General features: G+C 73.1%; 51 protein-coding genes and 2 pseudogenes (1 of these 53 cut by a window edge). 26 read left to right on the top strand and 27 right to left on the bottom strand.

Going from position 1 to position 55,329, the window contains the following annotated elements:
- The 3 genes from ACIF6L_RS32445 to ACIF6L_RS32435 all read right to left on the bottom strand — a co-directional run.
- Positions 1 to 5,330: the start of a non-ribosomal peptide synthase/polyketide synthase gene (locus tag ACIF6L_RS32445; RefSeq protein WP_396490991.1), read on the bottom strand. It extends 11,899 nt beyond the left edge of the window; the window shows 5,330 of its 17,229 coding nt (coding positions 1–5,330); it begins with the start codon at positions 5,328 to 5,330; its stop codon lies off the left edge, out of view.
- Between the two features lie 148 nt (positions 5,331 to 5,478).
- Entirely contained in the window at positions 5,479 to 6,825 is a 1,347-nt protein-coding gene (locus ACIF6L_RS32440; RefSeq protein ID WP_396490992.1) for a serine hydrolase domain-containing protein, read from the bottom strand.
- A 104-nt stretch (positions 6,826 to 6,929) separates the two neighbouring features.
- Positions 6,930 to 8,138: a cytochrome P450 gene (locus tag ACIF6L_RS32435; RefSeq protein ID WP_396490993.1), complete on the bottom strand. Its 1,209-nt coding sequence runs from the start codon at positions 8,136 to 8,138 to the stop codon at positions 6,930 to 6,932.
- Positions 8,139 to 9,313: 1,175 nt separating this feature from the next.
- Between ACIF6L_RS32435 and ACIF6L_RS32430 the strand changes: the two genes are divergently transcribed.
- The gene (locus ACIF6L_RS32430) at positions 9,314 to 10,258 is read left to right on the top strand and encodes a hypothetical protein (protein WP_396490994.1); all 945 of its coding nucleotides are present in this window, start codon (positions 9,314 to 9,316) and stop codon (positions 10,256 to 10,258) included.
- A gap of 267 nt (positions 10,259 to 10,525) precedes the next feature.
- On the opposite strand, the gene ACIF6L_RS32425 is transcribed toward ACIF6L_RS32430, so the two are convergent.
- The gene (locus ACIF6L_RS32425) at positions 10,526 to 11,455 is read right to left on the bottom strand and encodes a helix-turn-helix transcriptional regulator (RefSeq protein ID WP_396490995.1); all 930 of its coding nucleotides are present in this window, start codon (positions 11,453 to 11,455) and stop codon (positions 10,526 to 10,528) included.
- A 56-nt stretch (positions 11,456 to 11,511) separates the two neighbouring features.
- Here ACIF6L_RS32425 and ACIF6L_RS32420 point away from each other — a divergent pair, with 56 nt between their 5' ends.
- Both ACIF6L_RS32420 and ACIF6L_RS32415 read left to right on the top strand, forming a co-directional pair.
- A complete protein-coding gene (locus ACIF6L_RS32420; protein ID WP_396490996.1) occupies positions 11,512 to 11,988 on the top strand; it encodes a hypothetical protein in 477 nt (158 codons plus the stop codon).
- Positions 11,985 to 12,533, top strand: coding sequence for an NIPSNAP family protein (locus ACIF6L_RS32415; protein ID WP_396490997.1), 549 nt, complete (start codon positions 11,985 to 11,987; stop codon positions 12,531 to 12,533). The genes ACIF6L_RS32420 and ACIF6L_RS32415 overlap by 4 nt, the downstream gene beginning before the upstream one ends.
- 333 nt (positions 12,534 to 12,866) lie before the next feature.
- Here ACIF6L_RS32415 and ACIF6L_RS32410 read toward each other — a convergent pair whose 3' ends face one another.
- On the bottom strand, positions 12,867 to 13,127 hold the full coding sequence (locus ACIF6L_RS32410; RefSeq protein ID WP_329491812.1) for a GlsB/YeaQ/YmgE family stress response membrane protein: 261 nt from the start codon (positions 13,125 to 13,127) through the stop codon (positions 12,867 to 12,869).
- Positions 13,128 to 13,543: 416 nt separating this feature from the next.
- Between ACIF6L_RS32410 and ACIF6L_RS32405 the strand changes: the two genes are divergently transcribed.
- Positions 13,544 to 15,529 (top strand): amino acid transporter, encoded by a 1,986-nt coding sequence (locus tag ACIF6L_RS32405; RefSeq protein WP_396490998.1) that lies wholly within the window; start codon positions 13,544 to 13,546, stop codon positions 15,527 to 15,529.
- Positions 15,530 to 16,016: 487 nt separating this feature from the next.
- Here ACIF6L_RS32405 and ACIF6L_RS32400 read toward each other — a convergent pair whose 3' ends face one another.
- Positions 16,017 to 16,406, bottom strand: coding sequence for a hypothetical protein (locus ACIF6L_RS32400; RefSeq protein WP_396490999.1), 390 nt, complete (start codon positions 16,404 to 16,406; stop codon positions 16,017 to 16,019).
- Between the two features lie 394 nt (positions 16,407 to 16,800).
- On the opposite strand from ACIF6L_RS32400, the gene ACIF6L_RS32395 reads away from it, so the two are divergent.
- Complete coding sequence (locus ACIF6L_RS32395) at positions 16,801 to 17,514, top strand: hypothetical protein (RefSeq protein WP_396491000.1); 714 nt, start codon at positions 16,801 to 16,803, stop codon at positions 17,512 to 17,514.
- Positions 17,515 to 18,695: 1,181 nt separating this feature from the next.
- Here the strand turns inward: ACIF6L_RS32395 and ACIF6L_RS32390 are convergent.
- Positions 18,696 to 19,502 carry a UbiA family prenyltransferase gene (locus tag ACIF6L_RS32390; protein ID WP_396491001.1) on the bottom strand — a complete coding sequence of 269 codons (807 nt, stop codon included), beginning with the start codon at positions 19,500 to 19,502 and terminating at the stop codon, positions 18,696 to 18,698.
- Positions 19,503 to 19,659: 157 nt separating this feature from the next.
- Here ACIF6L_RS32390 and ACIF6L_RS32385 point away from each other — a divergent pair, with 157 nt between their 5' ends.
- The 6 genes from ACIF6L_RS32385 to ACIF6L_RS32360 all read left to right on the top strand — a co-directional run bounded on the left by ACIF6L_RS32385 (position 19,660) and on the right by ACIF6L_RS32360 (position 24,140).
- The gene (locus ACIF6L_RS32385) at positions 19,660 to 20,727 is read left to right on the top strand and encodes a type III polyketide synthase (RefSeq protein ID WP_396491002.1); all 1,068 of its coding nucleotides are present in this window, start codon (positions 19,660 to 19,662) and stop codon (positions 20,725 to 20,727) included.
- 6 nt (positions 20,728 to 20,733) lie between these two features.
- Complete coding sequence (locus tag ACIF6L_RS32380) at positions 20,734 to 21,255, top strand: isoprenylcysteine carboxyl methyltransferase family protein (protein WP_329491806.1); 522 nt, start codon at positions 20,734 to 20,736, stop codon at positions 21,253 to 21,255.
- A complete protein-coding gene (locus ACIF6L_RS32375) occupies positions 21,252 to 22,265 on the top strand; it encodes an NAD(P)/FAD-dependent oxidoreductase (RefSeq protein WP_396491003.1) in 1,014 nt (337 codons plus the stop codon). The genes ACIF6L_RS32380 and ACIF6L_RS32375 overlap by 4 nt, the downstream gene beginning before the upstream one ends.
- 647 nt (positions 22,266 to 22,912) lie before the next feature.
- On the top strand, positions 22,913 to 23,137 hold the full coding sequence (locus tag ACIF6L_RS32370; protein ID WP_396491004.1) for a hypothetical protein: 225 nt from the start codon (positions 22,913 to 22,915) through the stop codon (positions 23,135 to 23,137).
- Between the two features lie 47 nt (positions 23,138 to 23,184).
- Positions 23,185 to 23,388, top strand: a complete 204-nt coding sequence (locus tag ACIF6L_RS32365) for a hypothetical protein (RefSeq protein WP_359808374.1) — start codon at positions 23,185 to 23,187, stop codon at positions 23,386 to 23,388.
- 287 nt (positions 23,389 to 23,675) lie between these two features.
- A complete protein-coding gene (locus ACIF6L_RS32360; RefSeq protein ID WP_359808376.1) occupies positions 23,676 to 24,140 on the top strand; it encodes a DUF5709 domain-containing protein in 465 nt (154 codons plus the stop codon).
- A 218-nt stretch (positions 24,141 to 24,358) separates the two neighbouring features.
- Here the strand turns inward: ACIF6L_RS32360 and ACIF6L_RS32355 are convergent, their stop codons facing one another.
- A complete protein-coding gene (locus tag ACIF6L_RS32355) occupies positions 24,359 to 24,808 on the bottom strand; it encodes an SRPBCC family protein (protein ID WP_329491774.1) in 450 nt (149 codons plus the stop codon).
- 286 nt (positions 24,809 to 25,094) lie between these two features.
- Between ACIF6L_RS32355 and ACIF6L_RS32350 the strand changes: the two genes are divergently transcribed.
- The 3 genes from ACIF6L_RS32350 to ACIF6L_RS32340 all read left to right on the top strand — a co-directional run bounded on the left by ACIF6L_RS32350 (position 25,095) and on the right by ACIF6L_RS32340 (position 27,236).
- A complete protein-coding gene (locus tag ACIF6L_RS32350; RefSeq protein WP_396491005.1) occupies positions 25,095 to 25,619 on the top strand; it encodes a GNAT family N-acetyltransferase in 525 nt (174 codons plus the stop codon).
- Positions 25,620 to 26,062: 443 nt separating this feature from the next.
- Positions 26,063 to 26,458: a hypothetical protein gene (locus ACIF6L_RS32345; RefSeq protein ID WP_396491006.1), complete on the top strand. Its 396-nt coding sequence runs from the start codon at positions 26,063 to 26,065 to the stop codon at positions 26,456 to 26,458.
- 85 nt (positions 26,459 to 26,543) lie between these two features.
- Positions 26,544 to 27,236 carry a DUF6766 family protein gene (locus tag ACIF6L_RS32340; RefSeq protein ID WP_359811788.1) on the top strand — a complete coding sequence of 231 codons (693 nt, stop codon included), beginning with the start codon at positions 26,544 to 26,546 and terminating at the stop codon, positions 27,234 to 27,236.
- 213 nt (positions 27,237 to 27,449) lie between these two features.
- Here the strand turns inward: ACIF6L_RS32340 and ACIF6L_RS32335 are convergent, their stop codons facing one another.
- The 5 genes from ACIF6L_RS32335 to ACIF6L_RS32315 form a co-directional block, all read right to left on the bottom strand.
- A complete protein-coding gene (locus tag ACIF6L_RS32335; RefSeq protein ID WP_359811786.1) occupies positions 27,450 to 28,007 on the bottom strand; it encodes a hemerythrin domain-containing protein in 558 nt (185 codons plus the stop codon).
- Between the two features lie 221 nt (positions 28,008 to 28,228).
- Positions 28,229 to 28,384 (bottom strand): hypothetical protein, encoded by a 156-nt coding sequence (locus ACIF6L_RS32330; protein WP_396492632.1) that lies wholly within the window; start codon positions 28,382 to 28,384, stop codon positions 28,229 to 28,231.
- 249 nt (positions 28,385 to 28,633) lie between these two features.
- Positions 28,634 to 28,927 carry a DUF1330 domain-containing protein gene (locus tag ACIF6L_RS32325; protein ID WP_329491771.1) on the bottom strand — a complete coding sequence of 98 codons (294 nt, stop codon included), beginning with the start codon at positions 28,925 to 28,927 and terminating at the stop codon, positions 28,634 to 28,636.
- 166 nt (positions 28,928 to 29,093) lie between these two features.
- Positions 29,094 to 29,858 (bottom strand): PhzF family phenazine biosynthesis protein, encoded by a 765-nt coding sequence (locus tag ACIF6L_RS32320; protein WP_396491008.1) that lies wholly within the window; start codon positions 29,856 to 29,858, stop codon positions 29,094 to 29,096.
- 50 nt (positions 29,859 to 29,908) lie between these two features.
- Positions 29,909 to 30,070, bottom strand: a complete 162-nt coding sequence (locus ACIF6L_RS32315; protein WP_396491009.1) for a hypothetical protein — start codon at positions 30,068 to 30,070, stop codon at positions 29,909 to 29,911.
- A gap of 136 nt (positions 30,071 to 30,206) precedes the next feature.
- Here ACIF6L_RS32315 and ACIF6L_RS32310 point away from each other — a divergent pair, with 136 nt between their 5' ends.
- Positions 30,207 to 31,217, top strand: a complete 1,011-nt coding sequence (locus ACIF6L_RS32310) for a LysR family transcriptional regulator (RefSeq protein ID WP_396491010.1) — start codon at positions 30,207 to 30,209, stop codon at positions 31,215 to 31,217.
- A gap of 426 nt (positions 31,218 to 31,643) precedes the next feature.
- Here ACIF6L_RS32310 and ACIF6L_RS32305 read toward each other — a convergent pair whose 3' ends face one another.
- The 4 genes from ACIF6L_RS32305 to ACIF6L_RS32290 form a co-directional block, all read right to left on the bottom strand.
- Complete coding sequence (locus ACIF6L_RS32305; protein ID WP_396491011.1) at positions 31,644 to 32,231, bottom strand: hypothetical protein; 588 nt, start codon at positions 32,229 to 32,231, stop codon at positions 31,644 to 31,646.
- 289 nt (positions 32,232 to 32,520) lie between these two features.
- Complete coding sequence (locus ACIF6L_RS32300) at positions 32,521 to 33,375, bottom strand: methyltransferase domain-containing protein (RefSeq protein ID WP_396491044.1); 855 nt, start codon at positions 33,373 to 33,375, stop codon at positions 32,521 to 32,523.
- Positions 33,376 to 34,012: 637 nt separating this feature from the next.
- Positions 34,013 to 34,726 carry an NPCBM/NEW2 domain-containing protein gene (locus ACIF6L_RS32295; protein WP_396491012.1) on the bottom strand — a complete coding sequence of 238 codons (714 nt, stop codon included), beginning with the start codon at positions 34,724 to 34,726 and terminating at the stop codon, positions 34,013 to 34,015.
- Positions 34,727 to 35,265: 539 nt separating this feature from the next.
- Positions 35,266 to 36,267: a helix-turn-helix domain-containing protein gene (locus ACIF6L_RS32290; RefSeq protein WP_396491013.1), complete on the bottom strand. Its 1,002-nt coding sequence runs from the start codon at positions 36,265 to 36,267 to the stop codon at positions 35,266 to 35,268.
- 290 nt (positions 36,268 to 36,557) lie between these two features.
- Here ACIF6L_RS32290 and ACIF6L_RS32285 point away from each other — a divergent pair, with 290 nt between their 5' ends.
- The gene (locus tag ACIF6L_RS32285; protein WP_396491014.1) at positions 36,558 to 36,935 is read left to right on the top strand and encodes a hypothetical protein; all 378 of its coding nucleotides are present in this window, start codon (positions 36,558 to 36,560) and stop codon (positions 36,933 to 36,935) included.
- A gap of 294 nt (positions 36,936 to 37,229) precedes the next feature.
- Here the strand turns inward: ACIF6L_RS32285 and ACIF6L_RS32280 are convergent, their stop codons facing one another.
- Complete coding sequence (locus ACIF6L_RS32280; RefSeq protein WP_359811765.1) at positions 37,230 to 38,255, bottom strand: Lrp/AsnC family transcriptional regulator; 1,026 nt, start codon at positions 38,253 to 38,255, stop codon at positions 37,230 to 37,232.
- 170 nt (positions 38,256 to 38,425) lie between these two features.
- Between ACIF6L_RS32280 and ACIF6L_RS32275 the strand changes: the two genes are divergently transcribed.
- Both ACIF6L_RS32275 and ACIF6L_RS32270 read left to right on the top strand, forming a co-directional pair.
- Positions 38,426 to 39,610 (top strand): M20 family metallopeptidase, encoded by a 1,185-nt coding sequence (locus ACIF6L_RS32275; RefSeq protein ID WP_396491015.1) that lies wholly within the window; start codon positions 38,426 to 38,428, stop codon positions 39,608 to 39,610.
- Between the two features lie 31 nt (positions 39,611 to 39,641).
- Positions 39,642 to 39,968 (top strand): nuclear transport factor 2 family protein, encoded by a 327-nt coding sequence (locus tag ACIF6L_RS32270; RefSeq protein WP_396491016.1) that lies wholly within the window; start codon positions 39,642 to 39,644, stop codon positions 39,966 to 39,968.
- 460 nt (positions 39,969 to 40,428) lie between these two features.
- On the opposite strand, the gene ACIF6L_RS32265 is transcribed toward ACIF6L_RS32270, so the two are convergent.
- Positions 40,429 to 41,115, bottom strand: a complete 687-nt coding sequence (locus ACIF6L_RS32265; RefSeq protein WP_396491017.1) for an SDR family oxidoreductase — start codon at positions 41,113 to 41,115, stop codon at positions 40,429 to 40,431.
- Between the two features lie 116 nt (positions 41,116 to 41,231).
- Here ACIF6L_RS32265 and ACIF6L_RS32260 point away from each other — a divergent pair, with 116 nt between their 5' ends.
- On the top strand, positions 41,232 to 41,792 hold the full coding sequence (locus ACIF6L_RS32260) for a TetR/AcrR family transcriptional regulator (RefSeq protein ID WP_396491018.1): 561 nt from the start codon (positions 41,232 to 41,234) through the stop codon (positions 41,790 to 41,792).
- Between the two features lie 174 nt (positions 41,793 to 41,966).
- Here the strand turns inward: ACIF6L_RS32260 and ACIF6L_RS32255 are convergent, their stop codons facing one another.
- The 3 genes and pseudogenes from ACIF6L_RS32255 to ACIF6L_RS32245 form a co-directional block, all read right to left on the bottom strand.
- The gene (locus ACIF6L_RS32255; protein WP_396491019.1) at positions 41,967 to 42,440 is read right to left on the bottom strand and encodes an MSMEG_6728 family protein; all 474 of its coding nucleotides are present in this window, start codon (positions 42,438 to 42,440) and stop codon (positions 41,967 to 41,969) included.
- Positions 42,441 to 42,540: 100 nt separating this feature from the next.
- A pseudogene (locus ACIF6L_RS32250) lies at positions 42,541 to 42,672 on the bottom strand (glutathione-dependent formaldehyde dehydrogenase); the annotation flags it as partial.
- Between the two features lie 58 nt (positions 42,673 to 42,730).
- Positions 42,731 to 42,970: a hypothetical protein gene (locus ACIF6L_RS32245; protein ID WP_359838900.1), complete on the bottom strand. Its 240-nt coding sequence runs from the start codon at positions 42,968 to 42,970 to the stop codon at positions 42,731 to 42,733.
- Positions 42,971 to 43,179: 209 nt separating this feature from the next.
- Between ACIF6L_RS32245 and ACIF6L_RS32240 the strand changes: the two genes are divergently transcribed.
- A complete protein-coding gene (locus ACIF6L_RS32240) occupies positions 43,180 to 43,350 on the top strand; it encodes a hydrophobic protein (protein WP_329485246.1) in 171 nt (56 codons plus the stop codon).
- A gap of 73 nt (positions 43,351 to 43,423) precedes the next feature.
- Here the strand turns inward: ACIF6L_RS32240 and ACIF6L_RS32235 are convergent, their stop codons facing one another.
- Positions 43,424 to 43,756: a hypothetical protein gene (locus tag ACIF6L_RS32235; RefSeq protein WP_396491020.1), complete on the bottom strand. Its 333-nt coding sequence runs from the start codon at positions 43,754 to 43,756 to the stop codon at positions 43,424 to 43,426.
- A 459-nt stretch (positions 43,757 to 44,215) separates the two neighbouring features.
- Between ACIF6L_RS32235 and ACIF6L_RS32230 the strand changes: the two genes are divergently transcribed.
- Positions 44,216 to 45,682: an aminotransferase class I/II-fold pyridoxal phosphate-dependent enzyme gene (locus ACIF6L_RS32230; RefSeq protein WP_396491021.1), complete on the top strand. Its 1,467-nt coding sequence runs from the start codon at positions 44,216 to 44,218 to the stop codon at positions 45,680 to 45,682.
- Positions 45,683 to 45,702: 20 nt separating this feature from the next.
- Positions 45,703 to 46,242, top strand: a complete 540-nt coding sequence (locus ACIF6L_RS32225) for a CinA family protein (RefSeq protein ID WP_396491022.1) — start codon at positions 45,703 to 45,705, stop codon at positions 46,240 to 46,242.
- A gap of 303 nt (positions 46,243 to 46,545) precedes the next feature.
- Here ACIF6L_RS32225 and ACIF6L_RS32220 read toward each other — a convergent pair whose 3' ends face one another.
- Entirely contained in the window at positions 46,546 to 47,043 is a 498-nt protein-coding gene (locus tag ACIF6L_RS32220; protein ID WP_396491023.1) for a hypothetical protein, read from the bottom strand.
- A gap of 335 nt (positions 47,044 to 47,378) precedes the next feature.
- Positions 47,379 to 48,053, bottom strand: a complete 675-nt coding sequence (locus ACIF6L_RS32215) for a hypothetical protein (protein WP_396491024.1) — start codon at positions 48,051 to 48,053, stop codon at positions 47,379 to 47,381.
- A gap of 824 nt (positions 48,054 to 48,877) precedes the next feature.
- On the opposite strand from ACIF6L_RS32215, the gene ACIF6L_RS32210 reads away from it, so the two are divergent.
- Positions 48,878 to 49,081 carry a cold-shock protein gene (locus ACIF6L_RS32210; protein ID WP_030918248.1) on the top strand — a complete coding sequence of 68 codons (204 nt, stop codon included), beginning with the start codon at positions 48,878 to 48,880 and terminating at the stop codon, positions 49,079 to 49,081.
- Positions 49,082 to 49,452: 371 nt separating this feature from the next.
- Entirely contained in the window at positions 49,453 to 50,991 is a 1,539-nt protein-coding gene (locus ACIF6L_RS32205; RefSeq protein ID WP_396491025.1) for a DEAD/DEAH box helicase, read from the top strand.
- 346 nt (positions 50,992 to 51,337) lie between these two features.
- Here the strand turns inward: ACIF6L_RS32205 and ACIF6L_RS32200 are convergent, their stop codons facing one another.
- Positions 51,338 to 51,727, bottom strand: coding sequence for an STAS domain-containing protein (locus ACIF6L_RS32200; RefSeq protein ID WP_396491026.1), 390 nt, complete (start codon positions 51,725 to 51,727; stop codon positions 51,338 to 51,340).
- 485 nt (positions 51,728 to 52,212) lie between these two features.
- A complete protein-coding gene (locus ACIF6L_RS32195) occupies positions 52,213 to 52,494 on the bottom strand; it encodes a MerR family transcriptional regulator (protein ID WP_329492399.1) in 282 nt (93 codons plus the stop codon).
- A 1,088-nt stretch (positions 52,495 to 53,582) separates the two neighbouring features.
- Between ACIF6L_RS32195 and ACIF6L_RS32190 the strand changes: the two genes are divergently transcribed.
- A complete protein-coding gene (locus ACIF6L_RS32190; RefSeq protein ID WP_396491027.1) occupies positions 53,583 to 54,020 on the top strand; it encodes an Hsp20/alpha crystallin family protein in 438 nt (145 codons plus the stop codon).
- 481 nt (positions 54,021 to 54,501) lie between these two features.
- Positions 54,502 to 54,900: pseudogene (locus ACIF6L_RS32185) on the top strand (DUF2267 domain-containing protein); the annotation flags it as partial.
- Positions 54,901 to 55,329 lie beyond the last annotated feature (429 nt).

The raw sequence follows: 55,329 nt of genomic DNA, 5'->3' as shown, positions 1-55,329 counted from the left end.
TGCAGCACGGCGCGCAGCTGCGGCCCGTGGCGCAGGTCGAAGGGGCCGAAGTGCGGGGTGTCGGTGTCCGGGCCGCTGTGGCGGGCCAGGGCGACCCGGCGGGTCTGCTCGTCGATCCGCCAGCGCGGGTCCGCGCCGTCGGCGGCCCCAAACGATGAGCGCAGGGCGTCGTGGTGAGCGACCAGGTCGTTCAGCGCGTCCTCCAGCGCCGCCGGGTCCAGGTCCTCGGGCAGCCGGACGGACAGCGCCTGGGCGAAGTGGCCGACGCGTTCGGCGCCCGCGTCGAACCACCAGTGCTGGATGGGCGTCAGGGGGCTCTCGCCGGTAGCGGCGACCCCGGCGGGGGCGGTCGGCCGCGACCGGTCGGCGGCGTCCGCGCAGCGGGCGAGCGCGGCGACCGTCTGGTGCTGGTAGACGTCCCGGGAGGTCACCGGCAGGCCGGACTGCCGGGCGCGGGCGACCACCTGGATGCTCAGGATGGAGTCGCCGCCGAGCTGGAAGAAGTTGTCCTCCGCGCCGACCCGCTCCACCTGGAGGACGTCCGCCCAGATGGCGGCGAAGGCCCGCTCGCTGGGAGAGCGGGGCTCGACGTGGCCCACGGCGCGCGGGGCCGGTCCCGGAGCGGGCAGCCGGCCGCGGTCGAGCTTGCCGTTGGGGTTGAGCGGCAGGGTCGCCAGCACCAGGACCGCCGAGGGGACGAGGTAGTCGGGCAGCGTGAGAGCGAGCTCCCGGCGTACGGCTTCGGGCTCCGTGCGGCCTCCCGGGACGGGGACGACGTAGCCGACCAGGCGCCGGGTGCCCTCGCTCTCGCGGACGGTGGCGGCTGCCTGCGCCACGCCCTCGCAGCCGCGCAGCGCCTCCTCCACCTCCCCCAGTTCGATCCGGAAGCCGCGGACCTTGACCTGCTGGTCGATCCGGCCGACGTACTCCAGCTCACCCTCGGGGCTCCAGCGGGCCAGGTCCCCCGTGCGGTACATCCGCTGCCCCGGCGCGCCGTACGGGTCGGCCACGAACCGGGCGGCGGTCAGGCCCGGGCGGCCGAGGTAGCCGCGCGCCAGGCCGCCGCCACCGAGGTACAACTCGCCGACCACCCCCGGAGGCTGCGGGCGCAGCGCGTCGTCGAGGACATAGCCGCGGGTCAGCGCGAGCGGGCTGCCGATCGGCGGTGCCTGCTCCGGCAGCCCGTCGCCCGCGAACCAGGCGGTGGCGTACACGGTGGCCTCGGTGGGGCCGTAGAGATTGGCGATCTCGCACCCGGGCATGACCTCCCGCAGGTCGCGCACCACCTGGGCCGGGAGGGCCTCACCGGCCAGCACGACGGTCCGCGCCTCCACTGGGGCCCCGCCGCCGGCGAGCAGGCGGGAGATCACCGAGGGCACGCCGCTGACCAGCCCGACCTGCCGCCGGCCGGGCGTGTCGGCGAGGGCGGGCAGGTCGGCGACCACCTCGACGCTCCCGCCCGCCAGCAGGGGGCAGAGCAGTTCGAAGACCGACACGTCGAAGTTGAGCGAGGTGGCGGCGATCACGTGGTCCAAGCCGCCCGGACCGAACCGCTCCCCCGCCCAGCCGGCGAGCGCGACGACCGTGCGGTGGGCGACCACCACACCCTTGGGGCGGCCGGTGGACCCCGAGGTGTAGATGACGTAGGCCGGGTGGTCCGGCGCCAGCGGCCCGAGCCGGTCGGCATCGGTCAGATCGGCTTCGTCCGTGCCCGGGGCGTCGGCAAGCTCGTCGAGGATCAGGGGCTCGCAGCCCTCCGGCAGCGCGGCGGCCGTCTGCCGGGTGGCGACGACGAGCACCGGCTCGGCGTCGTCGAGCATCAGCCGGATGCGCTCGGCCGGATAGCCCGGGTCCAGCGGGAGGTACCCCGCGCCCGACTTCAGCACCGCCCAGAGCGCCGAGGGCAGTTCGGCGGAGCGGGGCAGGCAGAGCGCGACCAGCTTCTCCGGGCCCGCGCCCCGGGAGACCAGCAGCCGGGCGAGGCGGTTGGCACGCCGGTTCACCTGGGCGTAGTCCAGTCGCACCGCGTCGCAGACCACGGCGGTCCGCTCGGGGGTGCGGGCCGCCTGCGCCTCGAACAGCTCGGGCAGGGCGACCTCCGCGGCGGTGGGCCCGGTGCGCGCGGGCGGGTTCCACGAGTCGATCAGGGTGCGCCGCTCCTGCTCCGAGAGCATCGGCAGTTCGGCCAGCCGCAGCTGCGGGCCGTCCGCCATCGCCGCCAGCAGTCGGTGCAGGTGGCGGGACATCCGGGCCACGGTCGGGGCCTCGAAGAGGTCCGTGTTGTACTCGACGGTCAGGACGCAGCCGCCCTCGGCGTCCGGGGAGAACTCCAGGACCAGGTCGAAGCGCGCGGCGGGCCGCGGCAGCGGGTGTTCTTCGAGGCGCAGGCCGCCGGCGCTCGGCAGGTCGAGGGGGGCCTGCTGGACGACGAGCACCTGCACCAGCGGGGTGCGGCTGGGATCCCGGGGCGGGGCCAGCTCCTCGACCACCCGGTCGAAGGGCACCCCGGCGTGGACGAAGGCGTCCAGCACGGTCGTGCGCATGTTCTCGACGAACCGGTCGACGGTGACCGTCTCGTCCACGTCGCCGCGCAGCACGACCGTGTTCGCGAAGAAGCCCGTCACATCCTCCAGCTCGCGGCGCTCCCGCCCGTTGGTGACGGTGCCGAAGGCCACGTCCCGCTGTCCCGAGTAGCGGGAGAACAGCAGCGCGGACGCCCCCGCGAACAGGGTGAACACCGTCGTGCCGCGTCCGGTGGCGAGGTGCCGAAGCCGGGCCACCAGGTCCGCGGGCAGGTGGTGGCGGTGTGCGGCGCCCGAGGTGGTGCGCACCGCGGGCCGCGGCCGGTCGGTGGGCAGGTGCAGGTGCTGCAGCCCGGACAGGTGGCGCTTCCAGTACCCGAGGCTCCCGGCGTCCTCCGCGACCTGCGCGTTCGAGGCTTGACGCCGCTGCTCCCAGACGGCGAAGTCGGGGTACTGGAGAGCCGGCACGGGCAGCGCGTCCGGTTCGCCGGAGACCTCCGCGTGGTAGAGCGCGGCCAGCTCGCGGACCAGGACGCCCACCGACCACCCGTCGGTGATGACGTGGTGCTGCCCCAGCAGCAGCAGGTGCTCGTCGGGGGCCAGGCGCACCAGCAGCGCCCGGGCCAGCGGGCCGCCCGTCAGGTCGTAGGGGCGGCTCAGCTCGTCGGTCAGCAACCGCTCGGCGGCCTCGGCGCGCCGCACCGCGGGCAGCTCGCCGAGGTCAGCCGTGCGCAGCGGCAGGGCGGCCTGCTCCGCGATCCGCTGCACGCCCTGCCCGTCGACCGTGTCGAACGTGGTGCGCAGCGAGGCGTGCCGGGCGACCAGGCGCCGCAGGGCCCGGCTCAGCGCCTCGGGGTCCGGTGCGCCGTGCAGCCGCAGGGCCACGCCGGTGTTGTACTCCGTCCCGCCGGCCGTGAGGTCGTCGAGGAACCAGAGCCGTCGCTGGGCGTTGGACAGCGGCAGCGGCACCCCGCGCGGGGCGGCCGGGATCGGCTCGGGCGGCGCGGCGGCGCGGTGCCCGCCCAGCAGCGGGGCCAGGGCCGCCACGGAGCGTGCGGTGAAGACGTCCCGCAGGGTGAGCCGGACGCCCAGTTCGTCCCTGATCCGGGCCAGGGTGCGGGCGGCGAGGATCGAGTCGCCGCCCAGCTCGAAGAAGTCGTCCGTCGCCCCGACCGTGTCGGCGCCCAGCACGTCCGCCCAGATGGCGGCCAGGGTGCGCTCCGGCGCGGTGAGCGGTGCCGCCCGGTCGGCGGACGCCGGGCGGACGGGCGCGGGCAGCGCTCGCCGGTCGATCTTGTTCTGCGAGGTGAGCGGCATCGCCGCCAGCACGACGACGACGGACGGCACCAGCTGGGCCGGCAGCGCGGCGGCCAGGTTCGTGCGCAGCTCCGCCGGGTCGGGGGCCCGCTCCGGGTCGGCCGGGGTGACGTAGCCGACCAGGCGTTCCCGGCCCGGCTCGTCCTCGCGGACCACGACGACGGCCTCGCCGACGGCGGTGTCCCGCCGCAGGGCGGCCTCGATCTCGCCCGGTTCGATCCGGAAGCCTCGGAGCTTCACCTGCCGGTCGAGCCGGCCGAGGAACTCCAGTTCTCCCTCGGCGTTCCAGCGCGCCCGGTCGCCGGTGCGGTAGAGCCGGGCGCCCGGTTCTCCGAACGGGTCGGCGACGAAGCGGGCGGCGGTCAGCCCGGCGCGGTTCAGGTAGCCGCGCGCCACCGCTTCGCCACCGATGTACAACTCGCCTTCCAAGGAACCCGGTTGCGGACGCATCGCCGCGTCCAGCACGTACACCCGGGTGTGCGGCAGGGCCCCGCCGATCGTCGGTGTACCGGCACCGGCCGAGAGCGGCCCGGTCCAGGTGGCCACGATGGTGGCCTCGGTCGGACCATAGGAGTTGATCATGCGTCGGCCCGGCGCCCAGCGGTCGACGAGCGCGGGCGGGCAGGCCTCGGCCCCGACGATCAGTGTGCGCAGCCGGTGGGCGGTGCCCGCAGCGGGGGCGGGCAGCGTCGCCAGCGCGGCCGGCGGGATCAGGGCGTGCGTGATGCCGTGCTCGTCCAGGACGGCGGCGAGTTCGTCGCCCAGCCAGGGGCCGCCCGGGGGCACCACGAGCGTGGCCCCGGACAGCACCGAGATGAAGAGCTCCAGGACGGAGGCGTCGAAGCTGGGCGAGGAGAACTGCAGCACCCGGTCACCGGAGCGCACCGCGTACCGCTCGATGGCGGCCGCGGTGAACCCGCCGATGCCGCGATGGGTGACCGCCACGCCCTTCGGCGTCCCGGTGGAGCCCGACGTGTAGATCACGTACGCGACGTGGTCGGCGCCGACCGCCGGCCGGGGAAGGCCGCCCCCTCCCCCGTCCGCCGCGTCCAGCACGGCGCGCACGAAGCCCGGGTCGTCCAGGGTCACCGCGGGCGCCGCGTCGGCGAGCATGAGAGCGCGCCGCTCGGCGGGGTAGTCGGGATCGACCGGCAGGAAGGCGGCGCCCGCCCTCGCGGTGGCCAGCTCCGCCGCGATCAGCTCCATCGAGCGCGGCAGGACCAGTGCCACCGTCCGCTCCGGCCCGGCCCCGCGCCGCACGAGGTACCCGGCCAGCAGGTCGACCCGTGCCGCCAGCTCCCGGTAGCTCCAGGTGCGCCGGCCGTCGGTCACCGCGGGCGCGTCGGGCGTGCGGGCCACCCAGGTGGCGAACAGCTCGCCGAGCGTCGCGCCCCCGTCCACCGGGGACGCCTCGTGCTCGGGCACCCCGAAGGCTTCACCGGCCTGCTGCGAGGTGGGCGCGGGGACGAGGTGGTCGGGCTGGTCGGCCATGGAGATGAGGTCCTTCCGGGCGGGGAGGAGGCGGCGCGAGCGGTGTGCGGGCAGCGGAGTGCGGCCGGGCACGCCCGACGCGTACTCCGGCACCAAGGGCTGAACGGACTGACGAGCTGACAGGCGGACGAGCTGAGGAGCTGCGGGCTCAGGCGTGGCCGGTGCGACGCGCGGTGCGCCCCGCTATCTGCACGCGGTCGATCGCACCGGTGCACGGGTCGCGGTGGAACCGCCCCCCGGCCTCCCGACGGCCGGACCCCGGGTCGACCAGGTCGAACGACAGGTCGGGGTAGCAACGCAGCGGTATCGGCACGTCGCCGTCCACCGACAGCACCGGCGAGCCACCGGGCCCCGGCGCGACGCGGTACCGGGTGCCGCCGTTGGCGTAGGCGCCCGCGCACTCGGGCAGTGCCACCGGCTCGCCCGCTGCGACGGGCTCGACCACGGTGGGCACCCGCACCCCCGCGATCCGCTCCAGGTCCTCGGCGAGGTCCCGCCAGAGCGCCGTCGCCACGCCGGCGTTGCCCGTGAAGGCGACCACCGTGCCGGTGTCCGGTTCGACCCGCAGGTGACACGAGGTGCCCTGGGCGTTGCCGTCGTGGCCGCACCACAGCTTCTCGTCCTGCCGGAACAGGGCCAGTCCCAGCCCCCAGCCGTCGGCGAGCGCCCCCGGGTCGGCGGCGAGTTCCGCGTGGCGCAACTCCTTGGCGACCACGGGCGGCAGCGCCGCGGTCCGGCCGACCAGGGCGCCGCCGAGCGCGGCGAGGTCTTCGGCGCTCGCCAACAGGGCGCCGGCCGGCGCCTCCAGCGGAGCCAGGTTCTGCCGGACGGGGCGGACCTGGCCCGTCGCGGTGTTGAGGGCGTGACCGGCCGCGACGGGGCGGGCGGGGGCGGACGGACCCAGGAACGCGGGCACGGTGCCCAGGGGTTCGAGGAGCAGGGCGTCCATCGCCTCGTTCCACGGCATGCCGGTCACCGTCTCCACCAGCCGCCCGGCGGCGACGTACCCGGCGTTGGAGTAGGAGAAGTCGGTCCCGGGCGCGAACAGCGCGCCCTGGGCGGTGCACACCGACGACAGGTAGTGCGCCGCGGTGGTCCGCGCCGCCGCGTCGGAGTCGGGGCCGGTGGACAGACCGCCGGTGTGGCTGAGCAAGTGACGGACCGTCACTTGTGGCAGCTCGCGGAGTTCGGGGAGGTACTCGGCGACCGGGTCGTCCGGGTCGAGGTCGCCGTCCTCGGCGAGGAGCAGCACGAGCGCGGCCGTGTAGGGCTTGGTGAGAGACCCCAGCGGGACGGCGGTGTCCTCGGCGAAGGGGGCGCCGGTGCCGGCGTCGGCCGTACCGGTGTGCACGGAGACGACCTCCGAGCCGTTGTCCAGCACCAGTTGGGCACCGGGCACCCGGTGCAGGCGGGCGAGGGTGTCGAGTCGGTGCTGCAGCTCCCGTCGCTCCGGGAACGGCGCGCGTCTGCGGGTCGGGGCAGTGTTGTACACCATGAGAAGGGACTCCCGTTGATGGCTCTCATGTGCAGGTCCGAACAGTCGGCCGCGGGTGAGCGCGGGCCGACCGGGGTACGGGCGAGGGTGCGGGCGGGTCCGGCCTACGGCCTGACGACCTCGACGGGCAGGTGCCGCACGCCGAGGATCACGGCCGGGTTCTGGTACACGATGTCCTCGTAGGAGGGGACCGCCACGGAGCGGAATCGTTCCTGCAGCAGGCGCAGAGCGATCACCGCCTCCAACCGGGCCAGCGGCGCACCGAAACAGAAGTGGATGCCGTGGCCGAAGGTCAGGTGAGGATTGGGGTGGCGGGTCATATCGAAGACGTCGGGGGCGTGGAAGCGGGCCGGGTCGCGGTTGGCGGCACCGAGATGGGCGATCAGCATGGACTCGGCCGGAAGTTCGTGACCGCCGAGCACCACGGGCCGGGCCACGCGGCGACCCAACTCGGCGAACGGGGGCAGCCAGCGCAGCACCTCCTCGATGGCCGACGGGAGCAGTCCGGGGTCGGCGCGCAGCGCGGCGTCCGTGCCGGGGTGCCGGTCGAAGGTCAGCACGGCGTTGCCCAGCAGCGCGGTCGTGGTGACATGCCCGGCGACCAGCAGCAGGGCGACGAACCCGACCATCTGCTGGTCCTCCAGGCGGACGCCGTCCACCTCGGCGGCGATCAGCCTGCTGGTGAGGTCGTCCCCCGGGTGCGCACGGCGGGCACGGATGTGCTCCAGCATGTACCCGTTCATCTCACGAACGGTGGGGGCGATGGCCTCCAACGCCCGTGAGAGGTCCGCCATGTCGGGTGCTTCGCCGAGCTGGTCTCCGCCGAACAGGACGCTCGCCCAGTCCTGGAAGAGCCGGTGCTCGTCGGCCGGCACACCGAGCAGTTCCGCGATGACGATGATGGGCAGCGGGTACGCCAACGCGTCGACCAGATCGAACCGGTCCTGGTCCGCGACGGCGTCCAGCAGTCGCGCGCACAGCGCCTCGATCCGGGGCGCCAGCCCCTGGACGACCCGCGGGGTGAACGCCTGGCTCACCAGCGCGCGCAGTCTTCGGTGGTGCGGCGGGTCCATGCCAACGAAGTTGCCCTGCCGGAAGACCTCGAAGTCCTCCTGGGTGGGGGCGAGGGAGGAGAGATCCGAGGAGTAGGTCAGCGGATCGGCGAGCACAGCGGCCACCGTCGCGTAGTCCAGGACCTGCCACAGGCCCTGACTCTCCTCGTACCGAACCGCTCCGGCCTCGCGATCGTCCGACCAGCGGTTGGATATCTCCTCCAACAGTAATTCCGGGCTGCCTAACTGACGAGCGGTCACCAGTTCTCCTTGGGTCGGGACTCGCGAGCATCACAGGGTCTGGAACGGGATACGCCGGGTCGGGCCCAGCGGACATGCGCCATCGGGCCGCACCGCGGCGCCCGGCGGGGCACAGCTCTCCCCGGGCACGCCGCTGGGAACGGCCCGGACGGCGGGATCCGGCTGACCCCCTACCGGGGTTCCGGCGTCCGGGCGAAGCGGGGCGACCGAGACGCCCGTCGCAGCCCGGCGCGCCTCAGCGGTCGGCTGTCATCGCCCGCCCCGACCCGCACGGCGAACCAGCCTGACATCGCATTCCCCTCACCCTTCTCCTCTGTGCCACGGCTGCACAGCACCAGCACGCCCCGAGCCGATCGGCCCCCCACGGCGAACCCGCCATAGTCTTCACGGTGAGTCACACCATGGCAACCCCCCGAGGTCGAACCGGAAGGAATTCTCAGGTGCGTCTCGGGCAGGACGCCGATCCGCCGTTCGTCACCCCCGTCTGCCCCGTCAGCGCGCCCTCAACCAGGTCTGCAGCCTCTTCGGCTCTGCCTCCCGCGCGGACGGCTCGACCGGCGGTGGGGGTAGTCGTCGATCGGACTCGCGCCCTCGGTCCCCGCCTCCACAAACGCACCCCGTCCGCGTCCGCCGGACCGGCGCCGGGGTCCCCCGGCGTAGCACCCGGCCGCACGAGCAGGAGAACGGAGCCTCACTGAGGGGTGCTCCGCCGGACGGGAACCGGCGGCCGTCGGAACGGCACGGTCAGGGGGCCGTTCGACCGCCGGTCACCAATGGCCGGTGGCTTGGCCTGTTGCCCGGGCGGTTCGGCCCACCACCATCAGGGCGTCCGGCTCGCGGCAGCGTTCACCTCTCCGTCCCGGCTCGGCGGAGGGCATCCGGACATCAGGATCTCTGCAGCAGGGCCAGTGAGCGATAGAAGGAGGGTGAGTTCAGCGTGACGTCCGATATCGGTCTCCGCCTCGCCATCGACGGATCCGCACAGAAGATGAAGGGGGCCATCAAGAACTCCCCTGGTCCAAGGGCCGGGGACTGGCGTCCGGCAAGGACAAGCCGGCCGGCACGGCCCACGCCGCACGCGCCTGGAACAGCTTCTGCGCCGCCTCCGGGTCGAACACCGCCGCTCGGCAGGTTGCTCGGCGGCCGTGGACCCCTCCCCACCGGGGACGGTGCACATGAGTGACGACCAGCCCGGCCCGTACGGCCCCCAGCCACACCACCAGCCCGGAGGGTTCGGACCGGCGGCGGCCTCCGGGCCGCAGCCGCTCGGCCAGCAGGGCTGGGGCCCGCCCCAGCAACCGCACCCCTTCGTACAGCAGTTCCCGCACGGCGGCGCACCGGGTGGCTACCCGCCGCCGAAGCCGGCCGCGGGGAAGAGGACGGGCCTGATCATCGCCGGAGTGGTCGTCGCGCTCGCGGTGATCGCGGGAGGCGCGTACGTCGTGGTCGGCGACGACGGCGGGGGCGCGGGCGCGGGCGCGGGCGCGGGCGCGGGCCACGGTGACGTCACCGCGGACAGCAAGGGCTACACGCTCGTGGCTCCGGAGTCGGTCGATGCCTATAAGAAATCGGGCCCGGCCAGTGCGCCCGGAGAGTTGAACGCCGAGCAGAAGAAGGAGGCGGCGGGCGTCGGTGTGAACAACGCGCAGGCGGTGTCGGGGATCTACAACGCGGCCAGCACTGACCCCGGCGATCCGGCGAAGGTGGGAGGCAAGCGCCTGATCTTCGATGGCCTCTACGGCGACATCCCCGACCCCGCCACGGCGCTGGACAACTATTTCGCCAACATCACCAAGAAAGGCTTGAAGGGTGACGGCAAAGCGCGTGGTCTCAAGCTGGAGCGCCTCGGAGAACCCAGGGCCGTGAAGCCCGACGGTTTCGAGGGCGCGCTCATGAAGTGCCAGGACGTGAAAGTCACCCCTGACAAGAACGCCGACGCCCCGAAGGGCGGTCCTGCGGAGTTCCAGTTCCCGGTCTGCGCCTGGTCCGACTACTCCACGCTGGGAGGCGCCAACGTCGTCGAGTTGGCGCAGGCGATGAATGGTGGCAAGGGCGTCTCGCAGGAGGAGGTGGCCGCCTTGACCGCCGAGCTCTACAAGACGGCGCGCAGAAAGGCCTGACGCCCAGGGGGAGGGGCCCGCCCGAAGCGATCGCCCCTCCCCCGCGCACCCTGCCGCTCGCTCTCCGAGGGCTGCGACGGGCCGTGCCCGGACCGCTCGCGATGCCGGGCTCCCCGCCGCGCCGGCACCACGTCGCCCACCGTGTACGCCGCCGCTCCTCAGCGCCCCCACGGCGGCCGGGCCCGGTCCGCCCTCCTCGTACGCCTCACCCAGCAGCTCGCACGACACCGCCGACAGCAGTACCCCCGGGGATCCCTCTGCCCGGAGTCATCCCCCGTAGCGGGTGGCCAGGGTCCGTACCGTCTCGGCGATGCGGTCGCGGAGTTCGGCCGGTGCCATGACCTCGATGTCGGTGCCCAGCCGGAGGAACTCTCCATGGGCGTGGTCGATGGACTCGATGGGCAGCCGGGCTTCCGTCCACCCGTCACCTGCTGGTGTCACGCCGAGCCGGCGGGCTCCCTCCGGGGTGAGCCGTACCAGAGCCTCCCCGGTGTGCAGCCGGGCTCGGAAGTCGGCGAGGTAGGTGTTCCAGTGCACGGCCAGGTCGAACCCGTCCGGGACGACGAACTCCTCCTCCAGGGGGCGGAGTCGAACGATCTGGTCGACCCGGTAGGTGCGGATTCCGGCCGGCCCGCTGGCGACCAGGTACCAGCGGCCGGCCTTGAGTACGAGTCCGTACGGCTGCACTCGCCGCTCGATCTCCTGCGGTGCCCGCCAGCGCCGGTACCGCAGGACCACCGCCCGCCGGGCCCACACCGCGGCGGCGATCGCGGCCAGGTGAGGGGTGCGGTCGGCATCGCCGTACCAGCCCGGGGCGTCGAGCAGGAAGCGTTCCTGGATCCGCCCGGCGTGCTCGCGCAGCTCGGCGGGAAGGGCGGCCCGCAGCTTGAGCTGGGCGCTGGTGAGTGCCTCGCCGAGGCCGAGCTCGGCGGCGGTGCCGGGGAGTGCGGCGAGGAAGGCGGCCTGCGCCTCGTCCGCGGTCAGCCCGGTGAGGCGGGTTCGGTAGCCCTCGACCAGCCGGTAGCCGCCCGCGTGCCCGGCGTCGCCGTACAGGGGTATACCGGCGGCCCCGAGCGCCTCGACGTCGCGGTAGACCGTACGGACGGAGACCTCCAGTTCCGCGGCCAGCTGCTGGGCCGTCATCCGGCCCCGGTTCTGGAGCAGCAGGAGAAGGGTGACCAGCCGGCTCGCACGCATGCTCCCCATTATCCACTGACAGCGGATGTCAGTGGAGTGCCCCTAACCTGCGGCGCATGAACGACTTCGACTTCTTGCACGGCTCCTGGCACGTGGCCAACCGGCGCCTCACCACCCCGCTCGGCGGCGCGGGCGCGAGCGCCGGCACCTGGGAGGAGTTCCCGGGCCACTCGGTGATCCAGCCGTTGTTCGGGGGCGCCGGGAACATCGACGAGATCACCTTCCCCACCCTCGGCCGCCAGGGCGTGACCCTGCGGCTGTTCGACCACGGGACGAAACTGTGGTCGATCCACTGGTCCGACAGCCGGACGGGCCGGCTGGATCCCCCGGTGGTCGGCGCATTCACGGGCGACCGCGGTGACTTCCACGGTGAGGACACCTACGACGGCCGCCCCATTCGGGTGCACTTCACCTGGTACCGCCTCGGCCCGGACGCCGCCCGCTGGGAGCAGGAGTTCTCCGGCGACGGCGGCCTCACCCGGGAGCTCAACTGGATCATGGACTTCACCCGCACCGGGCCGGCCGGCGTATGAGCATCGTCGAACTCCGGCAGTACACCCTGCGCCCCGGCGCCCGGGAGACGCTGATCGAACTGTTCGAGCGCGAGTTCGTGACCGGCCAGCAGGCGGCCGGCATCACGATGGGGGGCCGGTTCCGCGACCTTGACGACCCGGACCGCTTCGTCTGGTTGCGCGCGTTCCCCGACATGACGCACCGCCGGCACGCGCTGGAGGCGTTCTACACCGGCACGATCTGGCGCGAGCACCGCGACGCGGCCAACGCCACCATGGTCGACAGCGACGACGTCCTGCTGCTGCGCGGTCCGGGGTTCGCACCTGAGCCGTCCACCCGCGAGGTGGTCGCGACGCTCTGCCGGCCGTCGGACGCGGCGGCCTTCGACGCGTACGCCGCCCGGCACCTGGACCCGCGCCATGCGCTGCACCGCACCGAGCACGCCGAGAACGACTTCCCCCTCCTGCCTGTCCGCACCGGGGTGGACGTGCGGGTCTGGTTCGGCCCGGCCGAGCCACCACCTTGGCCGATCCGGCGGCTGCGGCTGGAGCCCGTGACGAGTTGACCTCGTGCTGCCACGAGGCGGGGAGCCGCCCGGCCAGGACTACCACGGTGACCTGAGCACCGGCCACAGGGTCCGGGTCACGCCCATCGGCTGTCCCGGAGCGGCAGCCGCCCGCACCGGCCAACCGGCGCCGGGTGCCGGGTGCCGGCACCACCGTCAGGCAGCGTCCGCCCCGTCGTGCAGTGCCGCTCGGTCGCTTCGGTCGCCGCGCCGGGCGGCCTGTCGGGTGGACCGGCCCGGGAGGGCCTGCCCGACCGATCACCCGACTCCAGCGCATGCGAGTGCCCCGCCGACCGAACAGGGCGACGGGGCACCGTGAGCGGCGGGCGCCGGTCAGGCGTGTCGGCGGCCCCACAGGGGTGTGACGACCATGATGAGGACGGCGGCGGCCGCGATCTGGAAGATGTGACGGATCCAGTCGATGCCGCCGGTGTCCGCGACACCGAAGGCGCCGGCGAGCGCGTTGCCGATGAGACCGCCCACCACACCCAGGATGACGGTGAGCCACAGGGGAATCGGCTGGCGGCCGGGGATGACCAGCTTGGCCAGTACGCCGATGATGAGACCCGCGACAACGGCCCAGATGAACGACATGATCTTCTCCTTGTGCGCGTAAGGCATGACCGTCCGGTGATGCGCTCCGCCTTCCCCGTCAGGGCCGCCGCACACCCGTTCCGGACGGGTCTCCCACCCCGTCCACCCGGCCTGGGCGGCCGAGGTGTCCCACCGCTCGGCGTCGCCGGCCGACCCGCCAGCGGCCGGCACCGGCCTTCCCTTCCTCCATCGCGGCCCTCTCTGCCCGGTCCGTGACCGACGCGGGGCCCCGTCAGGCGGTGCGGGTCGGCAGGAGGCTCGTTTCTCGCGGGGATGTGCCGGCCGCGGCGGGGAAGGAGGCTCCCGGTGCGGCGCGTCCCGGCCTACCCCCCGTTCGGGACGGTTGCCGGGTAGCGCATACTCACCTGGCCACGGCGACTGCCGCGGTGTGCTGAGCATCGAAGGGTGATGGGGGAATGAAGGAGGGTCCGGCCGATCTGGCCGTTCCGGAAGTGGTGGAGAGCGCTGCTCCGCGGGCGCAGCCGACCGGAGGCGTCGGGCGGTGGCTGCTGCGCCACCGGGTGCAGCCGGTGGGTCCGGCGGCCGCCGAGGGGCACACCGAGCCGCAGGCGTGGTGGAAGGTGATGTGCCTGACCGGGGTGGACTACTTCTCCAGCCTCGCCTACGTGCCGGCCATCGCCGCGCTGGCCGCTGGAGCGGTCTCGCCGCTGGCGACGTTGCTGATCGTGCTGCTGACGCTGGTGGGGATGCTACCGATGTACCGGCGGGTCGCGCGGGAGAGCCCCAACGGCGCGGGGTCGGTGGCGATGCTGGAGGACCTGCTGCCGTTCTGGCGGGGCAAACTGTTCGTTCTGGTGCTGCTCGGTTTCGTCGCCACGTCGTGGATCATCACCATCACGCTGTCGTCGGCGGATGCCTCGGTACACCTGGTGGAGAACCCCTACCTGTCCGATGCCCTGCACGGCCACGAGGTCGCCCTCACCATCGGGTTGCTGCTCCTGCTGGGCGGGGTCTTCCTGCTCGGGTTCAGTGAGGCGGTCACCGTCGCCATCCCTCTCGTCGCGGTCTTCCTCGTCCTCAACGCGGTGACCGTCACCGTCGGCCTGGTGGACGTGTTCACCACGCCGGGGGCCTGGTCGGCGTGGACGGACGGCCTGGCGGAAGGCGGCGGCGGTTTCAGCGGCCTGGCCGAACCGGCGCTGCTGGCGTTCCCGCTGCTGGTGCTGGGCCTGTCCGGTTTCGAGACGGGCGTGAGCATGATGCCCCTGGTGGCCGCCGAGGGCGCGAACGCGGCCGAGCGGCTTGAAGCGCGCATCCACAACGCCCGCAAGTTGCTGACCACCGCCGCGGTCGTCATGAGCGTCTACCTGCTGGCCGCGAGTTTCGTCACCACGGTCCTCATCCCCCACAAGGAGTTCGAACCCGGCGGCGCGGCCGGCGGACGCGCACTGGCGTGGCTGGCCCACGAGAAGGTCGGCGAGGCGTTCGGCACCGTCTACGACGTCAGCACCATCCTGATCCTGTGGTTCGCCGGTGCCTCCGCCATGGCGGGCCTGGTCAACATCGTCCCCCGTTACCTGCCCGACTACGGGATGGCTCCCGAATGGGGACGCGCGGTGCGCCCGGTCGTCCTCGTCTACACGGCGCTGTGCATCCTCATCACGATCGCCTTCGACGCGGACGTCAACGCGCAGGCCGGCGCCTACGCCACCGGCATCCTCGCCATGATGGTCTCCGGCGCGTTCGCGGTCACCGTCTCCGCGCTGCGCCGGCGCCGCCGTGCCGCCACCGCGGGCTTCGCCCTCCTCACCGCGGTGCTGTTCTACGCCCTGGTGTCCAACATCGTCGACAAGCCGGACGGCATCGCCATCTCCGGCCTCTTCATCCTCGGCATCATCACCGTGTCGCTGATCTCCCGCGTCTCGCGCACCACCGAGCTGCGGGCGGACCGCATCGTCCTCGACCCGGCGGCCCGCCGGTTCGTCACCGACACCCTCGCCCACGACCAGGCCATCAACATCATCGCCAACCGCCGCCAGGCCGGCGACCGCGCGGAGTACGAGGACAAGGAGCGCGAGCAACGCGGCATCAACCCGGTGCCCGGCCCCGCCGACGTGCTGTTCCTGGAGATCGACGTCGTCGACCCCTCCGACTTCAGCGAAACCCTCACCGTCCACGGCGTGGAGGTCGACGGCTACCGCGTCCTGCGCACCGAAGCCCCCGCCGCGCCCAACGCCATCGCCGCGATCCTGCTCGCTCTGCGCGATTCCACCGGCGTCCAACCGCACTGTTACTTCGCCTGGGCCGAAGGCAGCCCCCTCAAGCACATGTTCCGCTACTTCCTCCTCGGCCGCGGCGACACGGCCCCCGTCACCCGGGAGATCATCCGCAAGCACGAACCCGACCCCGCCCGTCGACCCGGCATCCACGTCGGCGGCTGACCCCGAAGCCCGGTCACCCGCCCCGCGCCGACACCTCCCAGGCGCTCCCCGGCTGCTCCGGCGGCGGCCACCGGCCCAGCCGGAGCGCCGAGTCCGCACGGGTTCTCCATTCGCCCGAACAAGCCCTCACCGTCACACCGGCGAAGGGCCGCCACCGAATCGGTGGCGGCCCTTCGCTGTCCGCTCTACCAACGGAGAGGGGTGTTCCCGACGTGTCGTATTCCGCGCAAGCGCGGGCGGAGTCACCAGCAGGTGCGCTCCGCCTCGACCGCTGCTGTGCGGCTGCTCCCAGGGCATCACCGGTCAGGCGTCCCGGGGCGGTGGTTCGCTTGCCCGCAGGCTCACGCGGCACCTCGAAGCGCGGGCACACCGCCTGGACAACCCGCCGGACGGTGTGGCCAGATCCGCTCCGGATCGGGGAGAAGGGCCACGGTCAGGGCCGGGTCGGTGTCCTTCCGGGGCGCGGTCGACCCGGAGGGCCGCACGGTCAGCGGCGGCGGCCGCCGACGTGGCGGTCGTCGGCCAGTGCGGTCAGTGGGCCGTACTCAGAGGAGAGCTCGCTCCACGTCAGGACCTCGCCACAGCGGGCCGGGAACGTCTTCGGGTCGAATTCGGGCATGGTCCAGGTGCCAGTTCCCCGGTCCCTCAGCCACAGGTCCCCGTCGCCGTCGACCACAGTCGGCGGGGCCGGTACGGGCTCGGCCTGATCGGTGGGATCCCAGGTGACCCGGCCGGGGTGGGAGGCGCGGCGCAGCTCGGTGGTGGCCAGCCGTGCGGCCAGGTCGCGGGTGGACTCTTCGGTGTCCTTGACCGACGCGAGCCGGTAGGCGTCGTCGAGGACGGGCAGGGCTGGATTCTGGCTGCGCTTGGAGCTCATACGCTGGCTACCTCCGTAGGGGGCGCCACATCCGTTATGGCACCCCGTGTAGGAGAACGGTATCCGAGGCGGGAGCCGGGCCGGGCACGATCACCGTCCAGGTGGAGGGTGGAGGCCACCGGGTCGGTGGGGCCGGTGGTGAGCTGGTCCCGGGCATGGCGCAGCCGCGGTGGGTCGGGGAGCGCGGTGTCGTGAAGGCCGAACTCTTCGAGGGCCCTTCGGGATCCGACCAAGCACGCGAGTGCCACCTTGGGCGGATGGTCGAACAGCCCGTGAGGTTCGCTGCTGTCACCGGCTCCCTTCGGGGTTGCCCGGGTGCAGAGCGGGCAGGCGCGTCCTGAAGGCGATCATCCGTACGGCGGTCGCCGTTCCCACATGTGAGTGAGGTCACCCCTTGGCACCTTCCGTCGAAACGAACTCCGGCGTCGCAGCCGCCATCACGCTCGTCGAAGGCCAGCTCTCCCGGCTCGAGGAGCAGAAAGCCGCGCTCGAAAGCGAGTTGGGGCGAGTCGCCGCGTACGTCACCTCGCTGCGGGTCGCCCTCGACGGCCTGCTCGCAGCCGACGCGGCCCTGCGGCCCTCCGTCGGCACGACAGCCGAGCCGGCCACTCCCCCACCTGTGTCCGCCGAAGAAGCTCCGGCGGCAGCGGAGCCGGAGCCGGCCGGGGCCGCCGCGGGGCCGCTCCCCGCAGCCGACGAACCGGAACCGAAGAAGGCAACCCGGCGCCGGGCGCCCGCCACCAAGGCAGCGCCCGCCAAGCGAACCGCACGCAAGCCCCGCGGGACCACCCCTGCGGCCGCCAAAGCCGGCGCCGGCCCGGCCGAGAGCAAGCCCAAGGCACGGATCGCGAAGAAGACCCCGGCGAGGAAGTCGGCCTCGCCGGCTCCGGCAGCCCCGACGGCGCCGAAGCGATCCCGTGGGATCGCCGACGATGTCCTGAACGCTCTCGCCGCGGCCGGCAAGCCGGTGCGGGCGGGCGAGGTCTCCGCGACCCTCAGCCCCGGCAGCACGGACGACAACGTCCGCACGACCCTGGAACGGCTCGTCAAGGCCGGCCGGGCACAGCGTGCGGGCCGCGGCCTGTTCGAGGCACTGCCGACGAGCTGACCCCGCGCACCGGGTGGCGAACGCCGCTGGGGTAGTGGATCTTCCGGGGCCGGTCGGATTCGTTCCGACCGGCCCCGGGACGCGCCCCGCGCGTTCGGCCGCCGTGGTGCGAAGGTCACCTACTTCCCCGGCCTTCGTACTGCCGCGCGGAGCGAGCGGACGTCTGTGGGAACGGCCCACCGGCCTTGTCGTGCCGCGTCGCGGCCGGCCCGGTTGTGCGTGCGGGTGCGTGCGCGGGGTCCGTCCGCCGCGGGAGCCGGCCACGGCGCGCCGAACGCCGCTTCTCACGACCGGGATTGGGCGACCTCTCAGCGGGCAAGTGATCTCCACACCGGACCAGCGCGCGGAGGCGGCTATGACTGTCATGACTCGGCTGATCGCTCCACCCCTTCTGGACTCGACGCCGGCCAGGCCGGCCCCTTGTGCCTCTCTCCGCTTCGCTGCCGGATCAGCCGATGCAGTGGGCCATCCTGGCCGCCATCGAGCGCGGACAGTGCAGGCCTGAACCCTGGCGCCGCGGCTGTCTCTCGTACACAGACCCGGATACGTGCTCGACCACTTGTGTGAGGAGTCCGATGATGCCCGTCCTCGTCCTTCTGTCAGCGCCTTTGCTTCTCGCCGCGATCTTCGTCATCGCCGGATTGCGGCCCGCGCGCGGCAGGAGCAGTCTGCCGCAAGCGGCCACCGCCCGACGTCGGCTCACCCGGCGCCATACTCAGCATCTCCGCCGTGCAGGCCAGGCGCTGTGAGTGTCGGTCACCCGCCGACGATGCGCCGCGCCGCACCACTCAGCCCCCGGAGGGCCTGCTCAGGTAGGGATGCGGGAACCCCTACGCTCGCCCGGGGGGCCCGAACAGCCGGAGCACGGAGTCGCTGGTGACCTGGCCACAGCGCCTCCTCGGACGATCGCGGAGAACGGATCCACCCGCGCCGGTGTCCTGTGCTCGTGAAGGCGGCCGTGGGCGGCGGCACCTCGCGGACCCGGCCCGCTCGCCCGTCCCGCTCCCTGCTCCCTGCTACCTGTGGCGACCTGCGCGACGGCCCAGGGCCCCGACACGGCCCAATGGCCCAATCCGTCCTTCCCGGCCCGCGCACCGGTCACCGCCCCGGCGCCGCGGTACTCCCGGAGGATCGGACGGTGAGCGAGGCGGTGCGGTGTGACGAGGCCGCGCGTGCCGCTGTCAGGTGAGAGCGGTGCCGCGCAGCAGGAGCAGGGCGATGTCCAGGGCGGCCAGCGCGAGGCTGGCGAGGAAGGGCAGGCGGCTGCGCGGGTCGCGGGTGGGGAGGGCGACCGTGAGTGCGAGCGTGCCGGTGGCGGCGAGGCAGGCCCGGTCGGTGGTGGTGAGGGGCCCGGGCGGTCCCAGGACGAGGGCGGCCGCCCCGGCCAGCAGCAGGGTCGCGGCCAGCGCGCGGGTGAGGTGCGGGCCGAGGCGGTGGGGCAGACCACGCACTCCGGTGGCCAGGTCGCCGGGGATGTCGGGAAGCGCGTTGGTGAGGTGAGCACCCGTACCGAGCAGGGCGCCGGCCGCCGTCACCCACGCCGGGGGCCACGGGTGGCCGGGCAGCGCGAGGGTGACGAAGGCGGGCAGCAGCGCGAAGGCCCCGGCGTAGGGCAGCCATGACAGCGCCGTGCGCTTGACGCCCAGATTGTAGGACCAGGCCGCCGCGACCCCGACGAGGTGGGCGGCGCCCGCCGCCAGTCCGCCCGCCAGCGAGAGCGGGACGCACAGCGCGAGTGCGCCCCCGGCGGCGGCGGCCACGCTCCGCGGGCGAACGACGCCGGCCACCAGCGGCTTGTCGGTGCGGCCGGTGGCGAGATCGCGGTGAAGATCGATCCGGTCGTTGCACCAGCCCACCGACAGCTGCCCGGTCAGGACCGCCGAGGCCACCAGCGCGCTTCCCGCCGTGCCCCGCCCCCAGGCCACGGCGAGAGCGGTGACGACGGCGGTGACGGCGAGCGCGGGGGCGGCGTGGGAGGCGGCCAGCATCCCCCGTGCCGCTGCGCCCCTCCTGGACTGCGGTTGAACGGTCGGGGTTGCCGCGGACCGGACTCCGGTGGTGTGCACCTCCTCATGCTAGATCGGGCAAATCGCCGACCAGCGCACATTTCATGATGAAGTATCAGATCACGTCTAGGGTGAGCCGGTGACCACAATCGCGGCTGTCCACGGCGTGCTCGCGCCGCACCGGTACGAGCAGGGCGAGATCACCGAGGCCCTGACGGCGATGTGCGCGGCGTCCGACGCCCAGCGCGGCGTCCTCCAACGGCTGCACGCCACCGCCGCGGTCGGCACCCGCCACCTGGCTCTGCCGCTGGAGCGTTACCGCGAGTTGGGCGGGTTCGGCCGGGCCAACGACCTGTTCATCGACGTGGGGCTGCGGCTGGCGGAGGAAGCCCTGAGCGGCGCCCTGGCGGCGGCCGGTCTGGCGCCCGAGGAGGTGGACCTGGTGGTCTCCACCTCGGTGACGGGTATCGCCGCGCCCTCGTTGGAGGCCCGGCTGGCCGGGCGGGTGGGCCTGCGGCCGGACGTGAAGCGGGTGCCGATCTTCGGCCTGGGCTGCGTGGGCGGCGCCGCGGGCCTGGCCCGGTTGCACGACTACCTCCAGGGCCATCCCGGGCACGTCGCGGTCCTGCTCTCGGTCGAGCTGTGCTCCCTCACCTTGCAGCGCGCCGACACCTCCGTGCCGAACATGGTGGCCGGTGCCCTGTTCGGTGACGGCGCCGCCGCCCTGGTGGCTGTCGGACGCCACCACCCGCGGTCCGGGGACTTCGCGGGGCCGCGGGTGGCGGCGACCCGCAGCCGCCTGTACCCGGGCACCGAGCGCGCGCTGGGCTGGGACATCGGAGACAGCGGCTTCACCATCGTCCTCGGCGCCGAACTGCCCGAACTGGTGCGCCTGCACGTCGGCGAGGACGTCCGGTCCTTCCTCGCCGAACACGACCTGAAGCCGCCGGACGTCACCGGTTGGGTCGCCCACCCGGGCGGACCCAAGGTCCTGGACGCCTTGCAGGAGAGCCTCGGGCTCGACGCCCGCGCGCTGGAACTGACGCGGCGTTCACTGGCCGAGGTCGGCAACCTCTCCTCCGCCTCCGTCCTGCACATCCTGCGCGACACCCTCGCCCACGATCCGCCACCACCCCCCGGCGGCCCCGGTCTGCTCCTCGCCATGGGACCGGGCTTCTGCTCCGAACTCGTCCTCCTGCGCTGGTAGGCCCGGATGCCCCTGTACACGCTGCTGGTCCTCCTGGTCGCCGTCGAGCGCCTGGCCGAACTCGCCGTCGCGCGCCGCAACGCCGCCTGGAGCCGGGCACGCGGCGGTGTCGAACACGGCTCCGGCCACTACCCCGTCATGGTCCTGCTCCACACCGCACTGCTGGCCGGCTGTCTGGCCGAGGTCCACCTCGCGCACCGTCCCTTCCTGCCGGCCCTGGGCCTGCCCATGCTGATCCTCGTACTCGCCGCCCAGGCGCTGCGCTGGTGGTGCATCCACTCCCTGGGGCCGCGCTGGAACACCCGGGTCATCGTGGTGCCCCACCTGCCGCTGGTCAGCACCGGCCCCTACCGGCTGTTCAGCCACCCGAACTACCTCGCCGTCGTCGCCGAAGGCGCCGCCCTGCCCCTCGTCCACGGCGCCTGGCTCACCGCGACCGCCTTCACCCTGCTCAACCTCCCCCTGCTCGCCACCCGGCTGCGCTGCGAGAACGCCGCCCTGGCCGACTGCGCCACGGCGTCGACGTGATCGACCTCCTCGTCGCCGGCGGCGGCCCCGCCGGCCTCGCCACCGCGATCCACGCCGCCCTGGCCGGGCTCGACACGGTGGTCCTCGAACCACGTCCCGCCCCGATCGACAAGGCGTGCGGCGAGGGACTGATGCCCGGGGCCGTCCGCGCCCTGGCCGCCCTGGACGTGCCGGTGGTCGGCCACCCGATCCGCGGCATCCGCTACCTGGACGACCGCCACCGCGCCGAGGGCAGGTTCCGCCACCAGGAGGGGATGGGCGTGCGGCGCACCGTCCTGCACGCCGCGCTGTCCCGCCGGGCGGCCGAACTCGGCGTGCCGGTGCTGGCGGGGAAGGCCACCTCCGTCCACCAGGACGGCGACAGCATCACCGCCGCCGGACTCACCGCCCGCTACCTGGCCGCCGCGGACGGCCTGCACTCGCCCCTGCGCCGGCAGTTGGGCCTGGAACGCCCCGACCCGCGACCCCCGCGCTACGGACTGCGACGGCACTTCGCGGTGGCGCCCTGGACCGACTGCGTGGAGGTCCACTGGTCCGCACTCGGCGAGGCCTACGTCACCCCGCTCGGCCCGGACCGGATCGGCGTCGCCGTCCTGACCGGCGAGCGACTGCCGTTCGACGCACTGCTGCCCGCGTTCCCCGCACTCCTTCACCGCCTCACCGCCCACCGCGGCTCGGCCGTACGCGGCGCCGGACCGATGCGCCGGCGGGTACGGGCCAGGGTGGCGGGACGCGTCCTGCTGGTCGGGGACGCCGCCGGCTACATCGACGCGCTCACCGGCGAGGGCATCTCGCTCGCCCTCACCGGCGCGGCCCACCTGGTGCGCTGCGTACGCGCCGGCCGGCCGCTGGACTACGAGCGGGCCTGGCGCCGCGCCACCCGCGACCACCGCCTGCTCACCGGAGCACTGGTACGCGCCCGCGTCAACCCGCTCCTGGCCCCACGGATCGTCCCCCTGGCCACCCGCGCCCCCGCGCTCTTCACCGCCCTGGTCAACCGCCTCACCTGACGGTGATGACGTCCGTGGTGATGGTGCCGGCGAGTCGGTTCCATCACCTCGTGGCCCCGAACGCGCTGCGCACGAGCACCCCCGGGCGGCCAGTTCCGGGTCTGTCCGGATCCTCCCCCTGGCAACCGGGGTCGGCGGGCCCCGCCGGGATCCGCCGGCGGTCGGAGCCGGCCACGGCCGGCAGGATCACGGAGGCAGCCGCCCAGAGCGCCCGGTGGAACGTCACAGCCGTCCTGCCCACCCTCGCCGACCCGACGCCCTGGTCGGCCTCCTCCTTGGTGGCGTACTTCCAGCGTCCTGGACCCGCGCGCCGCGCACGCCCGGGCGAGCCGGATCCGGAGGGATGAGGCGCTCGCCGCCGACCGGGCCGCCGCCGGCCCCGGCCGGTGCATCGCGCCGGCGCCGGACAGCGGCTCGGCCAGGCCCGGCGGCGCCCGCCGCGTCGACGCCGCGCTGGAGGAGTACGGGCAGCGGGCCGAGCCGTGGCCGCATGATCACCGGCCCCTCGGCTTCCGGTGAGCCGCTGGACGGACCTGCGCGCCGATGTCCGCAGGTGTGAGGCCGTGCGGCCTGGGCAGCCGCACCCGTAGACGATCACCGCCCCGGGACGGACCGGGGCGCGGACCCAGCGGAGAGGGCACAGCGACATGGGCGAGCAGGCGAAGAACACCTCGGTGAGCGGCGAGGGCGATGTCGACGAGGCGGTCGGCGCCGCCGCCGAGCGCATCCGGCGCGCGCTGGAGAGTGAGGACGCGGGCCGGGTGGCGGGGCCGGGCGCCAAGACGGACGACCGCCCGCAGGGCCGCCCCGAAGGGCAGGGGTCCGAGGACGAGCCGCCCGCCGCGCCGGCCGCGGACGCGGTGGCGCCCTGAGTGGGCCACAAAAGGCGCCGACCATCCTACGAAAGGACCGGAATCCGATGAGCACCGAGCGCGACGCGAAGCAGGAGCACGACCCGGAGCGCGAACCGGATGGACCGACTGCCGCACAGGGCGACGAAAGCACACAGGGCGAAGCACAGGACCTGGACGAGCGACAGGGAGACGCCACCACGGCCGACCCGACGCCTACCCGCCACCTGGGCCCCGACGACAAGCCGGCCCCGGAGGAGTCGAGCCGCTGACCTTCCGGTCCTGACCGGAAGGAAGTCCAGTGGCCCCACCTGAGCGGTGAGGGTTGGCGCCACCAAGTGACCGAAGGTGCCCCGCCCACCGGGCTCGCACCCGGTCACCGCCGGAAGGAACACGGTCCACCGCCGGCACCCGCACCGACGGCCCGGCAGCAGGAAGCGGCCAGGAGCGGCGGCCGGGAAGCGGCAGCGGGACCCGCGGGGAACCGGGGGACCGATCCGGGCCCCCGGGACAGGCGCCCGGCAAGCACAAGCCCGAGCCCCACGAAAGGACGGACATGATGACCGCAACGGACGACGCCAGGGGCGACGACGTCTACCAGCCCGATGCCACAACCGAGGTCGGCGACGACGCAGGCCTCCTGGACCCGGAGGACACCCTGCTCGACCGCGCCGCCGGTCCCTACGAGGAGGGCTGGTCCCCGCCGGAACGGCCACTCGCCGTCGAACACCAGGGCACCACGGCGGCGGAGCAGAACGAGGGCGAGAGCCTGGACCAGCGGCTGGCCGAGGAGGTCCCGGACCCAACGCTGGCCGTCCCCGCCCAGACCCCCACAGACGGCACCGACGAGACCGCCGACACGAGCGAAGAGCCTCGCGACGAGGAGGTAGGGGCCGCCCGCGCGGGCCGGCTGCGCCCCCGGGCCACCGGACCGAGTACCTTCGCGACGGATGTCGGTGTCGACGGAGGCGCGGCGTCTGCCGAGGAAGCCGCCGTCCACATCGTCCCGGACGAGGAGCCCTGACCATCGCTTGAGCCCGCCCCAGGCGGACACCCTCAGTTCCGGGCCCTGGATCCCGGCGACCGGGGGCTGGCCAGGGGGACGGTCAGCGGTGAGGGACCGGGCAGCACCTGCTGCCCGGTCCCTCCGGGTTCGCTCTCGCTCGCACATGACCTCGACCAGCCGGCCACCCCCGCCACACCCGTGGCTGTGGCGGGGGCGGCCGAAGGGCGTGGTCCGGGTCAGAGGGTGTCGCGGTAACCACCGGAGGCGGTGCCGCGCTTCTCGATGAAGTGCTTGAACCGCTTGAGGTCGCCCTTGACCTGCCGGTCGAGCATGCCGGTCATGTCGGCGGCCTTCTCGGCCATGCCGCCGGGCTGGAAGTCCATCTCCATCATCACCCGGGTATGGGTCGCGTCGATCGGCTCGAAGCGCACCATCCCCGTCTGCCGCACGTCACCACTGGTGGTACGCCACGCCACGTGGTCGTCCGGCACCTGGTCGACGATCTCGGTGTCGAACTCCCGGGACACACCGGCGATCTTCGTCTTCCAGTGGTTGTGCCGCTCGTCGAGCTGGGTGATCTCCTCGACGCCCTCCATGAACATCGGGAACTGCTCGAACTGCGTCCACTGGTTGTACGCCGTGCTGACCGGCACATCGACGTCGATCTGCTCCTGCACCTTGCTCATCGCTGCTCACTCGCCTTCGCATCGCTTCGCGGTCGGACAAGCGCCTGCCCCGACCGCCGGCCGGTATGCCCGGCCCCTACCGATTCCGCCGCATTCCGGACGAACCGGCAACAGCCACCACCCATTCGAGGACCGATCCCCCCAGGCCACCGCTCTCCGCCCACCACCCGGCGCCGGCTGCGGCCGGCCTCCCTCTCCCCGGAGGTCCCCCCTGCGGGGGAGCCGCCAGACGAAGATCATCCTCGCGTGTGATCCCGCTACGCCGCGGCCGTGCCAGGCTCACCACATGCACTACGTCGTACACCGGATAGCCGCCGAGGAATGGCGGGAGCTCCGCGAGATCACACTGGAGGCGCTGCGGGACTCCCCCGGCGCCTTCAACCTCTCCTACGCCGACACCGCCGCCCACCCCGAGGCCTACTGGCAGCAACAGGCCGCCGCGGAGGCTGCCGGGCTACGTGCCACCCTCACGGCCCGTGACGCGAGCGGGAACTGGGTGGGAACGGCCGGCATCGAGCCCGTCCCCGACGTCCCGGACACCGTGTGCGTCCGCTCCGTCTACGTCACCCCGGCCCACCGCGGCGCCACCGGCCCCGCCACCGATCTCGTGCGGGCCACCATCCGCCACGCACAGGACCACACCGACGCACGGTGGCTGACCCTCGGCGTCAACGAGAACAACGCACGCGCCCTGGCCTTCTACCGACGACTCGGCTTCGAGGACACCGGAAAGGTGATCCCCTACGTCCGAAACCCGAGCGAGAAGGTCCTCATCCTGGGCTACCCGGGCTTCCGCAGCGACCCCCGGTAGCCAACCCTCCAGCCGGACGGGCCGGCGCAGCGCCCCGCGTCGGTCTCTCCGCTCACCCCGCGAACTGGCGGCTCGGCCCCCCATCCCGACCGGTGGGCCGGTACGGCGACAGGCCCACCGGATACAGCGGCGGCGCCCCGGCGCAGCCGTAGGCGCGACGGGTCACGGCCCGATGCGTGGCGCGGCCGCCGCAGCGGCCGGCACCCCTCCTGCCCGACCTGCCGCCTCCCCCGGGGGCGCGAGGTTGCGCCGGCCAGGCTCGCCGGCGAGGTGGTGCCCGGCTCGCCCGGACGCCGGCGCCGTCGGTGAGGCGAACCCTGCGGGGGCGGGCGCTCTCGTGACACTCCGTCGAACCACTCGTTCGGTCGTGTGACGGCCCCGCGTCGCCCGGGTGGGCGGCCGGTCGTGGTCGACTGCCCTGCATGGTCTCAGGGCGGAGCAGGATGTGGGCGTTCCTTCAGGTCGGGCTTGCCCTGGCGGTGCTGTGCGGCTGTTCGTCGCTGTCGGATCGGGAGGACGCGGTCGCGGCCGCGGCACGGGCCTTCGAGGCCGACCTCGCCCGCCAGGACAATGCGGCGCTGTGCGGCGCACTCGCCCCGGGCACGCGCGAGGAACTCGAGGACAGCAGCAAGACGGGCTGCCAGCAGGCGATCGGCGACAGCGACCTGCCCTCAGCCGCGGACGTCCGCCGAGTCGACGTCTACGGCCGGCAGGCCCGCGCCGTGCTGGACAGCGACACCCTCTTCCTGTCCGCCTTCCCGGACGGATGGAAGATCACCGCCGCGGGGTGCGACCCGCAGCCCCGCAAGCCCTACAAGTGCGTGGTCAAGGGAGCGTGAGACCGGTGCGCAGCCTGTTCGCCCTGTGCGTGCTGATCGTCGTCGGCGGTCTGGTCTACTTCACGACGATCGGGGCGCTGCACCGATGAGCCGCACGGACCGCGCGGGGCGATTCCTGCGCGACAACAGCCTCACCCTGGCCTTCGGTGCCGCCTTCCTGCTCACCCTGGTCGGGCAGGCCGCCGCAGGGCTGGCGGAGGTGAACAACGAGCTCGTCGCGGCCGATCTCCAGCCCGTCGGTGTCGCCGGCTATCTGACCGGCTCCGACTTCGCGGTGGACGTCACCGAGAACTGGCAGTCGGAGTACCTGCAGTTCTTCCTGTACATCTTCGGCACCGTCTGGCTGCTGCAACGGGGGTCCCCGGAGTCCAAGAGCCTGGACCGGCCCGGTACCGAGTCCGACCGCGAACAGAAGGTCGGCGCTCACGCCACCGCCGACTCGCCCTCCTGGGCCCGCGCGGCCGGACTGCGCCGCACCCTGTACTCGCGCTCCCTCGGCACGGTGATGGCGCTGTTCTTCGTCGGCTCCTGGTTCGCCCAGTCGATCACCGGTGCGGCCTCGTTCAACGCCGGGCGGCTGCGCGACCTCCAGGCGCCGTTCACCTGGTGGGACTACGTGCTGTCCGCGGACTTCTGGAACCGCACCCTGCAGAACTGGCAGTCCGAACTCCTCGCGGTCGCCTCCATGGCGATCCTCTCCGTCTACCTGCGCCAACGCGGATCACCCGAATCGAAGCCGGTCGGTGCCGCCCACACCTCCACCGGCGTCGAAGGCTGATGCCCACCGGCGGCCCACCGGCGGCCCCGGTCCGGGCCGGGCGGGGGACGCTACGGAGACGCTCCAGCCGGTGGGATCCGCCGGGCGCGAGGAGGTACACGAGTGCGGGCGGGGACATGACCCCGTAACGCCCTGCCCGACCGAGAGGGGCGTGTGCCCGGTCGGGCAAGGCGTGACAGGGAACCGCCGGCGTTCGGTCGGCGCGGTTGGGGCCTACTTGCCGCGGCCGGTCACGAAGTCCCGGGCCCGGTCCACGAGGCCGACACCGGGGCCGAGGAGCTTGCTGGCCATCGGGCTGTCCGGGGCCGCCGGGTGCGGCCGGGTCGGGGCCATGGCCTTCGCCCGGCGGACCTTGTCCCCGAGGTCGTCCAGCTGCTCCGGGGTACAGGCCGTGCGCAGCATCGGGAAGAGGTTGGTCTCCTCGTCCTCGACGTGGGCGGACACCTCGTCCATCAGCTGCCGGAGCACCGAGCCCATCGCGGGATCGTCGGTGCGCAGGTCCTCCAGCTGCTTGAGGAGGTCCTCGACCTGGCGGTGGTCCTCGATCTCCCTGTCCGCGAGGGCGTCGCCGCCGTCGAGGTGCTCGCGGACCGCGGGGTAGAGGTACTGCTCCTCCGCGACCGAGTGCCGCACCAGCTCGATGGTGACGTGGTCGATCACGTCCCGCAGTGCCTGGCCGCCGCCGCTCATGGCCCGGATGCGGCCGAACATGTCCTCCACCTCGCGGTGGTCCGCCATCAGTTCCTCGATCACGTTTCCGCCGTGTCCCATTGTCCTGCCTCTCGTCGTCCGCGGGCGAGTCGGTCCGCGCCCAGCCGGAGTGCGTTCCCGCTCCCTCGCGGGCCTGCGCCGGTGGCCCGCTCCTCACCGGATCGGGCGGCCGCAAACTCCCCCGGTCCGGTCCGAGCGGGCGACGGGCCGGTGCCGTGGGGGTGGCGGCTCGCACTCGGCCCATGCCGTCTTGCCGCCCGGGGCAGGATCGGTGGCGGGTTTCAGGTTGTCTTGGCCGTCTCGTCGAAGAACCTGATGAGCCGGGGCAGGGCTTGCAGCACCGATCCGTTGTGGTCGAAGTCGCCGACGTCGGTCAGCCGGGGGGGGCGGCGCCGTGCTTCCTCAACTGGCCCGCGCAGTAGGTCGAGTGAGGTCAACACACCACCCTGGTTACGGCTACCGGGTCCCGGCTTGCCCGCGTCGCCGGAGAAGGCCAGTGGCGAGCGGGAGTCGTTGGAACCCCGCACCGCCGACCGTGACATCCCGCGCCGCCACGCCCTTGCCGCCGATCCCGGCCAGGCGGCAAGGGCCGTGTCGGAACCAGCTGGTGACACCGTTCACGGGAACGGGCCGGTATACCCCGGAAACCCGCTGTACCGGTGAGGATCCGACCGGACCACGGTCGGTCAGTCGATGCCTTCGACGATGCGGAAGTCGCGCTCGACGCCGTCGCCGAGGGCGGCCAGCGCCTCCTGGTAGGCCGCGCTCTCGCGGGCCGCGACGGCCTGCTCGAAGCTGTCGAACTCGATCAGGATGGTGCGCGCGGCGAGTCCGGCCTCGTGTGCCACGACCCGACCGTCACGGGCGAGGACCCGTCCGCCCCCGGCCCGGACGGCCGGACCGGCCAGCTCGTTGTAGGCAGCCAGCTTCGCAGGGTCCGAAATGGTGCGGTAGACGCTGACCCAGTAGCCCTTGGGCATGGAACCTCCAGTGTGGGGATGAGTGCATTCGATGGACGGGTTGGTCTCGGACGAGCGTCGGCAGGCCGGCCCGGTCGGCCTGCCGACCACCGCGAGTCGCTTTCGTGTCAGCCGAGCCGGGGAAAGCGGACGGCGCGCGCGATCTGCGCGGCGCCGCCCACACGGATCAGGGTGCCGGACGCGCCGCGCCGCGCGTCGGCGATGATCGTGGACGGATGGCCGAGGTGATCGCCCATGTCGACCGCGAGGGCGGTGACGCCCTGATCCGCGAGACATGCGGCCAGACACGGGCGTTGGCGACGTCCTCGGGGACGCCGATCGACGGGGCGAACATCCGGGCCGCCGCCCGGCCGTCCGCGTCGGGGACCGAGTAGGCGTAGCAGCCCAGCAGTCCGTAGCGGTCACAGGCATCGCGCAGAGCCGTGAAGTCCGGGCGGAGTTCGGCCAGCGCGGTGCGCGATCGTACGGGCAACAGGAGCCGTGGCCGGCCGGGTGAGGCCACGTGGGCAGCGTCGGGAAGGGTTTCGCTGTTCAGGCCGAGGGCGGTCGCGATCGCCCGCAGCCCGGGGGCGGTCTTGCGGGTGTCCAGGATCCGCGCCGGAGTTCCGGCCACGGCCTGGACGAAGGCGTCGGTGACAGTGGCGATGCCGCACAGGCGCTGCAGGAAGTTCAGCACCGTGCGCTCGGCGGTGATCAGGTTGCGGGCCGCCCCGGTCAGCCGCACCAGGACGTCCCCGGCCCGCACCCGTTCGCCGTCCGCGACCAGAGCCTCGACCCCGACCTCCGGGGCGCTCTGGGCGAAGACTTCGCGGACCACGGGCATTCCGGCGACGATGCCGGGCCGGCGGGTGCTGATCTCGGCGGTGGCGACCAGATCGGCCGGGACGCTCCACAAGGTGGTGACGTCGTCGTCGGCCCTGTCCTCCGTCAAGGCGGCGGCCACACTGGCCCGCGCTGCCGACACGGGGAAATCCGCGATCCTCATAGGTGGTTCCTCGCCTCTCGGAGATCGATCATCGGACCGACGAGGCCCTGGACGGCTTCCTCGACGGCTTTTGCTCGCGTCGGGTGGGCGACGACGACGCCACCGTGAGCAGCAGCGGCGGCGAACCCGACGCCGGCGCGGGGGAAGTCATCGCGCATGACGTGTTGCTCCGTTCAACAGGACCGCCGGATCGATGGTTCGCCCCCCATCAGAACCCCCGGAATCCGCTTCCCGCCAATAGCCCCACGAGGCCACCCCATAGGCTCGGACCTATCCCGAGAGCAAGGAGCGGACATGCACGACCATCAAGGCGTCGAACTTCGTCATCTCCGCTACTTCGTCACCGTCGCCGAGGAAGGCACGATGACGGAGGCCGCACGGGTGCTGCGGATCGCCCAGCCCAGCCTCAGCCAGCAGATCAGCGCCCTGGAACGCCGGGTCGGGGCCAAACTGTTCCACCGCAGACCCAAAGGGATGGAGCTCACCGAGGGCGGCCGGATCCTGTACACGAGCGCCACACGCACCCTGGCCGAGATCGAGTCGTCGCTGGCGCAGGCACGCGACGCCCGCTCTCCCGTACGCGTAGGGGTCTGCGGCACCGCCCCGGACCACCTGCTGGCACGGGTCGAGCAGGTCCTGGCCGAAGACGGATCCCCGGACGTCGAGTTCACCGAGACCGACTCCCCGAAGCAACTCGACCTGTTACGGACCGGCACCCTCGCCCTCGGGGTGATGCGCGCCGTCCACGACATCGACGACCTGGCCACGCTCACCCTGGCCGACGAACCACTCGGCGTGCTCCTGCGCCCCGATCACCCGCTGGCCCATCACACGGCCCTGTCCTGGGCCGACCTCGCGGGCCAGGACCTCCTCTGGTTCCCCGCCGAACGCGACCCGCACTTCACCGAGGACGTCCTGGCCCACCTCGCCGGCCACGGCTGGTCACCACGACTACGTACCGTCGACGCGCACAGCCGGGCCCTGTACCGCCATCACCTGCGCAACAACCAGAACCTGATCACCCTACGAACCCGGACCGCCGTCACGAAGGACACCGGGATCACCTGGCGCCCCTTCGCATCCGACCCGCCACGCGAACGCTTCCTCCTGGCCACCCCCGACGACAGCCCCTGGGCGGACCTGCTGTCACGCGCGGACAGCCGGCCACCCGACGACGGCACCGGCCGAGCCGGCCAGCACGCGACGAACTCCCCGATCGCCACCTCGTCGACCAGTGCCGGGCCCGTCCGGTCGCCGGCAACGCGCCCTGGCCTCTCCGGAGCCGGCAGCCGGCACGACCGCTGACCGCTTGCCGCCTCGGCGCCCGGCTTCGAACGATCGGCCTCCCACCTGGGCCGGCCGGAAGGCAGCACCGATTGATCTTGCCGCCCAGATGCCCCCGCTGCCCTCCACCGGCTTCTGGAGCTCAGCAGCACGAGCACTCAGTTCTGGTCCGTCCGCGGGGCCCCCAGGAACGAGTCCGCCGACGCTCCCACCTGGTCGGAACGGGCAGCGTCACGGGGCCGAGCAGCTCCTCCTCCCGGTCGCTGACGCACTGTGGGCACTCCAGCCAGTCTCGGCCGGCCTTCTCCGTCAGCTCCAGCGGTGACCCCTGGCAATCCCTCCGATCGATCCCAGGCACGTCCAGCACGGGCGCAGCGCGGCGGTGGCCGCGTGTTCCGGGCGAAGAAGCGGTGTGGCGAGGAGCCGATGAAGCCAGGGAGGGTTGGGTCAGGCCTCGGGAGAGGCAGCCGCCTTCCCGCGCGCGATGCGAGCGCGGCCACCGGGCGGCAGGACGACGAGATACTGGTGGTCGGCGTCCTCGACACGGGCCAGGGTGATGGAGGTGCCCGCCGCCGCCGCGAGTGCCTCGGCGGCCGGGCCGGCCTCCTGCGTCATCAGGTCGATCCGTGAGTGGAATCGGGTGAGGTCCTTCGCCGGGCCGGTGATCCACATCGCGATCCGCGCGCCTTCGCGCAGCGCGGCGAGCAGGTCCGAGCGAAGCGGTGCGTCGTCGGCCTGTCGGAGGAGCAGGTCGTGCAGGCGTTCCTGCCCGCACGGCCGGGTGGGCGCTGCCTCGGCCAGCGTCCGGCACTTGCGGCACGAGGCCAGGCCCTGTGGCTGGAAGTGGCGCAGGAAGAACGTCAGGTATCGGCCGCGGATCCCGCACAGGGTGCGGCGGCCGTCGGCGGCGTGCTCGACGCCGGGCACTCCTTCGACTCCGGCCGCGGGGAACTCGGCCGGCTCGCGCGCGGTGGCGAACGACCAGGTCCCGCCCGAGGCGGCGCTATCGGCGGTGTTGATCACGGGAGGCAGCATGCCACGTCTCGTAGCCGTCACCCGCGCGAGGGTAGGGGCGTGGCCGCACGGCTCGCACGCCGCGTTCCTTCACCGGGTGGAGGTTCGCGTGGAGCACCCGCGCGACTTCGTTGACGTGGGCCGCGACGTCCTGGCGGACCGTGGCGGGCGAGCCGGCGGCCATCACGACGAAGGCCCAGGACAACTCGGCCCCTCCGAGGGCTCGGCAGACATCCTCCGCATCCCCGATCTCACCGACCGCTGACCGCTGACCGCTGACCGCTGACCGGCCGGTTGCCGGGGTCGTAGGTCAGCGTGCGGTGACTGAGTACGCGGCGAGCGCGCGGTTCCCGCGCGGCTTGGCGATGGCCCGGAGAACGTCGGCCTGACTCAGGACGAGCTGGCGCACCGGCTCGGGCAGCGCGGCCAGACGCTCCTCCGCTGCGGCCAGGTCGAGGCAGGCGGCTATCTCCCAGTCGCCGTCCTGAAGCTCTCCGGTATCGACCGGGCCGCTGCCGTCGGCCGTCCAGCCGGCCTCGTGCAGGAGCCTCAGCAGCGCCTCACGGGAGAACGGCGTGCGAACGTTGCCCTGGCCATGCGACCCCGCGGCCTCGGTCTGCCCCTGGATCAGCACGGCGAGGAGGTGCGCCAGCTGGTCGCCGGACGCAGGCGTCAAGTCCCACTCGGCGAAACACAGTCGCCGCGCCCACGGCCGTACCCGGGCCAGTGTGTCCCGCAACTGTCCGAGCGATGCGAAGTACCAGGAGCAGTGCGCGAACACCACGAAGTCGAAGGTACTTCCGGGGAAGTCGACCGACGGGTCGAGGACGTCCGTGCCGAAGCGGAAGTCGATGCGCGGCCCGAGAGGGCCCGCCGCGATCCGGGCCGCCGATTCTCCGAGCGTGACCGGCGCCCCGTAGGAGGGGTCGGCCACGTCGAGGGCTGTCACGCGCCCCTCGGGCCCCACCGCCTCCGCGAGGACCACGGTCATGTCGCCCTGGCCGCAGCCCAGTTCGAGGACCGTCGAGCCGGGCGCGATCTGCCAGCTCGCCACGAGCGCGGCGCGGTGGCGAGTCTGGGACAGCTGGATGTCCGGGCTGTGATCGGCAGCGGCCATGCCGGCCGCGAGCGAGGGGGCCTTGGCGCGGAGATCGGAGTGATTCACAAAGTCCTTGGTGATACTCGACGGGTCGGTGCGGGCCGATGCTATGGGACTCGTGGGCAGCGCCGCCTCCGATTTCCTGGACATCCCGTGATGCCGCAGTCCGAGCAGGGGGGAAACACGCGCTCGGTTCCGTCCGATGGTCCACCGTGCGCCAAGGACCGCCGTGCCGTGACCCCGCACCGCAGGCTCGCCGACAACGAGGCGGCTGACTCCGTCCACAGCAGACTCCACTGCCCGCCACCGCCGTAGCCGTTCACGGTGATCGCGAGTTTGCCGAACGGTGGCGAGGGCGGCTTCGACACCGGCAAGGGGTACGTGCATGGCGGTAGCGGCGACCCCGCCGGACCGGGCGGCAAGGGCGACGACGGCAAAGTCAACACCACCCCCAGCGGCAACTACGAAGCCCCCGGCGAATCCCCCGGACGACCTGACACCGGAACTCCCGCCGTCGGGCGACACCCCGGGGCCGGCCTGCCAGGGCCCGTACCAGCCAGCAGCCGTCCGGGCCGTCGGGCCAAGGCACACCGGGCCGGCCGCCCGGCGGTCCGGGGACGGCTTCGCCGGACAGACGCGTACCGAGACAGGCCCGAACGCCGCAGGCACGAACCCCCAGACCGGCCAAAGACCAAAGGCGGACTCAGGGGGCCTTGGTGACGACGGGGTCGATCCACGCGCCCACGTTGTTCGAACCGAAGGTGTAGCAGTAGTTGGAGCCAAGGGTGACGCGGAAGACGCCCTGGACGTTCAGAGTCACGGGCGTCGTCGAGCCGACCGGCACGTCTCGATCCAGTTTCCGGGCGCCGTCCAGCTCGATGTACATCCTCACGGTCTTGCCGGAGGACGAGCTGTCGGCCAGGCCGTATGACGTGGTCAGGGTGGTGTACTGGCGGTCCAGTTGCCAGGTGGCGGTGGCGCAGGTGCTGGAGAGCACGGTGGGGTAGAGCGTGCCGTTGATGTTCTGCGGTCCGCGGTCGTAGTTGCCTTGTTCATTGTCGACGGGCAGCAGGTCGTCCACGAGGGAGACCCGCCCGGGTGTGGTGGGCGGCGGCTGGCCGCTGCCGCTCGGTGCCGGAGCGGTGATGGGCGTGGAGGGGCCCGCCGGGGTCGCGGTCACGGTCACCGTCACCGTGGCGCGTACGGTCTCGGTGACGGTGCTGGCGGTGGGTGAGTTCACCACTGCGGGAAGTCCGAGGAAGCCGAGGAGGAGGCCGGCGAGGGCGGTGCCGGCCGAGACGAGCGCCGCGATCTCGCCGAGGCGGCGGCCGGACGCGGGCGCAGGTCCGCCTCCGGCACCCGGCGGCGGGCCCGGGGGCACCGGCGGGACTCCGCCCGGCGACGGTTCAGCAGTCACTGCCGGCTCCTTCAAACGGCGTCACCGCACGGGCGTTCGCTCCCCTGCGCCGACTGACGGAATATCAGGAACGATATTCGCCGATCCCGAGCCCGCACAACAGAGGGCCTGCGGGAAGCAGGTGGCCTCGCTGTGCGGAGTGCCGCGTAACACGCGAGGCCAGGGCGGAGCTGATCCGGGGGTGAGAACCAGCGGCGCCACCGCCGCCTTCTCCCGGCCCCGGCCCGGCGGGCTCGGCCCGAAGGCCGGCCGCGCCATCGCGGGGTCGGCGATCAGCTCGCCGCGCTCTCCGCTGCCCTGGTCGCCAGAAGCGGTGTGGACCGACCAGCGGGCCGGACTCGCCCACGCGCGGGCCGGTCCACCCGGAGGTCCGCAGAGCCGGCCGGGCGGCATCGGACATCCGCTCGGCGGTCACCGGCGCCACGGCGCGGGCGCTGCGGAGGGCGTCGAGTGCCTCGCCCCATTCGCGGTGGGTACGGGGCCGGCCGCGATCACCGAAGGCGGCGGACCAGGCCGGCTGCACCGGCCGACGCGAGTGATCAGTTGGTTCTGATGTCCGGGATGGCGGTCGGGGCCGGCACGGGCTCCAGGGTGAAGCTCTGCCCGGCGGGAGGGTCTGCGCAGGGGAGCTGGCGTGCGAGGACGCCCGGGGTGCCGATATCGCCCGGGATGGTCACGCAGGCGTTGCTGTGGACCAGCTGGATGAGGTAGCTACCGGCGCCTCCCGGCGACGCGCGCAGCCGGAACCGTTCCGCGGTCCCCCGCCGGCCGCAGTAGTCGTTCATCAGACGGGCGCCGTCGGCGAGGAGTGCGGCCTCCACTCCCAGGCAGCCGTGACCCATCACCGGATGGAGGGAGCGGATCGTGTACTGGCCGCCGCCGGCCGGCTCGAAGACGTAGGTGGGCACGTTGCCCGGGCACGCGAACTGCCCTACCTCCCCACCGCTTTCGTGCGTGGTCGACTCCCCCAGGCAGAGTCCGGAGCCCACCGGCCGGATCAGATACGCGCCCGCCGCGACCAGTGCCCGTTCCTGGGCGCCGGAGGAGGGAGCGGGTGCGGCGGGGCGGTGCGCACGGTCGTGGAGGAAGGCCGCCCCGCCCGCCACGGCGGCCGCCAGCGCCAGGACCACCACGATCGGAGTAGCGCTGCGCAGCCGTCGGCGGGAGGGCGCGGGCGGTGCGGTCCGCGGGGCGCCGGGCTGCGTCTGCGGGGCGGGTGGGCCGGCCTCGGCGGGGACGCCGGGCCCCGGGTGGGTGGCCTCGTGGGCCAGCCGCTCGCGTGCCGCGAGCCACACGGCCGGGTCCTCGCCGAGTCCGCACGCCCGGACGAAGGCGTCGAGCAGTTCCGGTCGCGGCAGCAGGTCGTGGCGGAGCGCCTCGGCGATCGTGCTGCGCGGGAGCACGGCCCCGACCTCGGCAGCGCGGCGTTCCAGCGCCCTGTAGGTCAGCCCGGACCGTTGCCGAAGCTGTCGAAGATACGCGACGAACTCGGCCGTATCCCGCGCCAGGGAGGGATTCGGGGGCAAGGGTTGGGAACTCATGCCCCGATCCTGGCGGAGCAGTTCGCGGCCAACCACGTTGATTCAAGACGTTGTTGGCCAGGACGAGGGCGGCGGCGCGGCCGGCGCCGTTGTCCCGCGGTCCGGGAGGTTCGGCTGGTCAGACCGAGTCCGGCGTGTCCGACCGTTCCCCGGACCGCCCTGGACCGTCCAGGACAGTCCAGGACAGTCCCGGACACCTCGGGAACCTTGCCCGGCCGTGACCGCGGCGGCAAGGGTGAGGGCTCGCCGGGCCGGTCGGCTCGGCGACCCGCTCACGAGGAGTTCGCTTCATGACATCCCGTCTCCGAAAGACCGCACTCGCCGTCGGGCTGACGGCCGTGGTCTCGCTCCCGTTCCCGGCCGTGTCGGCGGCCGCGGCGCCGTCGTCGTCCGACCTCGCTGCCGTCACCTGCGGCAACGCGAACTGGCCGCACAGCAACCTGGACCCGGGTTCGGGCACGATCTCGGCGAGCAGTGCTCCGGTGCGGACCGGCCCGTACGGAGCGTGCACCCTGGTCGGCTCGTACTCCCAGGGCGTCCGGGTGGACTACGACTGCTACTCCGTCAACGACTACGGAAACACCTGGACCTACGTCCGGGGCCCGGCCGGCAGCGGCTGGATCTACGACGCCAACCTGAGCAACGGCGGCTCCACCGTTCGCTGCTGACCCAGGCCGAACGCAGTGGCCGGCCCGGGCGGGGGCGCCGGGGGTGCGGGGCCGGTCACGCGCCCGCGGGCGCCCTCCCGGGCGTGGATCGGCTGCCGGTCGGCCGCCCGCGCCGGCCGGGCCCCTGCTTGGCCGCGGTGGAATCCTTCCGTCCGGCGGGTATGCCGGGCGGACACTTCTGTTGGCTTCCCACCCGACTGCGTACCGCGGGACCCGCAGGCGGGTCGGCCGGCCGGTGGCGGCGAGGCCTCCGCGACCGTCTCGCGGTGGTCGGCACCTCCGGGCGGACCACCGCTAGGAGACCGGGATCGGGTCTCGCCAGATGTCCATCGGGACGGCGCGGACCGCGCGGCCGTCGGAGCCCAGGATCCGTCCCATCCTCTTCACGGTGCGCAGTGACACGCGGCGCTCGGCCACTCGCAGGTCGGGGAACCTGCGGGCGAGTGCGGCCTCCAGTCGCTGGACGTCGGCGAGGGAGCGCTGCCAGACGGAGAGGATGAGGTTGTGCCGGCCGGTGACGGCTACGCACAGCCGGATCTCGGGGAGCCTGGCGAGTTGGGGGCCGACCTCGTCGAGCCGGTCCGGAGGGATGTCGGCCCGGAAGGTCGCCAGGACCGGTCGGCCGGCGTCTCCGGCGGCGATCTCGCAGCGGAAGCGGATCGCGTCGGAGGCGGCCAGCCGGTCGAGGCGGCGGCGCAGCGTGGACGGGCTGAGCCCGGTGGCGGCGGCCAGCTCGGCTTGGCCGAGGCGGCCGTCGGTGCCCAGCCTGATGAGCAACTCCCGGTCTTCGTGGCGGATTTCGGCCCGTACTGGGGAGGACGTCCCGTAGCCCGTCGGGTGGTCGTCGTGGAGTTCCAGGCGCTGGGCGGGGTCCAGTGAGTCCAGTCGCCAGCGGATCCCCTCGGCGTAGAAGCCGGTCGCCAGGTGGGTGCGGACGGCGGTGATCCCCGGGAGCCTGCCCAACCGTTCGGCGGTGTACCGGGAGACCGTCGCCAGGTCGGTGAAGGCCGCGGCGATGACGAGGTCGCAGCCCTGGGAGAGGTGTTCGACGCTCATCACGTGCGGGTCCTCGGCCAGCTCGTCGGCGATCTGCCGAATCCGGTCGGGAGCGCAGTCGACGTCGAGGTACGCGACGCAGCCAGGGTCCTCGGGGTGGGGCAGGCCGTAGGCGGTCACCCAGGCGATCCCGGCCTCCGAGAGCCGTCGCCAGCGGCGCGCGGCGGTGACCGGGCTGATCCCGAGAGTCTGGCCGAGCAGCGACCAGGGTGCCCGGGGCCGCAGCTGCATCGCGTTCACCAGGGCGAGATCCAACTCGTCCACTGTCACATCGGAGCCGGTCACCGTCGGCTGCCGGTTGGTTCGTTCATCGAATGGCCTCTTCGTGGCGTGATCCTGCGAAATCGCGGGAATCCCCCGCTGCGGGCTCCAGAATCGCGGAACAAGATCGCTCCGCACAAGTTCCCGCCCCCGCGGGCCCGATGGAGGTACCTGTGTCCATACACGACGACGCCCTGGCTCTGGCTCCCGACCTGGTCCGGCTCCGCCACGACCTCCACCGGTTCCCCGAGCTGGGCCTTGATCTCCCGCGCACCCAGGAGCGGGTGCTGCGGGCTCTCGAGGGACTGCCGCTGGAAGTACGTCAGGGCTCCGCGCTGAGTTCGGTCACCGCGGTGCTGCGCGGCGGGCTACCGGGGCCGGCGGTGCTGCTGCGCGCCGACATGGACGGACTGCCGGTCATCGAGAAGGCCCCGCTGCCGTTCGCGTCCGACAACGGTGCCATGCACGCCTGCGGACACGATCTGCACACCGCCATGCTCACGGGCGCCGCACACCTGCTCGCCGCACGGCGGGAGCGGCTCCACGGCGACGTGGTCTTCATGTTCCAGCCCGGCGAGGAAGGCTGGGACGGCGCCGGAGCCATGCTGGCCGAGGGCGTTCTGGACGCGGCGGGCACGCGCCCGGTCGCCGCATACGCCCTGCACGTGGCGTCGACCATGCCGCACGGGGAGTTCAGCTCCCGGCGCGGGCCGATCCTTGCCGCCTCCGATGCGCTGAACGTCACCCTCCACGGTGCGGGCGGGCACGGCTCGGTACCCCACCGTGCCAAGGACCCCGTCCCGGCGGCCTGCGAGACGGTCACCGCCCTGCAGACCATGGTGACCCGCCGCTTCGACGTGTTCGATCCGGTGGTGATCACCGTCGGACTCCTCCGGGCCGGTACCCAGCGCAACATCATCCCCGAGACCGCCTACTTCGAGGCGACCGTGCGCACCTTCTCCGCCGAGACGCGGGCCAAGGTCACCGACACCGTGGTGGAGCTGGTGCGGGCCGTCGCGGCCGCCCACGGCCTGCGGGCCGAGATCGAGTACCTTGCCGGGTACCCGGTGACGGTGAACGACGGGGCCGAGACCGATTTCCTCGTGGACACCGTCCGGGAGGCCTTCGGCGAGGAACGCTTCCGGACGATGGCCAACCCGATGACCGGGTCGGAAGACTTCTCCCGGGTACTCGACGCCGTTCCGGGATCGTTCGCGTGGCTCGGCGCCGCCCCGAAGGGGAGCGATCCCGACACCCTGCCGCTCAACCACTCTCCCTACGCAGAGTTCGACGACGCGGTGCTCCCCGACGGAGCGGCGCTCTACGCCGAACTCGCCACCCGCCGTCTCGCGGCCTGAACCCCTGCCCAAGAAAGAAACGATCAAGCACATGACCGAACCGCGCGACGTGGTCGAGCAGCAGCTCGCCGCCTACAACAACCACGACATCGACGCCTTCGTCGCCACCTACGCCGAGGACGTCCTCGTTCTGCGGCGGGACGGCAGCCGGCTGGAGGGCCGTCAGGCCCTGCGCGACACCTACACCCGGCAGTTCGCCGCGGGCCGCTGCCGGGCGGAGATCGTGGGACGGCTCACCGAGGGCGACTGGGTGGTCGACCACGAAGTCGCCCACGGCCTGTCCGACGAACCGGTCCGCGTCCTGGTGGCCTACCGGGTCCGCGAAGGCCTCATCGACCGCGTCGAGTTCCTCGGCTGAGCCGCCTGGGCGTGCGGTGATGTGCGACGTCGCTTGACTTCCCCTGAGCCCCGCAGAGCAGCCGGGTTGGCCGAACGGACCAGGAGCCCGGCATCGCCGCCGAAAGGACGGCCGCTACCTGTTCGGTGACGGCGGCCCACGGTCGGCGGTCACGGCGGAGCCGGGGCGGGCCGGCTCCCTTCACCAGCTGGCAGCCAGGCCCGGACGGCTTCGTCGAGGCACCCGGCGTCCTGCCGGCGGACGGCTCCGCCCGACAGCGGCCGGAACCCTGGACAGGGGGTACCCCGGGCTCCGGCCGTGGAAGGCGCCCGCAGCGTGGAGGCGCGGCAGACCTGCCCGACGGCCCGGCGACTGGGCCGCGATGAAGGAGGCAGCCGGCACGATCCGCTTCTCGAAGCGCGGTGGCGGCAGGCGTGTCAGCAGGTCACCGGGGAGGAAGGGAGGGTGCGGCGGGTGCGCTTCACGCCGCGTTCGGCGAGGCGGCCAGGCCCTGCTTGACGTACCGGGTGCTCTCGTCGGCGAGGATCTCAGGCAGGCCCGTCTCGATGCCGTGCAGGGCCTGGGCGGCGACATCGGCGGGGTCGGCCTTCTGGTCGGCGGGAATCCCTGCGGCCATGTCGGTGTCCATGTATCCGACGTGCAGCGCGGAGACGGTGATGCCGTGCGGGGCCAGTTCCTCCCGGGCCGCGCCGGTCAGTGCCCATGCCGCGGCCTTCGCCGCCGCGTAGGACCCCAGGGCCGCCGGATGCAGCCACGACAGGACGGACAGGACGTTGAGCACGGCGCCGCCGCCGTTGGCCTCGATGACCGGGGCGAAAGCCCGTGTCACCGCGAGCGGGCCGAAGTAGTTCGTCTCCATCTCCAGACGCACCGCGTCCAGGCCGCCCGCGATCAGCGGCGTGGCGGTGGAGATGCCCGCATTGTTCACCAGCAGCGTCGTGTCGGACGCGACGCGGGCAGCGGCCCGGATCGACTCCTCGTCCGTCACGTCCAGCCGCAGCGGGATGACACCCGGCAGGTCCACCGTCTCGGGGCGGCGGGCCGCCGCGTACACCTTCGCTCCGCGCTCCACGAGCTGCGCGGCCAGATGGCGGCCCAGCCCCCGATTGGCTCCGGTGACCACGGCGACCGCGTCCTTCAGTTCCATGTGCGCTCCCAGCGTCGCGGCGGCCCGACCGTTCGGGCCGCCCCCAATTAGATTACGCATCCAATCTAACCTGCGACTAGGATAGATGCCAGTCGACATCCAAATGGAGGTGCCCGATGGGCCGCGTATCGCAGGCGCAGGCGCAGGAGAACCGCAAGCGGGTCGTGGAGACCGCCTCACGCCTCTTCCGCGAGCAGGGCACGCACGTCAGCGTCGCCGACCTCATGAAGGCGGCCGGATTGACCCACGGCGCCTTCTACAAGCAGTTCGCCTCCAAGGAGGCCCTCATCGACGAAGCCACCACCCACGCGTTCGAGGCGCTCACCCAGCGCCGCGATGCCGGACTCGAGCAGCACGCTGGGCAGCGTGAGGCCGCCCGGCGAGCCCTCGTCGACATCTACCTCTCCACGGAGCACCGCGACGACGTGGCAGAGGGCTGCCCCACCGCCGCCCTGGCCGCCGACATGGCGCGCGAACCCGGCGCCCGCGACGCCCACCGCGCCTACACCGAAGGAGTGAGCGACTTCGCCGCGTGGCTCGCCACCGAGGACCAGGACGGCATCGCCCAGCTCTGCACGATGGTCGGCGCACTCGTCCTGGCCCGCGCCACCAAGGGCTCCCCGCTCTCCGAGCAGATCCTCACCACCGCGCGCGCAGCCCTGACGGCCACCAGCTGATCCGCACAGCCAGGCTGGTCGGCGCGGTGCTCGAAACCCAGCACTCGCGGCCCAGGCGACGCGACCGAGAACCACCCCGAACGGACGGCACCAGCTCGTGACGCGACGCCGACGCGGCCATGTCTCGGCGCGAAACGCCCGGCCGGCCGCCGCGCGGAGGGCGGTGGCCCCGCCTCACACCCGGCGCGCACGGTCGGATGCGGGCCACACGTAGGACAGGTCGTCCGGTTCGTCCGGAAAACGGGCCCGGTAGAAGGCCGGGTCCTTGCGGAGCAGCGCGGACCGGTGGCTGGCGTGGAACTCCGCGGCGCCCAGCCACGGAGGGAGTTCTCCCGCACCCGCCAGCTCCGCCTGGGAGCGCACGGCGGGCGCCCCGGCGTGCTCCGGCAGGCCGTCCCGGAGGCTGTCCGCGCAGGTGTCCCGGCGCCCCTCGGCGGTCCAGGCCCGGCACATCTCCAGCCCGTACCGGACGAGCGCCTCCTCGTAGCCGGCCCACATCCCTACGGCCGGATGGTGGCGCCAGCCGTACCCGGGGACGGTCAGCCCACGAAGCACCTGAAGGGCCTCCACCCGCTGCTTGCCGAGCCGCCTCGGGTCCAGCACTGCGGCGGACTCAGCGAAGTCAGGGTAGGGCAGAAAGGTCTGCACCCCTCCATCGTGCCGGGCCCCTCCGGGGCGCGCGCGGCAGGGCGGCCGGGCCGACCGGCCGGGTCAGTGGCCCGGTTCGGGCTCGCCGAAGCGCCGGGCGGCCCGTCGCCGGAAACAGCCTGAGCACCTCATACAGGTGCAGGTCGGATCCGCACAGTCCGCTGGTGGTGACCCTGACGACAACGTCGATCGGGTCCTTGCTCACGCGATCGGGTACCTCTTCGGTCCTCATGTCCCGCTGGCCGTGCGCCGGCTGACAGCCTTCCCTGTGCCCCTTGCCAGGGGTGCATTCACTCGTCGGGTCGGTCGCTCGTGGGCTGCTCCCGATCGCCGCTCTCCTGCCGATCGGCCTTCCGGTCGGTCCGCTGTTCGGCGACCGGCTGTCCGGCGCGGACGGTCTTCGCCTCCCGGCCGCGGCCGTCCGACGGACCGTCCGGGGTCGCGGGGCTGTCGGGAGTCCCGGGGTGACCGGGGTCGTCGTGGTGGTGACCGGGCACTCCGCCGGAGCCGCCCTGGGGGATGTCGTCCATGGCTCCTCCTCTTCGGGTACCGCGCGCCTGCCCGGGCGGTCCTGCGCCAAACGGGCACCGCGGCAGCCCGCCGGGCCCGGGAGGCACCGAAGCGGTCGGGGCACCTGCGCCGAACGGGCCCCTCTACCCCGGGCTGCCGGAAAGATTCGGGCGAATATGCGTGCGACCCCGGGGCAACCGGTTGCTCGACACCGACTGCGGAGGTTCCGATGGTTCCCCTTCTTCTCGTCCTGCTGCTGGCCCTGCTGCTCTTCGGCGCCGGGTTCGCACTCAAGATTCTCTGGTGGGTGGCGATTGCCGTACTCGTGCTGTGGCTGGTGGGTTTTGTGGCCCGTGGCACGCACTCCTCGGGCCGGCGCCACCGCTGGTACCGCTGGTAGGTCACATCCGCAGATCAGGCTCGGCGGGGCGCACGCGTGAAGCGAGCGCCCCGCCGCCGTGCGTGCGGCCCCGTCAGCCGGCCGTCGTTCCCGCCGGACGGGAGCTGTCGTCCCGGCGGTCCTGAGCGGCCGGCCCGGTGTACTGCCTGGCCGTCCGGCACGTGTAGCAGGTGTTCCAGCGCGCCTGGCGCCAGGGCTGGTCGGGGTCGGTGGGTCGGTGCGGGGCGAGGGTCATCTCGCCGGTGTCCAGGCCGCACAGGGTGAGGGGGCCGCAGACGCCCGAGGCCTCCGCCGGGGCGGCGTGTGCGCGGCGCACCGGGCCCTGCGGATCGGCCGGGGCGAAGTCCGCTTCCAGAAGCCGAACGTTGGTCGGGGTGTCCGGCTCCAGCACGGTGACGATGTCCATCTCCTCAACCTGGCCGCAGGGACGGTCCGTCGCACCCCGACGGTGGCATCCGGACCAGCCCCGTAGCCCGGTGGGGGGAGCGGAGGGCGTGCGCGCCCCCGGCACCCGGGTGCGGACGCCGCCCGGCCCGCGTCCGTCCCATGGACCTGCGCCGGCTCCGGCGCCACCCAGCGCGGCAGACGCGCCGGCCCCACCCACTCCCCCACCACCTCGTACCGGCCGACCGCGGTCACCGTGCCGGGCGCCAACACCGTCGGCCACCCGGCCCGCGCATCCCCCTGCCACGCCAGGCCCACCGGCCCGCCGGCTGAACCCCGATCCCTTCGCGGCCCGGCACCCAGGTCGGCACGTCGGGCGCGGCCGCGTCAGCCCCGGCAGCTCAAAGCAGCCTCGGGGCGGTGCCGGCTCCGAGCCGGCACCGCCCCGTTTCCTGCCCCGACCGGTGGGAAGACGCGCGGCATGGACCAGTCCCAGGCACCGGTACTCGAAGCACTCGCGGCATTCCACGCCAACCCGCTGACCGCCTTCACCCCGCCCGGCCACAAGCAGGGCCGCGGCGCCGACCCCCGCGTACTGGAGACCCTTGGCACGGGCGTCTTCCGCGCGGACGTCCTGGCCACGGGCGGCCTGGACGACCGCCTCGATACGCGAGGCATCCTCCAGCACGCCCAGGAACTGATGGCGGAGGCCGTCGGCGCCGACCACACGTTCTTCTCCACCTGCGGCAGCTCCCTGTCGGTGAAGGCCGCGATGCTCGCCGTCGCCGGTCCCCACGAGACGCTGCTGGTGGGCCGGGACGTGCACAAGTCCGTCGTCGCCGGACTCATCGTCGCCGGGATCCGGCCGCTGTGGGTCGATCCCCAGTGGGACGCGGACCTGCACCTCGCGCACCCCCCGACCGCCGAGTCCTTCAAGGCGGTATTCGACGAACACCCTGACGCCCGCGGCGCCCTGGTGACCTCGCCCACCCCCTACGGGACATGTGCCGACCTGGAGGCGATCGCCAGGGTGTGCCATGACCGCGGCAAACCGCTGATCGTCGACGAGGCATGGGGCGCGCACCTGCCCTTCCACCCCCGGCTGCCGCGCTGGGCGATGGACGCGGGGGCGGACGTGTGCGTCACCTCCGTCCACAAGATGGGATCAGCCCTGGAGCAGAGTTCCGTCTTCCACCTGCAGGGCGACCTGATCGACCCGGCCGTCCTCAAGCAACGCGAGGACCTGCTCGGCACCACCAGTCCCTCCACCCTGATCTACGCCGCTCTCGACGGCTGGCGCCGCCAGATGGTCCAGCACGGCCGCGCCCTCTACGACCGCACCCTCGACCTCGCCGACATGACCCGCGCCCGGATCGAAGCCCTGGAGGGTCTGCACGTCCACGGCCGCGACGACTTCTGCGCACCAGGCCTCGCCGCCGACCTCGACCCGCTCCAGGTCATCGTCGACATCTCCGCACTCGGCACCACCGGCTACCGCGCCGCCGACTGGCTGCGCTCCCACCACCAGATCACCCTGCACGTCTGCGACCACCGCCGCGTCAGCGCCCAACTCACCCACGCCGACGACACCACGACCGCCGACACCCTCATTCGCGCACTGACCGAACTGGCCGAGAGCGCCCCGGATCTGCGGCCCGCACCCCGTATCCACATTCCCGCCCCCGGGGACCTGCGCCTGGAACAGGTGATGCTGCCTCGCGACGCGTTCTTCGGCCCCACCGAACAGGTGCCCGTCGAGAAGGCGTCCGGCCGAATCACCGCCGAGATGCTCACCCCCTACCCGCCGGGCATCCCCGCCGCCCTCCCGGGCGAACGCCTCAACGATGACGTGATCGACTACCTGCGCAGCGGCGTCGACGCGGGGATGCTCGTCCCCGACAGCGCCGACCCCGAACTCGCCTCCCTGCGCGTCGTGGTCGAGACCTGATCCTTGCCTGAGAGATCCCCATGCCCCCCGACACAGGCCGCACTGAACACGCCGGCCAGGACGGCTCCCGCGGGCTCGACCCGGCCGGCGTCCTGGTCCGGCAGATCACCTCCGCGCTGGCCGCCGCCGGCCACAGCGTCGCGGCGGCCGAATCCCTCACCGGCGGCCGCCTCGCGGTGGCGCTGTCGGACGCGCCCGGCTCCGGCGCGACGTTCCTCGGCGGAGTCGTCGCCTACGCCACCGACCTCAAGACCGGGCTGCTGCACGTCGATGCCGCCCTGGTCGGCGAGGTCGGAGCCGTCCACCCCGAGGTGGCCGCCCAGATGGCCCAGGGCGTGCGCGCCCTCACCCAGGCCACCTACGGCCTGGCCACCACCGGCGTCGCCGGCCCCGCCCCGCAGGACGGCCAACCGGTGGGCACGGTCTTCGTGGCCGTCGCCGCCCCGCACGCCACGATCGCCACCCAGCCCGAGCCGCGCTCCGGGCACCGCAACGACATCCAGAACGACGCAGTCCTCGCCGCCCTGCAGCTCCTCCACGACCTGCTGCGACCCGACTGATCAGCACGGACACAGTTCGAGAGCACAGGCCTGGCGCAGTCGGGGAAGAGTCTGGTCTCCTCGTCCTGGACGTGGGCGGCGGCCTCGTCCATGAGCTACTGAAGGAGCGTGCTCATCCGCGGATGGCCGTTGTGCGCCCTCTCCAGCTGCTTGACGAGCTTCTCCTCTGGGGAGCGGTCCTCCATCTCCGCGTCGGCGAGGGCTGTCTTCCCCTTGGCCGGGGGGGACGGACCGGCCGCTCACCCTCGGCCCGTGGAGCGCGTCCCGCCGTGCCCGGACCGTGCTCGGACCGGCGGGCGTGTCTCACCCGAGCGGAGGCGCGTCAGCCAGCGAGAAGCCCGCGGCGGGCGGCCACGCGGGCCGGGAGAGGATCGTCGTCAAGGGAATGCACAGGTACAGGGCCTCCCACAGACGTCGGCAGGCCCGACCGAGCGCCTCGCCCGCCAGCGCTGATTCCACACGCCGCAGATACGCGACCGCATCCTCCACCGTCGCCGCCTCCACGACACACCGCGCCCTGCCGGACCGGTCGCGCAGCGCGTTCTCGACAGCCACGGCCAGGTGCTGGCGGTCCGGCGTCTGCGACGGCCGGCCGACTGCGGACCGCAGACGACGCGCCACCTCCGCGGCCGCATCGCCGGACCGCCGATCGAAGAGCGGCACCCCGTGGTCGAGGACGGCCGCCGCCAGGACCAGGAGGCCTTCGTCGACCCGTAGGGCCGCTCGCCGCCGCCCATTTCCGGGCTCCCCGCCGTCTGGGCGGCCGGGGGAATCGGTTCGCTGTGCCGTTGCGTACTCCATAACCGCAGGCTGCTGCCGAGTCACACGCCGTGGCCAGCCCAGCGCACCCGTCCAGGTGAGCCGCGCCCCGGACGTCGAAGGGGCCGCGGCACCGTCTCGCCCGAGCAGGCCTCCTTGCCCACCCGAGGCGCCGCTCGGCACCCCTACCGCCCGCGAGGTCACGGTGGCCCTGGCGCGTCTCCCGCCGACGCACTCGGCCACGGGACACGCGGCGCCCGCTACGCCCTGTTCGGGACGCTCGGCCTGGATCCCGTGCCCCGATCACCGCCGCCCCCCGTCACCGGCACGGGCTCCTCGTCTGGTCCGCCTGACCATCTCCGGGGCGGGCCGCCCGGCTACCGTCCGGCCGTCCTCGGTGCCTCCAACTCGGTGTGGTGGACGGTGAAGCCACCCCGCAGGACCGGGGCGAACGGCGCCGGCGCCATACAGGTGCCGACCACCGGCTGGTACGGCTTCCCGTCGGCCCCCGTGTCCATGTTCGCCACGCCCCAGGAGAACCCGAGCCGACCGTCGCCGTGCCCGGTGCCCTGGTAGACGCTCAGACCTATCCGCTCGCCGGTGTTGCCCACGTCCGACCTGGTGACGACGGCCGTCAGCGTGGCGACCGGGCCGCCGGTGCTCAGGCAGTCCACCTCCGCCTCGGCGCTGTAGACCTCCCCGGTGGCGGCCTTCCGGTGGGAGTAGCGGATGGTGCCCCGGGCGTCGGTGGGCAGCCCCTCGGACGCCTGGGTACCCGGCAGGGGGCGGGTGTACGGCTCCGCCCAGGCATCGAGGGTGAACCGGATCTCGTCGTCCGGAGTGATCGCGTACCAGATACGGGCCGTACCACTGACGCTCGCAGGACGACCGGGCCGCCCGTCCTGCGGCACGGACGGGCCCGCAGCGGGGCCGGCGGTACCGGTGGCCGACGCCGGAGCGATCCCCGCGAGCCCGGCGAGGGCCAGCCCGGCAGCAGCGGCACCCCGGACGACACGGGCGCTGACGCGGGCACGGCTACGAATACGGAACATGGTGGGCTTCCCTCCTCCAGGCGGCCCCGTCGGCCGCCGTCCTGATGCCCCTAACCCTCGCCTCCCCACCCCCTCCCGCACATGTGCCGATCGGCATGAACGGGGCCGCCCTCCCGGGGTGTTGCACCCTGCCGATCGGCACGGTGCAACGCGCCGGGAGAGGCCCCGGCCACCTCAGCCCCCCCGATGCCCGGTCACGCCCTCGCCCGCTCAACGGCCCCGCAGGGATTCCTCCGTCGGCTCGTCGCAGTCGAAGCCGTGGACGCCGTGCGGCGTCGACCAGCCGCCCCTCCGGTGGCGAGCGCACCGGAGGGGTCCGCGTTCAGCGGTGCGCGCCGGAAAGTGCGGGCACGAGGCTCTTCCGGCGCATTCGATGTCGTGGGACGGAATGCCGTGTACGCCGCCCGGCGCCTTGGATTGCAAGGTGGGCGTGGTACGTCACGTTTACGGCGCTGCCGGAGGAGCCAAGGTGCCCCCGGTGGAGGGACACATTCTCCCGGGGAGACACCGGTGCCGACGGGGGTGCGGATGCTTTGTCAACTGGCCTTCCCTAGAGGGGCGTTGGTGATCCGGTCAGCTCGGGTCCGGCGGGCCCCGAGGAGGGCTGTCGCACAACCGGAGGTGAAGAAATCCACCACGGGAGGCCGTGGCCTGCTAGAGTGGCTCTTAGTTGCAGTAGTGGTTCCCATGAACTTTGTGTGCGCCTGCTGATGTATCGCAGGCGCCTTTTTGTTTCCCGGCTCTTCCCCGGGTGGGTGCTCATCGCGGCGACTCGAAGCACGCACGGTGCGTGCTTCGGACAGCCCCTTGAAGGAGATTTCTTTATGGCTAATGGCACTGTGAAGTGGTTCAACGCGGAAAAGGGCTTCGGCTTCATCGAGCAGGAGGGTGGCGGCCCCGACGTCTTCGCCCACTACTCGAACATCAACGCCAACGGCTTCCGCGAGCTGCTCGAGGGCCAGAAGGTCGAGTTCGACGTCACGCAGGGCCAGAAGGGCCCGCAGGCCGAGAACATTCGTCCGCTGTAGTTTCTGCCACGGCACCCGCCTGGTAGCGAGGGGCCCGCACCGCGTATTTGATGCCCGGTGCGGGCCCCTCGGCATTGCGCCACACGCGCACCCCCGGCCGTTCAGGCCCCTGGCTCCGCCACCGGCGGCCATCCCCACGCGAGACGCCCAGCGCCGCGTCCGGATCGGCGCCCTGCCGTGACAGCTCACGGTTCGAGGTTCTTCGCTCCCGCCCCTTCGCGGTGAGCGCCGACCGTAGGTGACGTGCCGCACGGTTCTACCGTCCACGCTCCGCCCGTCACTCTTTCGGCCCGTTCCCTTGCGGTCTCCGCCGGCGCCTCCGCGCCACGGAGCCTTCCTCGTGACGTGCCGCCCTGAGGAAGGTCTCCCAGATGAACCGCTCCAGTCGCTCGTCGTACCAGAACGCCAACTCCCGCTCCTCCACGGGCTCCCGCTCCGGCGGCAGCTCCTTCTACGGCGACCGGCCCGCCGGCGGCCGGTACTCCTCCGGCGGCCGGGGCTCCCGTCAGGGCTCGTCCCCGCAGGGCGAGTTCGCGATGCCGGTCAGCACCACCCCGGCGCTGCCGGCCGTCGAAGCGTTCGACGAGCTGGACATGCCGAAGGCCCTGCTGTCGGTACTCACCCGCCAGGGCGTCACCGCGCCGTTCCCGATCCAGGCCGCGACGCTCCCGAACTCGCTGGCCGGCCGCGACGTCCTCGGACGAGGCCGCACCGGCTCCGGCAAGACCATCGCCTTCGGCCTCGCCGTCCTGGCCCGCACCGCCGGGCGCAAGGCCGAGCCGCGCCGCCCGCTGGCCCTGGTCCTGGTCCCCACCCGCGAACTCGCCCAGCAGGTCACCGATGCCCTCACCCCCTACGCCCACGCGGTGCGCCTGCGGATGGCGACCGTGGTCGGCGGAATGTCGATCGGCCGCCAGGCCCAGACACTGAACCGCGGCGCCGAGGTCGTGGTAGCCACCCCCGGGCGGCTCAAGGACCTGATCCAGCGCGGTGACTGCCAGCTCGACGGGGTCGGCATCACCGTGCTCGACGAGGCCGACCAGATGGCCGACATGGGCTTCCTGCCGCAGGTCACCGAGCTCCTTGAGCAGGTAGCCGAGGGCTGCCAGACGATGCTCTTCTCCGCCACCCTGGACCGCAACGTCGACCGCCTGGTACGCCGCTTCCTCAAGGACCCGGTCACCCACTCGGTGGACCCCTCTGCCGGAGCGGTCAGCACCATGGAGCACCACGTGCTGCACGTCCAGAGCTTCGACAAGAACGCCACGATCGCCCACATCGCCTCGCGTGACGGCGGGGTGATCATGTTCATCGACACCAAGCACGGCGCCGACCGCCTGGTCGACGAGCTGCTCGCCAACGGCGTGAAGGCCGCCGCCCTGCACGGCGGCAAGTCCCAGCCCCAGCGCACCCGCACCCTGGAGCAGTTCCGCACCGGCCAGGTCACCGCCCTCATCGCGACCAACGTCGCCGCCCGGGGCATCCACGTCGACGGCCTGGACCTGGTCGTCAACCTGGACCCGCCGAACGACCACAAGGACTACCTCCACCGGGGCGGGCGCACCGCCCGGGCCGGCGAGTCCGGCACCGTCGTGACGCTGGTGCTTCCCAACCAGCGCCGCGAGATGGCCCGGATGATGACCACGGCCGCCATCACCCCCGTCACCACCCGGGTCGCCGCCGGCGACGAGGAACTGTCCCGCATCACCGGCGCCCGCGTGCCCACCGGCATCCCCACCGTGATCGCCGACCCCGTCGCCGAACGCCCCCGCCGCAGCGCGTCCACCAGCCGTGGCCGCCGCGGCCGCCCCGCAGGCGGCTCCGGCGACACCCGGTCTGCCGCGGGCCGCGACAACCGGGGCACCTCCGGCCGCCGCCGCGCGCCCGGGCGCGTGGCCCTCGCCGCATAGCACCCGCCGGGCCCGGTGCTCACAGCGCACCGGGCCCCCGCGGTTCGCCGCCTCGGCGACACCGGCTTCCCGCGACGCCCCGCACGCGCGAGCCGCCGGCAGCGCCCCGCCCCGGCGGACCCGCCGGGCGAAAGACGGCGAGGACGGCCGCTGCGCCGGTCAGGACCGGCCTCGGGCGCCGATGTACGGCAGAGGTCGCCTGCTCCCGGCGTCCCAGGCCGCGGCCTGGGACGCCCACGAGTGCGCGACGAAGTCCCACCGGGGCTCCGCGGCCCCGGGCCGCCCGTGGCACCCCGGCCACCGGCGACCTTCTCCCCGCGGGGCGCTGCTCCGCGGCGGTGCGACCTCACGCGAACCCGGGCACGCCCTCCTGGGTGAAGGCCGCCGCAGGGTCCGGGCCCACGAGCAGGACCTGGTCCACGCCGGTACGGCGCAGCAGAGCCGCGACGGGTGCGGTCGGACGCAGCAGGTGAAGCTCCGACCCCGCTTCGCGGGCGCGCAGGTGGGCGCGGATGAGGGCATTGAGGCCGCCGGAGTCGCAGAACGCGACCCGGGACATGTCGACCACCAGCTTCCCGGGAACGGCCGGCGTGTCCAGGACGCTCTCCACGGCGGCGCTCAGCAGTGGACCGGTGGTCTGGTCGAGGTCGCCCGCCGCGTCGAGCACCACGTCGCCCGCGCCCGGCCTCAGGGAGACCTCGAGGGCAGGAGGTCGACTCTCCTCGGAGACGGTCACCGTTCACTCCTTGCGGCCCCGATCTCGGCGGCCCGGGGTGCGCCCGCGGAGCGGGAAACTGACCTGCCGGCCCGCGTGCGGGGGCACACCACACCGTAGCGGCCGGGGGGCCGGCGGACCACCCGCGTGGGCGAACCGCCTACTGGCGGGTCCCGGGCAGAGCCGGCCGGGAGACAGGCGCGGTCCGGTCGGCGGAAGTCGGCCGGCCATCGCCGCCGGGCAGGCGTCCTGACCCTGGCGCGACGGTGGTGGATGAGCGTGTCGGGGCGTGGGCTCGGGAGTGACGACGAGGCCGTCGTACCCGGTGGTCACGGACAGCTCGCGCTGGTGAGCCGGGGTCTGCGGCCGACCCGCGCAGGAGAGGACGCTCCGCGATCCAGGATCGGCGGCCGGCGGCGTTGCCCTCAGACGGGCGGCCGGGCGGCCTGCGGTGAGCGCTTGTCGCCCACCGCGGGCCGGTCTCGTCGGCCGGGCGGGGCACACGGTCAGGTATCGGCGTCGGGGGCCTGGCCCTGCTGGGAGCGGCGGAGCTCGTCGTTGATGCGCAGGGCTTCTTCGAGCTGGTCTTCGAGGATGACGATGCGGCAGGCCGCGTCGATGGCGGTGCCCTGGTCGACGAGGTCACGCGCGCGCATCGCGATGCGCAGCTGGTAGCGGGAGTAGCGTCGGTGGCCGCCTTCGGAGCGCAGGGGGGTGATGAGGCCCTGGTCGCCGAGGGAGCGTAGGAAGCCGGGTGTGGTGCCGGTCATCTCGGCGGCGCGGCCCATGGTGTAGGCGGGGTAGTCGTCGTCGTCGAGACGGTCGGGAGTGTCGGCGGTATGCGGTCGGATGGTTGCCGTGGTCACTGCACCTCATTCTTGTTGTGTCCGGGGACGCGCTGAGGGGCCCCGGGGCCGTTGCGGCTCCCGGGGCCCCGAAGGGTTTTACACCATCTTCCGGCCCTATGGCCGGGTTCCTTGAGTCCGCCTCGCCCCGGGTGAGGGGGCGTGCGAGGATCGCGTATGCGTGACCGGAAACCACCGTCCTTGCCTCGGGGTCCTCGGATTCCGCCCGGTTCATTGCCTCACGGGCCGGGCGATCCTGATGGCGCTACGTCCCTCCGTTCATCCTCTGCACTACCCGGGTTCTGTCCCTGCGAACTGCGGTTACTGCTGTACTGCCGACTACTGCTGCGGCGGTCCTGATGGTCCGCCCGGTCCGGCAGCCAGCCCCGTCGCCCGTCGTGCTCACCTGCTCGGCTTGGAACCCCACTGCCCGGACCTCCCAGCACGCGCGCCCGCAGTCCTGGCGCCTTTACTGGGATACCGCGTCCTGCGACTGCTGGTACTGCCCAACTCAACTTCACCTTCGGGTCATGCACTTACTTGGCCATGCACGTGCTGAACTGCGGTAACGCTGAGTGGCGGCCCCTGATACCTGCGGGCCGCCCGGAGCGGCCACCGGTCCTGTTGCCTTACTGCACATCCCTGGCTTCAGAACCCTGCAACCGCGCCGACCTGCGAACTTGCGTACTGCTGCCCGCCAGTTCGTGTCTGGCGGGTACCGCTTGACCGCGTCTACGAGAGAAACAGTAACCACGGCGCCAGGCAATGTCTACTTCAGCGGGCATAGATTTTCCGGTGCGTACCGAGGAGGCAGTCTTCCTTCTCCCTGCGCGGGGGCCGGGCTCGGCGGCCCGCGCCCGGAGCCCATACCGGCCGGGGCCGGTGGCGGCCCGCACCGGGCGCGGCCGCTCTCTCCAGGCGTCACTCTGTCGGAGACATCAGCCGTTGTCATCGGATGGATGACATGCTACAACGGTGTCAGGTGAAGCGCATTGGCACTTGGTTGCCTGGACCACTGGAGGTGTTTCGCGATGTTGATGCGCACCGACCCCTTCCGCGAGCTGGACCGTCTCACCCAGCAGCTCGTCACCCAGAGCGGAACCTGGAGCAGGCCCGCCCCGATGCCGCTGGACGCCTACCGGGCCGACGACGAGTACGTGATCGCGTTCGACCTTCCCGGGGTGGACCCGGCGGCGATCGACATCGACGTGGAGCGGAACATGCTGACCGTCAAGGCGGAGCGGCGCCCGCGCCCGGAGGTCGAGGGCGCGCGCATGGAGCTCTCGGAGCGGCCGCTGGGCGTGTTCTCCCGCCAGGTGATGCTCTCCGACACCCTCGACCCGGAGGGCATCAGCGCCGACTACGACGCGGGCGTGCTGACCCTGCGCATCCCGGTCGCGGAGAAGGCCAAGCCCCGCAAGATCTCCGTCACCACCCAGGGTCCGGCCCCCAGGCAGATCCGCGCCTGACCTCCTGAGCCTGCCGCCCTGCGCCCTTCACCCCCGGGCCGCGCAGGGCGGCACCCCTCCGGCGCCCGCCCGGGCGTCAGTGGGGAAGGCTCGACCCGTGCCGAGGAAGCAACGCCGCCGCCGGCGCTGCGGGCACCCCTCGTGGTGACGGCCCGCGGTGACGTCGAACCTCGCGAGCGCCGCACCCCTTCGACGCAGGCTCCTCGCCGTCGTGCAGGGCCGGCCCCGGGTCGTCGCCGACGTGTCCCGAGTGACGTTCGGGAACTGCTCGGGGCTCGCCGCCCACATCGCCGCCCGCAACCGTGCCGACACCACCGGCCACTACCCGGCCGCAGTACTCGGTCACCCGGATCCTGCGGCCCACCGGCCTGGGACGGCGCCTGACCGGCGGACCCCGACCTCACCGCCGCCGGGCCCGCGAACGGCAGCAACCCGCGCCCAGGCCCAACCGCCCACCCACCCATCCGGAGAGGCAACCACGATGACTCTTCGACCCGAGGCGTTCCTGGCCCAGGTCCGAGAACGCGGCGAGTACCCCACACCCCGCGAGGCCGATCAGGCCGCCCGCGTGGTCCTGGCCCTGCTCGGTGCCCACGTCGCCGGCCGCGACCGGGCCGAGCTGGCGGCCCGGCTCCCGGAGACCTTCGCCCTGGTCCTCCTCAACCCCCTGCAGGCCGCCCAGCCCCTGGACGCGGAACGGTTCGTACGGGCCACCGCCGCCTGGATCCCCGGCGCGAGCGAGGCGACCGCCGCCTGGGACGTCAGCGCCGTCCTCAGCGTCGTCGCCGACGCCGCGGGCGACGACCTCACCCACCGCCTCCTGCTCCAACTCCCCCCGGGTTACGACCTCCTCTTCGGCCGCCCCGACCCCGCAGCAGGGCCACCCCGGCCACGACCCGGCACACCCGCCCCGACCGCGACCGCATCCTCGGCCGCCACCAGCACAGCCCAAGGGCCGAACGCGCCCTGACCACGGCCAGGGCGTCCTCGGCGCACGACTCGTCGGCGAGGAGCGGTGCGACCTCGCCGACGCCCTCCCCGCCGAGGCCTGCGCCGCGGCGACCGGCGAGCTCCCCCTCCCCCGGCCACCGGTGGCCCTCGTCGTCAGCGCTCCCGTTCGGCAACGCGCCACCGGCCACCGCGGCCTGACACCCCGCACCATCACCGCGCCGCGCTGAAGCCGACCATCCAACACCGGCCATGGCCGTGGCCCGGGGGCGCCGGGCCGGGGGCCGGCCCAGGCCGGCCCCGGGGTGACGGGTGGGGGGAGGGGGGGGGTGCCCCCCGCCCCCTGCGGGTGGAGGCGGTG

The organism is Kitasatospora sp. NPDC086009 (genome assembly GCF_044540385.1).
GTDB lineage: Bacteria > Actinomycetota > Actinomycetes > Streptomycetales > Streptomycetaceae > Kitasatospora.
This window is presented reverse-complemented; position numbering and strand designations above follow the sequence as displayed.

Bases quoted from the DNA above. Each gene is read 5' to 3' on its own strand.
- ACIF6L_RS32400 (WP_396490999.1), bottom strand. From the start codon at position 16,406: ATGAGCTCCAAGCGCAGCCAGAATCCAGCCCTGCCCGTCCTCGACGAC.
- ACIF6L_RS32220 (WP_396491023.1), bottom strand. From the start codon at position 47,043: ATGGAGTACGCAACGGCACAGCGAACCGATTCCCCCGGCCGCCCAGAC.
- ACIF6L_RS32415 (WP_396490997.1), top strand. From the start codon at position 11,985: ATGAGCATCGTCGAACTCCGGCAGTACACCCTGCGCCCCGGCGCCCGG.
- ACIF6L_RS32190 (WP_396491027.1), top strand. From the start codon at position 53,583: ATGTTGATGCGCACCGACCCCTTCCGCGAGCTGGACCGTCTCACCCAG.
- ACIF6L_RS32370 (WP_396491004.1), top strand. From the start codon at position 22,913: ATGGGCGAGCAGGCGAAGAACACCTCGGTGAGCGGCGAGGGCGATGTC.
- ACIF6L_RS32240 (WP_329485246.1), top strand. From the start codon at position 43,180: ATGGTTCCCCTTCTTCTCGTCCTGCTGCTGGCCCTGCTGCTCTTCGGC.
- ACIF6L_RS32410 (WP_329491812.1), bottom strand. From the start codon at position 13,127: ATGTCGTTCATCTGGGCCGTTGTCGCGGGTCTCATCATCGGCGTACTG.
- ACIF6L_RS32210 (WP_030918248.1), top strand. From the start codon at position 48,878: ATGGCTAATGGCACTGTGAAGTGGTTCAACGCGGAAAAGGGCTTCGGC.
- ACIF6L_RS32260 (WP_396491018.1), top strand. From the start codon at position 41,232: ATGGGCCGCGTATCGCAGGCGCAGGCGCAGGAGAACCGCAAGCGGGTC.
- ACIF6L_RS32290 (WP_396491013.1), bottom strand. From the start codon at position 36,267: ATGAGTTCCCAACCCTTGCCCCCGAATCCCTCCCTGGCGCGGGATACG.
- ACIF6L_RS32360 (WP_359808376.1), top strand. From the start codon at position 23,676: ATGACCGCAACGGACGACGCCAGGGGCGACGACGTCTACCAGCCCGAT.
- ACIF6L_RS32310 (WP_396491010.1), top strand. From the start codon at position 30,207: ATGCACGACCATCAAGGCGTCGAACTTCGTCATCTCCGCTACTTCGTC.
- ACIF6L_RS32425 (WP_396490995.1), bottom strand. From the start codon at position 11,455: ATGCGTGCGAGCCGGCTGGTCACCCTTCTCCTGCTGCTCCAGAACCGG.
- ACIF6L_RS32205 (WP_396491025.1), top strand. From the start codon at position 49,453: ATGAACCGCTCCAGTCGCTCGTCGTACCAGAACGCCAACTCCCGCTCC.
- ACIF6L_RS32265 (WP_396491017.1), bottom strand. From the start codon at position 41,115: ATGGAACTGAAGGACGCGGTCGCCGTGGTCACCGGAGCCAATCGGGGG.
- ACIF6L_RS32225 (WP_396491022.1), top strand. From the start codon at position 45,703: ATGCCCCCCGACACAGGCCGCACTGAACACGCCGGCCAGGACGGCTCC.
- ACIF6L_RS32195 (WP_329492399.1), bottom strand. From the start codon at position 52,494: ATGGGCCGCGCCGCCGAGATGACCGGCACCACACCCGGCTTCCTACGC.
- ACIF6L_RS32405 (WP_396490998.1), top strand. From the start codon at position 13,544: ATGAAGGAGGGTCCGGCCGATCTGGCCGTTCCGGAAGTGGTGGAGAGC.
- ACIF6L_RS32230 (WP_396491021.1), top strand. From the start codon at position 44,216: ATGGACCAGTCCCAGGCACCGGTACTCGAAGCACTCGCGGCATTCCAC.
- ACIF6L_RS32380 (WP_329491806.1), top strand. From the start codon at position 20,734: ATGCCCCTGTACACGCTGCTGGTCCTCCTGGTCGCCGTCGAGCGCCTG.
- ACIF6L_RS32235 (WP_396491020.1), bottom strand. From the start codon at position 43,756: ATGGACATCGTCACCGTGCTGGAGCCGGACACCCCGACCAACGTTCGG.
- ACIF6L_RS32315 (WP_396491009.1), bottom strand. From the start codon at position 30,070: ATGCGCGATGACTTCCCCCGCGCCGGCGTCGGGTTCGCCGCCGCTGCT.
- ACIF6L_RS32245 (WP_359838900.1), bottom strand. From the start codon at position 42,970: ATGGACGACATCCCCCAGGGCGGCTCCGGCGGAGTGCCCGGTCACCAC.
- ACIF6L_RS32430 (WP_396490994.1), top strand. From the start codon at position 9,314: ATGAGTGACGACCAGCCCGGCCCGTACGGCCCCCAGCCACACCACCAG.
- ACIF6L_RS32270 (WP_396491016.1), top strand. From the start codon at position 39,642: ATGACCGAACCGCGCGACGTGGTCGAGCAGCAGCTCGCCGCCTACAAC.
- ACIF6L_RS32340 (WP_359811788.1), top strand. From the start codon at position 26,544: ATGAGCCGCACGGACCGCGCGGGGCGATTCCTGCGCGACAACAGCCTC.
- ACIF6L_RS32345 (WP_396491006.1), top strand. From the start codon at position 26,063: ATGTGGGCGTTCCTTCAGGTCGGGCTTGCCCTGGCGGTGCTGTGCGGC.
- ACIF6L_RS32420 (WP_396490996.1), top strand. From the start codon at position 11,512: ATGAACGACTTCGACTTCTTGCACGGCTCCTGGCACGTGGCCAACCGG.
- ACIF6L_RS32350 (WP_396491005.1), top strand. From the start codon at position 25,095: ATGCACTACGTCGTACACCGGATAGCCGCCGAGGAATGGCGGGAGCTC.
- ACIF6L_RS32365 (WP_359808374.1), top strand. From the start codon at position 23,185: ATGAGCACCGAGCGCGACGCGAAGCAGGAGCACGACCCGGAGCGCGAA.
- ACIF6L_RS32215 (WP_396491024.1), bottom strand. From the start codon at position 48,053: ATGTTCCGTATTCGTAGCCGTGCCCGCGTCAGCGCCCGTGTCGTCCGG.
- ACIF6L_RS32305 (WP_396491011.1), bottom strand. From the start codon at position 32,231: ATGCTGCCTCCCGTGATCAACACCGCCGATAGCGCCGCCTCGGGCGGG.
- ACIF6L_RS32325 (WP_329491771.1), bottom strand. From the start codon at position 28,927: ATGCCCAAGGGCTACTGGGTCAGCGTCTACCGCACCATTTCGGACCCT.
- ACIF6L_RS32390 (WP_396491001.1), bottom strand. From the start codon at position 19,502: ATGCTGGCCGCCTCCCACGCCGCCCCCGCGCTCGCCGTCACCGCCGTC.
- ACIF6L_RS32285 (WP_396491014.1), top strand. From the start codon at position 36,558: ATGACATCCCGTCTCCGAAAGACCGCACTCGCCGTCGGGCTGACGGCC.
- ACIF6L_RS32355 (WP_329491774.1), bottom strand. From the start codon at position 24,808: ATGAGCAAGGTGCAGGAGCAGATCGACGTCGATGTGCCGGTCAGCACG.
- ACIF6L_RS32440 (WP_396490992.1), bottom strand. From the start codon at position 6,825: ATGGTGTACAACACTGCCCCGACCCGCAGACGCGCGCCGTTCCCGGAG.
- ACIF6L_RS32335 (WP_359811786.1), bottom strand. From the start codon at position 28,007: ATGGGACACGGCGGAAACGTGATCGAGGAACTGATGGCGGACCACCGC.